The organism is Pararhizobium sp. LjRoot238 (assembly GCF_964252955.1).
Lineage (GTDB): Bacteria > Pseudomonadota > Alphaproteobacteria > Rhizobiales > Rhizobiaceae > Pararhizobium.
Map to the genome: position 1 here is coordinate 1 of NZ_CAXUPP020000002.1, position 57671 is coordinate 57671.

General features: G+C 60.8%; 47 protein-coding genes (1 of these 47 running past the window's edge). 19 read left to right on the top strand and 28 right to left on the bottom strand.

Annotated features, from left to right (window positions below; translation table 11 throughout):
* Positions 1-219: 219 nt before the first annotated feature.
* Both guaD and ACSQ3F_RS21035 read right to left on the bottom strand, forming a co-directional pair.
* Positions 220-1551, bottom strand: coding sequence for a guanine deaminase (gene guaD / locus ACSQ3F_RS21030; protein WP_436102217.1), 1332 nt, complete (start codon positions 1549-1551; stop codon positions 220-222).
* On the bottom strand, positions 1548-2783 hold the full coding sequence (locus ACSQ3F_RS21035) for a urate hydroxylase PuuD (protein ID WP_436102218.1): 1236 nt from the start codon (positions 2781-2783) through the stop codon (positions 1548-1550). Before ACSQ3F_RS21035 ends, guaD begins: the two co-directional genes overlap by 4 nt.
* A gap of 138 nt (positions 2784-2921) precedes the next feature.
* Between ACSQ3F_RS21035 and ACSQ3F_RS21040 the strand changes: the two genes are divergently transcribed.
* From ACSQ3F_RS21040 to ACSQ3F_RS21050, 3 genes are all read left to right on the top strand, one after another.
* Entirely contained in the window at positions 2922-3836 is a 915-nt protein-coding gene (locus ACSQ3F_RS21040) for a LysR family transcriptional regulator (RefSeq protein ID WP_436102219.1), read from the top strand.
* Between the two features lie 67 nt (positions 3837-3903).
* Positions 3904-4158: a type II toxin-antitoxin system Phd/YefM family antitoxin gene (locus tag ACSQ3F_RS21045; protein WP_436102220.1), complete on the top strand. Its 255-nt coding sequence runs from the start codon at positions 3904-3906 to the stop codon at positions 4156-4158.
* Positions 4158-4571 carry a type II toxin-antitoxin system VapC family toxin gene (locus ACSQ3F_RS21050; RefSeq protein WP_436102221.1) on the top strand — a complete coding sequence of 138 codons (414 nt, stop codon included), beginning with the start codon at positions 4158-4160 and terminating at the stop codon, positions 4569-4571. The genes ACSQ3F_RS21045 and ACSQ3F_RS21050 overlap by 1 nt, the downstream gene beginning before the upstream one ends.
* 13 nt (positions 4572-4584) lie before the next feature.
* Here ACSQ3F_RS21050 and xdhC read toward each other — a convergent pair whose 3' ends face one another.
* The 4 genes from xdhC to uraH are packed head-to-tail and all read right to left on the bottom strand — an operon-like array spanning position 4585 to position 9653.
* Positions 4585-5457 carry a xanthine dehydrogenase accessory protein XdhC gene (gene xdhC / locus ACSQ3F_RS21055; protein WP_436102222.1) on the bottom strand — a complete coding sequence of 291 codons (873 nt, stop codon included), beginning with the start codon at positions 5455-5457 and terminating at the stop codon, positions 4585-4587.
* A gap of 5 nt (positions 5458-5462) precedes the next feature.
* Entirely contained in the window at positions 5463-7799 is a 2337-nt protein-coding gene (gene xdhB / locus ACSQ3F_RS21060; protein WP_436102223.1) for a xanthine dehydrogenase molybdopterin binding subunit, read from the bottom strand.
* A 12-nt stretch (positions 7800-7811) separates the two neighbouring features.
* Positions 7812-9293 (bottom strand): xanthine dehydrogenase small subunit, encoded by a 1482-nt coding sequence (xdhA, locus tag ACSQ3F_RS21065; protein WP_436102224.1) that lies wholly within the window; start codon positions 9291-9293, stop codon positions 7812-7814.
* 3 nt (positions 9294-9296) lie between these two features.
* Entirely contained in the window at positions 9297-9653 is a 357-nt protein-coding gene (uraH, locus tag ACSQ3F_RS21070) for a hydroxyisourate hydrolase (protein WP_436102225.1), read from the bottom strand.
* Positions 9654-9817: 164 nt separating this feature from the next.
* On the opposite strand from uraH, the gene puuE reads away from it, so the two are divergent.
* Entirely contained in the window at positions 9818-11236 is a 1419-nt protein-coding gene (gene puuE / locus ACSQ3F_RS21075) for an allantoinase PuuE (protein ID WP_436102226.1), read from the top strand.
* 45 nt (positions 11237-11281) lie between these two features.
* A complete protein-coding gene (locus tag ACSQ3F_RS21080; RefSeq protein WP_436102227.1) occupies positions 11282-11767 on the top strand; it encodes an ureidoglycolate lyase in 486 nt (161 codons plus the stop codon).
* Positions 11768-11809: 42 nt separating this feature from the next.
* Here ACSQ3F_RS21080 and ACSQ3F_RS21085 read toward each other — a convergent pair whose 3' ends face one another.
* The 4 genes from ACSQ3F_RS21085 to ACSQ3F_RS21100 all read right to left on the bottom strand — a co-directional run bounded on the left by ACSQ3F_RS21085 (position 11810) and on the right by ACSQ3F_RS21100 (position 14976).
* Complete coding sequence (locus ACSQ3F_RS21085; protein ID WP_436102228.1) at positions 11810-12334, bottom strand: GNAT family N-acetyltransferase; 525 nt, start codon at positions 12332-12334, stop codon at positions 11810-11812.
* Positions 12335-12340: 6 nt separating this feature from the next.
* The gene (locus ACSQ3F_RS21090; protein WP_436102229.1) at positions 12341-12637 is read right to left on the bottom strand and encodes a DUF1778 domain-containing protein; all 297 of its coding nucleotides are present in this window, start codon (positions 12635-12637) and stop codon (positions 12341-12343) included.
* A 198-nt stretch (positions 12638-12835) separates the two neighbouring features.
* Positions 12836-14128: an NCS2 family permease gene (locus tag ACSQ3F_RS21095; protein ID WP_436102230.1), complete on the bottom strand. Its 1293-nt coding sequence runs from the start codon at positions 14126-14128 to the stop codon at positions 12836-12838.
* A gap of 413 nt (positions 14129-14541) precedes the next feature.
* Complete coding sequence (locus ACSQ3F_RS21100) at positions 14542-14976, bottom strand: Lrp/AsnC family transcriptional regulator (RefSeq protein ID WP_436102231.1); 435 nt, start codon at positions 14974-14976, stop codon at positions 14542-14544.
* 128 nt (positions 14977-15104) lie between these two features.
* On the opposite strand from ACSQ3F_RS21100, the gene ACSQ3F_RS21105 reads away from it, so the two are divergent.
* Entirely contained in the window at positions 15105-18158 is a 3054-nt protein-coding gene (locus tag ACSQ3F_RS21105) for an aminotransferase class III-fold pyridoxal phosphate-dependent enzyme (RefSeq protein WP_436102232.1), read from the top strand.
* A gap of 456 nt (positions 18159-18614) precedes the next feature.
* On the opposite strand, the gene ACSQ3F_RS21110 is transcribed toward ACSQ3F_RS21105, so the two are convergent.
* Genes ACSQ3F_RS21110 through ACSQ3F_RS21120 form a run of 3 tightly spaced genes read right to left on the bottom strand, consistent with a single transcriptional unit; the run spans position 18615 to position 23587 of the window.
* The gene (locus ACSQ3F_RS21110) at positions 18615-21758 is read right to left on the bottom strand and encodes an efflux RND transporter permease subunit (RefSeq protein ID WP_436102233.1); all 3144 of its coding nucleotides are present in this window, start codon (positions 21756-21758) and stop codon (positions 18615-18617) included.
* A gap of 31 nt (positions 21759-21789) precedes the next feature.
* Positions 21790-22929: an efflux RND transporter periplasmic adaptor subunit gene (locus ACSQ3F_RS21115; RefSeq protein WP_436102234.1), complete on the bottom strand. Its 1140-nt coding sequence runs from the start codon at positions 22927-22929 to the stop codon at positions 21790-21792.
* 55 nt (positions 22930-22984) lie between these two features.
* Positions 22985-23587 (bottom strand): TetR family transcriptional regulator, encoded by a 603-nt coding sequence (locus ACSQ3F_RS21120; RefSeq protein WP_436102235.1) that lies wholly within the window; start codon positions 23585-23587, stop codon positions 22985-22987.
* Positions 23588-23970: 383 nt separating this feature from the next.
* Here ACSQ3F_RS21120 and ACSQ3F_RS21125 point away from each other — a divergent pair, with 383 nt between their 5' ends.
* The 3 genes from ACSQ3F_RS21125 (at position 23971) to ACSQ3F_RS21135 (ending at position 25963) form a co-directional block, all read left to right on the top strand.
* The gene (locus ACSQ3F_RS21125) at positions 23971-24405 is read left to right on the top strand and encodes a low affinity iron permease family protein (protein ID WP_436102236.1); all 435 of its coding nucleotides are present in this window, start codon (positions 23971-23973) and stop codon (positions 24403-24405) included.
* 132 nt (positions 24406-24537) lie between these two features.
* Positions 24538-25056 carry a GreA/GreB family elongation factor gene (locus ACSQ3F_RS21130; RefSeq protein ID WP_436102237.1) on the top strand — a complete coding sequence of 173 codons (519 nt, stop codon included), beginning with the start codon at positions 24538-24540 and terminating at the stop codon, positions 25054-25056.
* Between the two features lie 223 nt (positions 25057-25279).
* The gene (locus tag ACSQ3F_RS21135; protein ID WP_436102238.1) at positions 25280-25963 is read left to right on the top strand and encodes a DUF2161 domain-containing phosphodiesterase; all 684 of its coding nucleotides are present in this window, start codon (positions 25280-25282) and stop codon (positions 25961-25963) included.
* 133 nt (positions 25964-26096) lie between these two features.
* Here ACSQ3F_RS21135 and ACSQ3F_RS21140 read toward each other — a convergent pair whose 3' ends face one another.
* The 3 genes from ACSQ3F_RS21140 to ACSQ3F_RS21150 form a co-directional block, all read right to left on the bottom strand.
* Positions 26097-26246 (bottom strand): hypothetical protein, encoded by a 150-nt coding sequence (locus ACSQ3F_RS21140; RefSeq protein WP_436102239.1) that lies wholly within the window; start codon positions 26244-26246, stop codon positions 26097-26099.
* Positions 26247-26322: 76 nt separating this feature from the next.
* Positions 26323-29250 (bottom strand): aminotransferase, encoded by a 2928-nt coding sequence (locus ACSQ3F_RS21145; protein WP_436102240.1) that lies wholly within the window; start codon positions 29248-29250, stop codon positions 26323-26325.
* 127 nt (positions 29251-29377) lie between these two features.
* On the bottom strand, positions 29378-32092 hold the full coding sequence (locus tag ACSQ3F_RS21150; protein WP_436102241.1) for a cation-translocating P-type ATPase: 2715 nt from the start codon (positions 32090-32092) through the stop codon (positions 29378-29380).
* 378 nt (positions 32093-32470) lie between these two features.
* Here ACSQ3F_RS21150 and ACSQ3F_RS21155 point away from each other — a divergent pair, with 378 nt between their 5' ends.
* Positions 32471-34279, top strand: a complete 1809-nt coding sequence (locus ACSQ3F_RS21155; protein ID WP_436102242.1) for a heavy metal translocating P-type ATPase — start codon at positions 32471-32473, stop codon at positions 34277-34279.
* 33 nt (positions 34280-34312) lie between these two features.
* On the opposite strand, the gene ACSQ3F_RS21160 is transcribed toward ACSQ3F_RS21155, so the two are convergent.
* Positions 34313-34960 carry a BON domain-containing protein gene (locus tag ACSQ3F_RS21160; RefSeq protein WP_436102243.1) on the bottom strand — a complete coding sequence of 216 codons (648 nt, stop codon included), beginning with the start codon at positions 34958-34960 and terminating at the stop codon, positions 34313-34315.
* Between the two features lie 166 nt (positions 34961-35126).
* Here ACSQ3F_RS21160 and ACSQ3F_RS21165 point away from each other — a divergent pair, with 166 nt between their 5' ends.
* Positions 35127-35582: a pyridoxamine 5'-phosphate oxidase family protein gene (locus ACSQ3F_RS21165; protein ID WP_436102244.1), complete on the top strand. Its 456-nt coding sequence runs from the start codon at positions 35127-35129 to the stop codon at positions 35580-35582.
* Between the two features lie 79 nt (positions 35583-35661).
* On the opposite strand, the gene ACSQ3F_RS21170 is transcribed toward ACSQ3F_RS21165, so the two are convergent.
* Positions 35662-36498: a universal stress protein gene (locus tag ACSQ3F_RS21170; protein ID WP_436102245.1), complete on the bottom strand. Its 837-nt coding sequence runs from the start codon at positions 36496-36498 to the stop codon at positions 35662-35664.
* Between the two features lie 93 nt (positions 36499-36591).
* A complete protein-coding gene (locus tag ACSQ3F_RS21175) occupies positions 36592-39282 on the bottom strand; it encodes a bifunctional acetate--CoA ligase family protein/GNAT family N-acetyltransferase (protein WP_436102246.1) in 2691 nt (896 codons plus the stop codon).
* A gap of 387 nt (positions 39283-39669) precedes the next feature.
* On the opposite strand from ACSQ3F_RS21175, the gene ACSQ3F_RS21180 reads away from it, so the two are divergent.
* A complete protein-coding gene (locus ACSQ3F_RS21180; RefSeq protein WP_436102247.1) occupies positions 39670-41256 on the top strand; it encodes an MBL fold metallo-hydrolase in 1587 nt (528 codons plus the stop codon).
* 289 nt (positions 41257-41545) lie between these two features.
* On the opposite strand, the gene ccoS is transcribed toward ACSQ3F_RS21180, so the two are convergent.
* From ccoS to ccoN, 8 genes are all read right to left on the bottom strand, one after another.
* Positions 41546-41701, bottom strand: coding sequence for a cbb3-type cytochrome oxidase assembly protein CcoS (gene ccoS / locus ACSQ3F_RS21185; RefSeq protein WP_436102248.1), 156 nt, complete (start codon positions 41699-41701; stop codon positions 41546-41548).
* A complete protein-coding gene (locus ACSQ3F_RS21190; protein WP_436102249.1) occupies positions 41701-43980 on the bottom strand; it encodes a cation-translocating P-type ATPase in 2280 nt (759 codons plus the stop codon). Before ACSQ3F_RS21190 ends, ccoS begins: the two co-directional genes overlap by 1 nt.
* Complete coding sequence (locus tag ACSQ3F_RS21195; protein WP_436102250.1) at positions 43977-44471, bottom strand: FixH family protein; 495 nt, start codon at positions 44469-44471, stop codon at positions 43977-43979. The genes ACSQ3F_RS21190 and ACSQ3F_RS21195 overlap by 4 nt, the downstream gene beginning before the upstream one ends.
* Entirely contained in the window at positions 44468-46030 is a 1563-nt protein-coding gene (ccoG, locus tag ACSQ3F_RS21200) for a cytochrome c oxidase accessory protein CcoG (RefSeq protein WP_436102251.1), read from the bottom strand. The genes ACSQ3F_RS21195 and ccoG overlap by 4 nt, the downstream gene beginning before the upstream one ends.
* A gap of 129 nt (positions 46031-46159) precedes the next feature.
* Positions 46160-47023: a cytochrome-c oxidase, cbb3-type subunit III gene (gene ccoP / locus ACSQ3F_RS21205; protein WP_436102252.1), complete on the bottom strand. Its 864-nt coding sequence runs from the start codon at positions 47021-47023 to the stop codon at positions 46160-46162.
* Between the two features lies 1 nt (position 47024).
* Positions 47025-47174, bottom strand: a complete 150-nt coding sequence (locus ACSQ3F_RS21210) for a cbb3-type cytochrome c oxidase subunit 3 (RefSeq protein ID WP_436102253.1) — start codon at positions 47172-47174, stop codon at positions 47025-47027.
* Positions 47175-47184: 10 nt separating this feature from the next.
* Entirely contained in the window at positions 47185-47916 is a 732-nt protein-coding gene (ccoO, locus tag ACSQ3F_RS21215; RefSeq protein ID WP_436102254.1) for a cytochrome-c oxidase, cbb3-type subunit II, read from the bottom strand.
* A 9-nt stretch (positions 47917-47925) separates the two neighbouring features.
* A complete protein-coding gene (gene ccoN / locus ACSQ3F_RS21220) occupies positions 47926-49536 on the bottom strand; it encodes a cytochrome-c oxidase, cbb3-type subunit I (protein ID WP_436102255.1) in 1611 nt (536 codons plus the stop codon).
* 210 nt (positions 49537-49746) lie between these two features.
* Here ccoN and ACSQ3F_RS21225 point away from each other — a divergent pair, with 210 nt between their 5' ends.
* Positions 49747-50199 carry a hemerythrin domain-containing protein gene (locus ACSQ3F_RS21225; protein ID WP_436102256.1) on the top strand — a complete coding sequence of 151 codons (453 nt, stop codon included), beginning with the start codon at positions 49747-49749 and terminating at the stop codon, positions 50197-50199.
* On the opposite strand, the gene ACSQ3F_RS21230 is transcribed toward ACSQ3F_RS21225, so the two are convergent.
* Positions 50177-50905 (bottom strand): Crp/Fnr family transcriptional regulator, encoded by a 729-nt coding sequence (locus tag ACSQ3F_RS21230; protein WP_436102257.1) that lies wholly within the window; start codon positions 50903-50905, stop codon positions 50177-50179. The genes ACSQ3F_RS21225 and ACSQ3F_RS21230 overlap by 23 nt on opposite strands.
* Positions 50906-51048: 143 nt before the next feature.
* Here ACSQ3F_RS21230 and hemN point away from each other — a divergent pair, with 143 nt between their 5' ends.
* The 6 genes from hemN to ACSQ3F_RS21260 all read left to right on the top strand — a co-directional run.
* Positions 51049-52398, top strand: a complete 1350-nt coding sequence (gene hemN / locus ACSQ3F_RS21235; protein ID WP_436102814.1) for an oxygen-independent coproporphyrinogen III oxidase — start codon at positions 51049-51051, stop codon at positions 52396-52398.
* A 569-nt stretch (positions 52399-52967) separates the two neighbouring features.
* Positions 52968-53234 carry a hypothetical protein gene (locus tag ACSQ3F_RS21240; RefSeq protein WP_436102258.1) on the top strand — a complete coding sequence of 89 codons (267 nt, stop codon included), beginning with the start codon at positions 52968-52970 and terminating at the stop codon, positions 53232-53234.
* 90 nt (positions 53235-53324) lie between these two features.
* Positions 53325-54815 (top strand): hypothetical protein, encoded by a 1491-nt coding sequence (locus tag ACSQ3F_RS21245; protein ID WP_436102259.1) that lies wholly within the window; start codon positions 53325-53327, stop codon positions 54813-54815.
* On the top strand, positions 54812-56260 hold the full coding sequence (locus tag ACSQ3F_RS21250; RefSeq protein ID WP_436102260.1) for a S8 family serine peptidase: 1449 nt from the start codon (positions 54812-54814) through the stop codon (positions 56258-56260). The genes ACSQ3F_RS21245 and ACSQ3F_RS21250 overlap by 4 nt, the downstream gene beginning before the upstream one ends.
* A 30-nt stretch (positions 56261-56290) precedes the next feature.
* A complete protein-coding gene (folE, locus tag ACSQ3F_RS21255; protein WP_436102261.1) occupies positions 56291-56917 on the top strand; it encodes a GTP cyclohydrolase I FolE in 627 nt (208 codons plus the stop codon).
* Positions 56917-57671 carry the 5' portion of an adenylosuccinate synthetase gene (locus tag ACSQ3F_RS21260; RefSeq protein WP_436102262.1) on the top strand. It continues 253 nt past the right edge of the window, so the window shows 755 of its 1008 coding nt (coding positions 1-755); the start codon lies at positions 56917-56919; the stop codon falls past the right edge of the window. Before folE ends, ACSQ3F_RS21260 begins: the two co-directional genes overlap by 1 nt.

Below are 57671 nucleotides of genomic sequence, written 5' to 3' on the forward strand. Positions count from 1 at the left end.
GAGCCACAACCGCGGGGTTCGCCGCCCCACCGGTCATCGCCTCGCCATGCTCGGCACTTCTCCCCGACGGGGAGAAGAAGGAGATCGCGGTGGCCTCCCACCTCCCCCTTGAGGGGGGAGGTCGCCGCGAAGCGGCGGGTGGGGGTGACTGTCAGGCACGCACAAAGATCACCCCACCCCGGAGCTTCGCTCCGCCCCCCCTCAACGGGAGAGTAAACCTCACGCCGTCTCCAGCTCCCGCCTCGCGGCCGCCTTCCGGCCCTTCATCGCCTTGCCGGCCACATAAACCTCGGCCACGCAGCGATCGTCCCCCATGGTCTGCAGGATGAACAGTTCCTCGACCAGCGATTTCACCGTCCGCATCCGAAGCTCCATCGCCGATTTGCCGCGCGAGTCGAGGATGACGATATCGGCATCGGCGCCTGCATGCAGCGAACCGATCCGGTCCTCAAGCCCAAGCGCCCGGGCATTGCCGAGCGTCATGCGGTAGAAGGAATTGAGCGGCGAAAGCCGCTGGCCCTGCAAATGCAGCACCTTGTAGGCCTCGTCCATCGTCTCCAGCATCGAGAAACTGGTGCCCGCCCCGACATCGGTCGCGACCGACCAACGAGCGCCAAACTTGTCGAAGCGGTCGCGGTCGAACAGGCCGGAGCCGAGGAAGAGATTGGAGGTCGGGCAGAACACGCCGACCGCGCCCGTCTCTGCCAGCACCGAGATCTCCCGGTCGCTGAGATAAATGCAATGCCCAAGCAGCGTCTTGTCGGTCAAAAGATCGTAGTGGGCGTAGATGTCGGTATAGTCCTTCGCATCCGGATAGAGCGAGGTGGCAAAGGCGATCTCGTCCCTGTTTTCCGAAAGATGCGTCTGCACGTAACAATCCGGATGCTCGTCAACGAGTGCCCGGCTCATCTCCATCTGCTCCGGCGTCGAGGTGATCGCGAAACGCGGGCTGATCGCATAGTGCGCCCTGCCCCGGCCATGCCACTTGCCGATCAGCCGCTTCGTCTCGTCGTAGCCAGTCTGTGGCGTGTCCCTGAGCGCGTCGGGTGCATTGCGATCCATCATCACCTTGCCGCCGATCATCAGCATGCCGCGCTGTTCCGCCGCGGTGAAATAGGCGTCGACGCTTTGCGGGTGGACCGAACAATAGGCGACCGCCGTCGTCGTGCCGTTGGACAGCAGCTCGTCCATGAACCGTCCGGCGATGAAGGCGGCATGCTCCGGCGCGGCAAACTTTTGCTCTTCGACGAAGATGTAAGTGTTCAGCCATTCGAGCAGCTGCGCCCCGTAGGAGGCGATCGCCTGCGTCTGGGGAAAATGCAGATGCGTGTCGATCAGTCCGGGGAGCACAAGGTTCGGCCGGTGGTCGGCCACCGTCATGTCGGCGCCGGTGGCCCTGCGGATCTCGGCGTAGTCGCCCACCGCAGCGATCTTGCCGTCGCGGACCAGCACCGCGCCATCCTCCACGCACCTGTAGGATGCTGTATCATCGATGCCCTGCGGCTCGTCAATGAAGGTGAGCACGCGTCCGCGGATCAGGAGTTCGGTCATTGGGTTTTTCCTCCGTTCACAACCGCCTCGTACCAGGAAACGAGCAGTTGCCGCTCGTCATCGGAAATGGCGGTGACATTGGCCGGCGGCATGGCATGAGACCGCCCCGCCTGCAGATAGATTTCCCGGGCATGGGCAGCGATCTCAGCATCGTTCTCCAGCATTACACCCTTGGGCGGCACGATCATGCCCTCCCAGCCGGGCTCCTTGGCATGGCACATGGAACAGCGCCCGAGGATCGTGTCGCGCACCTTCGGAAACGCCTCCGCCGTGATGAACGGCTGCTGCGCCGCCGATACCTTTTCCGGCTCGCCGCTCAGGATCTTCGGAACGGTCGACAGCCACATGATGGCGATGAAGAGGAGCGCGGTCGCCAGCCAGGTCCAGGTCGGATTGCCGGCATTGGCGTGGCGCGTGTTGAAATAGTGCCGGATGGTGACGCCCATCAGGAAGACGAGCGAGGCGATGATCCAGTTGTACGCGGTGCCGAACGCCAGCGGATAATGGTTCGACAGCATCAGGAACAGGACCGGCAGCGTCAGATAGTTGTTGTGCGTCGAGCGCTGCTTGGCGATCTTGCCGTATTTCGCATCCGGCGTGCGCCCGGCAATCAGGTCGGCAACCACGATCTTCTGGTTCGGGATGATGATGAAAAAGACATTCGCCGACATGATGGTCGCGGTAAAGGCGCCGAGATGCAGGAAGGCGGCGCGGCCGGTGAAGAGCTGGGTATAGCCCCAGGCCATGGCGACCAGGATGAAGTAGAGCAGCACCATCAGCCGCGTGTTGTCGTTGCCGAAGGGCGACTTGCAGATCAGGTCGTAGATGATCCAGCCGAAGGCGACGGAGGCAAGCGAGATGCCGATCGCAACCGGCTTGGAGACATCCAGCACGCTCGGGTCGATAAGGTAAAGATCGGCCCCGGCGTAGTAGACCAGACACAGCAGGCCGAAGCCCGACAGCCAGGTGACGTAACTTTCCCATTTGAACCAGATCAGGTGCTCCGGCATGTTGGCCGGCGCCACCAGATATTTCTGGATGTGATAAAACCCGCCGCCATGGACCTGCCATTCCTCTCCATGGGCGCCGGCCGGCAAATCCGGGCGTTTGCGCAAACCGAGGTCCAGCGCGACGAAGTAGAACGACGAACCGATCCAGGCGATACCGGTGATGACGTGAAGCCAGCGGACGGCGAAGGTCAGCCAGTCCCAGGCGATGGCATATTCATACATATGGGTTCTCCCCCTGTTTGGGAGAGTTTTGCCACCCTGCGATCTTCGCCGAAATGCCGGTTAATCCCCAACACTTTCAAAAAAATCTATAAGATCACCCCCGCTGTGGTTCGATTGGCAATATGGTAGAAAAGCGTCATGTCCTATCTCGATAATGTGCGCGTCTTCGTCCGGGTCGTCGAACTCGGTACCCTTTCCTCCGCCGGCCGCGACCAGCGGGTGACGCCTGCCGTCGCCAGCAACCGCATCAAGGAACTGGAACGGCATCTCGGTGTGCGCCTGTTCAACCGTACGACGCGTAAGCTCTCGCCGACCGAACACGGCCGCGTCTTCTACCAGGGCGCCGTCAAGATCATCGAGGCCGTGAACGAGGCGGAAAGCGCGATCGCCGATCTCTCGCACAATCCGAAGGGCTCGCTCCGGATCACCGCACCGCTCGGCATCGGCCGGCGCCTGATCGCGTCGGGCATTCCGGAGTTCCACGATAAATATCCGGATATCGAGGTGCGCCTGCGTCTCTCCGACCACAATGTCGATATCTTGAGCGAAGGCGTCGACGTCGCCTTCAAGCTCGGTGTGCTCGAGGATTCGAACCTGCGCATGCGCGGCATTTTGAACTGTCAGCGCGTCGTCTGCGCCGCGCCCGCCTATCTGGAAAAGCGCGGCAAGCCGGAAACGCCGGATGCGCTGATCGATGACAAGCACGACTGCCTGCTGCTGCGCTACCCGGGCTCCAAGGAATATTATTGGACCCTGCAGACGCCGGACGGTATCCGCAAGTTCGAGATCGGCGGCCCCTATGATTCCGATGACGGCGACGTCCTGACGCAATGGGCACTGGAAGGCCGCGGCATCATCAACAAACCGCTGTTTGAGGTGAAGGCGTACCTCAACGACGGCACGCTGGTGGAGATACTGGAAGATACACCGCCGGCCAGCGTCCAGCTCGCAGCGATCTATCCGCACAAGCGCTTCCAGGATCCGAAGGTCCGGCTGATGATCGATTTCATGGCCGAGCGCTGTCAGCGGCTGATCGGCAAGATGCTGGAGTAGAGGCTTCCTTGTGGCCGGTTAAAATCTAGTATATATTTTGTTAAATATCCTATTTTGAGGAATGGCAATGAAATTGTCTTCGATGACCAGCGCCGCCTTCAACCAGAATCCGAGCCGGGCAAAAAAGGAAGCGGACAAGCAGCCTCTCGTGATCACCGAGCATGGCGAGGCGAGCTATGTCCTCGTCACCTATGCGGATTTCACCATGAACTGGACGAAGTCGAAGACCCTGCTGGACGCGCTGGCCGACCGCTCACCGGATTCAGGCAAGGATTTTGAGCCGGAAAGGGTCGATTTTTCGGGACGTGACGTCGCGTTCTGATGGCTTTTCTTCTCGATACCAACGTGGTTTCGGCCGCGCGCCGGCCTGAACGCCAGAGCGCCGAGTTCCGAAATTTCCTCACCAGTTTCGATGCCGACAGCGCTTACGTCTCGGCTGTCACGATCATGGAGATCGAATTTGGCATCATGCGCGAACGAAGCCATGATGCCGCATTTGCGGATGAACTGGCGCGCTGGCTGACGGATGTCGTTCTTCCGGGTTTCGAAGGCCGCATCCTACCCTTCGATCTCGAGATCGCCTCTGTCACGGGCAGGCTGCCGACGGCAGACAAACGGCCCTCCGCGGATGCAATGATCGCAGCGACAGCGATCGTGCATCAACTCAAGATCGTCACCCGTAACACGGCACATTTCGAACCGCTCGGCCTGAGCTGCCTCAATCCCTGGATGTAGCCGCGAATTGCCCTCAATGCGGCAATGCGGTTTTCGAAATCTCACCGCGGCCGGCTTTTGGAGAATGCCTCTGCGCGTCGCAATTTAGCGCCGCAACCACGATCTCCGCCGCCGCAAGCGCTGCGATGACCGCCGGGCGCTTGTCCTTGACCGCCGTGCCGCCGATCGGGCAGATCAGCCGGTTGAAAAGTTCCGGCCGGCCGATTTCGCGGCTGAGCCAGTTCTTGAAGGTGGCGCGTTTGGTCTTCGAACCGATCATGCCGACGTAAGCGGCATCGTCGCGGCGCAACGCTTCGGCGGCAATCAGGAAATCCAGAGCATGGTCATGGGTGAGAATGACAAACGAACTGCCCGCAGGAGCATCGCGCACGACCGCTTCCGGCATCGCCGCCAGGCAGGTTTCGATACCCTCCACATTCGAAGCCGACAGTTCCTCCTCGCGGGTATCCACAAGCACGGTGCGCACCGGCGCCAGGGACAGAGCCATGGCCAAGGCGTCACCGACATGGCCGGCACCGAAGACATAGACATGCGGCCGTGCGGCCATTTCTCGATCGCTGCGAGTGATGAGGAGCGTGGCCAGGTCGGCGTTCATCGCCGTGAAGGAAAGGCCAACGCGACCGCCGCAGCATTGGCCGATTTCAGGGCCGAGCGGGATGTTCATTGCCTCCGCCGGCACGCCCTGCCGCAAAGCCCGCCGGGCGTGGTCGATTGCCATATATTCCAGCTGACCGCCGCCGACCGTACCGAAGAGGCAATCGGCTGCCACCAGCATCCAGGCATCGGTGTCGCGCGGCGTGGAACCGGCCGTACCCGTTACCTTGACGAGCACGCAGTCCGGTTCGCGACGCAAGAAATCCCGAATGTCTTCACGTCTGGCAGCCATGCCAATCACCCGTTCTTCGCGGCCCGCCGCAAGCGTTCGACGGCGAGCAGGACACGCTCAGGCGTCGCCGGCGCATCGATGCGCGGCGCCATACGATACTCCGCAACGCTCGCCGCCGCCATCGAGATCGCTTCGAGCACCGAGATCGGCAGCATGAAGGGCGGTTCGCCGACCGCCTTGGAGCGGCGGATGGTTTCCTCGCGGTTGACCGACCATTCGGCCAGCCTGACGTTGAAGATGCGCGGCCGGTCGGAGGCGAGCGGGATCTTGTAGGTCGACGGCGCATAGGTGCGCAGACGCCCCTTGGCATCCCACCAAAGTTCTTCCGTCGTCAGCCAGCCCATGCCCTGCACGAAGGCACCCTCGACCTGGCCGATATCCAAGGCCGGGTTCAGCGACTTGCCGACATCATGCAGCACATCGGCGCGATCGACCTGATATTCGCCGGTCAGCGTATCGACGCTGACCTCCGAGCAGGACGCGCCATAGGCATAGTAGAAGAAGGGCCGTCCCCGGCCCTCCGAACGGTTCCAGTGGATTTTCGGCGTCTTGTAGAAACCGGCCGCCGAAAGCTGGATGCGCGAGCCATAGGCAAGCTTGATGAACTCGGAAAAAGCAATGCGCTCGACACCGACGCGAACGGTGTTCGGCTCGAAAGCAACGTCATACTCGCTGACGCCCCAACGTTCCGCGGCGAACTTTACAAGCCGCGCCTTGATCTGCTGCGCGGCATTGGCGGCGGCCATCCCGTTCAAGTCCGATCCGGAGGAGGCGGCGGTGGCCGAGGTGTTCGGCACCTTGCCGGTCGTCGTCGCGGTGACCTTGATCCGGTCGAGATCGACCTGGAATTCGTCGGCGACGACCTGGGCCACCTTGGTGTAGAGGCCCTGCCCCATTTCCGTGCCGCCGTGGTTCAGATGGATTGAGCCATCCGAATAGACATGGACCAGCGCGCCGGCCTGGTTGTATTCCGTCTTGGTGAAGGAGATGCCGAATTTCACCGGGGTCAGCGCAATACCGCGCTTGATGATCCGGCTCTTGCGGTTAAAGGCGAGAACCTCCTCCCGGCGCGCGGCATAATTGGAAGAAATCTCCAACTCCTCGATGATGCGGCCGATGATGTTGTCTTCGACCGTCTGGTGATAGGGCGTGAGATTGCGCCCTTCGCCGCCGTAGAAATTCAGCTTGCGGATTTCGAGCGGGTCCTTGCCGAGCGCATAGGCGACCTCCTCGATCATGCGCTCGCCTCCGACCATGCCCTGCGGGCCACCGAAGCCGCGGAAGGCGGTGTTGGAAACGGTATTGGTTTTCAGCGGTCGCGACTGCAACCGGACATGCGGGTAGAAATAGCAGTTGTCGGCATGGAACAGCGCGCGGTCGGTGACGGGGCCGGAGAGATCGGCCGAAAATCCGCAGCGGGCCGAGAAGACGGCGTCCACCGCCTCGATGCGGCCATCGTCGTCGAAGCCGATCTTGTAGCCGACGTGAAAGTCATGACGTTTGCCGGTTGCGGTCATGTCGTCGTCGCGGTCCGGGCGGATTTTCACCGCACAGCGATATTTTTTCGCCGCCAACGCGGCGACGGCGGCAAACAGGTTTGCCTGCGTTTCCTTGCCGCCGAAGGCGCCGCCCAGGCGCCGCACATTGATTGTCACGGCATTGGAGGGAATGCCGAGCACCTGGCCGACCATATGCTGCGTCTCGCTCGGATGCTGGGTCGAGCAATAGACGGTGATCTCGTCATCCTCGCCGGGGATGGCGAACGAGATATGACCCTCGAGATAGAAGTGATCCTGGCCGCCGATACGCATCTCGCCTTCGACAACGTTCTTCGCCTTGGCAAAACCGGCGGCGATATCGCCGCGCTCCAGCTTCAGGGGATCGATGACTAGAGGACAATTCGCGGCGGCCGCTTCGACGACGTCGGTGACATGCGGCAGATCCTTGTAGTCGATCTTGACCTTTGCCGCAGCCCGGCGGGCTTCGTCGCGCGTCTCGGCAATGACGGCGAAGATCGGCTGGCCGTGGAATTCGACGCGGGTCGTGGCGAAGACCGGATCGTCGTGTCTGTGTGCCGGGCTGACGTCATTTTCGCCGGGAATATCGGCCGCGGTCAGGATACCGATGACGCCGCGGGCAGACTTCACCGCATCGAAATCGATCGACAGGATCTCGGCATGGGCGCGCTCAGACAGGCCGAGATAGGCATGCAGGGTGCCGGCGGGCTCGGGCATGTCGTCGATATATTCGGCCGTTCCCGTCACATGCTTGTGGCCGGATTCGTGACGTTCCTTCTCATGCACGCCACCGCGGATGCGGTCGATGGGCTGCATCACGTTCATGATCTCGTCTCCTCACACGGCCAGCTTGATCTTGCGGTCGAGCCGCACGGGCTCCGCGCCCTGCGTCTCCAGATAGAAGCGGCGCAAAAGGTTCTTGGCGACCAGCAGTCGGTAGTCCGCCGATGCCCGCCAGTCGGTCAGCGGCGTGTAGTCCGCCCCGAGCGCGTCCATGGCGGCTTCGATCGTGGCTTCGTTCCATTCGGCGCCGTTCAGCGCGGCTTCGGCATTCTCCGCCCGCTTCGGTGTACCGGCCATACCGCCATAGGCGATCACCGCACCGGCGACCTTACCGTTGGCATCAAAGGTCAGATGGAAGGCACCGCAGACGGCGGAGATGTCCTCGTCCAGCCGCTTGGTGATCTTGTAGACGGCGTAACGTGCATTCTCGTTGAGGAAGGGGATGCGCACGGCTTCGACGAATTCGCCGGGGTGGCGGTCCTGCTTGCCGTATTCGATGAAGAAGCTTTCGAGCGGCACAATGCGCTGCTGCTTGCCCTTGCGCAGGACGACCGAGGCGCCAAGCGCGATCAGTGCCGGCGGCGTGTCGCCGATCGGCGAGCCGTTGGCGATGTTGCCGCCGATGGTGCCCATGTTGCGCACCTGCTCACCGCCGATCCGGTTCCAGAGTTCGGTGAGTTGCGGGAAGTGCCCGGTGATGACCGGAAAGGATTCCGTATAACTGACACCGGCGCCGAGCGTGATACCGGCCTCGTCCACCGTAATGCGCCGAAGCTCGTCCAGATGACCGAGATGGACGACCGGCGAGATGTTGCGCATGAGCTTCGTCACCCACAAGCCAACGTCGGTCGAGCCGGCGACGATGCGGGCTGCAGGCTCGGCCTCGTAGATTTCAGCGAGATCATCGACCGTGGCCGGCAGCACGAAACGCTCAGCACCTTCGCCGATAACAACGCGCTTGCCGTCCTTCAACGCCGCCAGCTTTTGCCCGATCGCTTCCCGTTCCAGCACCAGCGGATCGCGGCCGAGATCGCCGATCGTCGAGATTGCTTCCGCTGCGCGGATGATGGCGGCATAGCCGGTGCAGCGACAGAGATTGCCCTGCAGCGCCTTCTCGATTTCTGTCACCGATGGCTTCGGATTTTCCATCCAGAGGCCGTAAAGCGACATGACGAAACCGGGTGTGCAGAAGCCGCATTGCGACGCGTGCGTATCGACCATTGCCTGCTGCACCGGATGCAGCGGGCCGCCGGATGTGGCGAGGCAATCCACCGTAACGACATGACAGCCGTCGAGCGAGCCGACGAAGCGGATGCAGGCATTGACGGTCTCGTATTTCAGCCGCCCGTCGAGCAGCCGGCCGACGAGGACCGTGCAGGCGCCGCAATCGCCCTCGGCGCAGCCTTCCTTGGTGCCGCGCAGATTACGGTCAAGCCTGAGGAAATCGAGCAGCGTCTGGACCGGTGAGACCGAGGACAGCTCGACCGGCCGGTGATTGAGCAGGAAACGGATGGTGTTGCGGGTGTCGACGGTCATCGCTCAGCTCCCGCGATAGGTCGAATAGCTGTACGGCGAAAGAAGCAGCGGCACGTGGTAGTGCGCCGTCTCGTCGGCGAAGCCGAAGCGGATCGGGATGATATCGAGGAAGGCGACCTTACCGGCCATGCGGCCGAGATAGTCGCCGGCATGGAAACGCAGCTCGTAGGTTCCGGCCTTCATGCGCTCGCCGGAGAGAAGCGGCGCATCGCAGCGACCATCGTCATTGGTCCTGGTCGAGCCGATCTGCTCGGCCTTGTCGCCCTCGACGCGGAAAAGGTCGATGCGCAGGCCTTCGGCCGGTTTGCCGAGCGCCGTGTCGAGCACATGGGTCGTCAGCCGACCAGTGATGGATTGCATGCGTTTCACCCTCCGAAAACTGCATTCGTTCGGTCACTATCCTTCAAGCCACTTTGCTGCGGTAGCGCGCTTATCCTTCGAGACTTTCAAATTTTTCGAGGGAAATAGCACGCGCGTTTTCCGGTAAAAAATCGGCCAATCGAAAGCTGAGGAGGAATGGCTGCATGAGGTATCCCCGTGACTTGCATGGATATGGCGCGACCACGCCGGACGCCGTCTGGCCCGATGGCGCCCGCATCGCCGTGCAATTCGTCGTCAACTACGAGGAGGGCGGCGAGAACTGCGTGCTGCACGGAGACCCCGGATCCGAGGCCTTCCTGTCGGAAATCGTCGGCGCCCAGGCCTGGTCCGGACAGCGCCACTGGAACATGGAATCGATCTATGAATACGGCGCTCGCGCCGGTTTCTGGCGGCTGCACCGGCTGCTGGCCGATCGGCAGGTCCCGGTAACGGTCTATGGCGTTGCAACCGCGCTGAAGCGCTCGCCGGCGCAGGTCGAGGCGATGCAAAAGGCCGGCTGGGAAATCGCCTCGCACGGGTTGAAATGGGTCGAGCACAAGGACATGGATCCCGGCGAGGAGCGCAAGCAAATCGCCGAAGCGGTAAGGTTGCATGAGATCGTCACCGGCGAGCGGCCGCTTGGCTGGTACACCGGCCGCTGCTCGGCAAACACCGTCGATCTCGTCACCGAGGAAGGCGGATTTGCCTATGTTTCCGACAGCTATGCCGACGACCTGCCCTATTGGCACGAGCATGGCGGCAGGCACCAGCTCGTCATTCCCTATACGCTCGACACCAACGACATGCGTTTTGCAACCGCTCAAGGGTTCAACAGCGGCGACCAGTTCTTCAGTTATCTGAAGGATACGTTCGACGTGCTTTATGCCGAAGGGGCAGGCGGCGCGCCGAAGATGATGAATATCGGCCTGCACTGCCGCCTCGCCGGCCGGCCGGGGCGGGCTGCGGCGCTTGCCCGGTTCATCGACTACGTGAAGAGCCACGACAAGATCTGGTTGGCCCGTCGCATCGATATTGCCGACCATTGGGCAAAAGCGCATCCCTTTCAACCCAACGAGTGCCGTCCATCGCGCCTGACGGAGGATGAATTCGTCGCGCGCTTCGGCGGCGTGTTCGAGCATTCGGACTGGATCGCTCGACGCGCCTTCGCCGAAGAACTCGGGCCTGCCAATGATACGGCGATCGGGCTTCACGCCGCGCTGGCGGCGGTGTTCCGCGAAGCGAGCGACGCAAAGCGGCTCGGCGTGCTCAATGCGCACCCGGATCTCGCCGGCAAGCTTGCGCAGGCGAAACGGCTGACTGAAAGCTCGACCAGCGAGCAGGCGTCCGCCGGGCTCGATGCGCTGACGGATGCCGAACGCGTGCGTTTCACCGATCTCAACAGCCGCTACGTCAAGACCTTCGGCTTTCCCTTTATCATCGCCGTCAGGGGTCTCACGAAGGACGATATTCTCGCCGCCTTCGAGCGGCGCATCGGCAATGATCGGCAGACCGAGTTTGATACGGCCTGCCGTCAGGTGGAGCGGATTGCCCTGCTTCGCCTCACCGATATGCTGGCTGCCTGAGCGGCTGGCGGCAGTCCCGGCAAACATTCCTGAGGAGGAGGACATATGAAAACGATCGATATCAGACCGCTCACCCGTGAGGCCTTCGCGCCGTTCGGCGAAGTCCTGGAAACCGAGGGTGCGCCAAGCTTCCCGATCAATGCGGGCAAATGCGTGCGCTATCACGACCTCGCCAAGATCGAGACGACGGGCGAGAAGGCCCGTGCGATGATCAGCCTGTTGCGTGGCGAACCTTATCGATTGCCGCTGGAACTGACCATGGTCGAGCGCCATCCGCTCGGCAGTCAGGCGTTCATTCCGTTGAGCGAACATCCGTTCCTCGTCGTCGTGGCAGAGGAAACCGCCGATGGACCGGGCCAGCCGATCGCCTTCAGGACCGCGCCCGGACAGGGCGTCAATATCGGCCGTAATGTCTGGCACGGCATCCTGACGCCGCTGGACGGCATCTCCGAATTCGCCGTGGTGGATCGCGGCGGCGAGGGCATCAATCTTGAAGAGCATTTCTACGGGCAGCCGTTCCTGATCCGCTGATCACAGCTGGCCCTTTCCGCGGAACGGCTGCGTTACTGTCCCTCAGTCCTGTGCGCGAGAAAGCCGGGCTTCGGTCATCGATGCAGCGATCGCGGCGATCGAGCGGAATAGGACGAGGGGGTCATCGGTTGAAGGAATCAAGCCACGCCGCTGCCAGAACGCCGCGGCCTCCGGATCGACTGCATTGACGATGAGGGCGCGCCCTCCGACAAGACCTACCGCGGTCACACAACGATGCAATGCATGCTTCACAAGCCCTGTCCCGACTCCTCTTCCAACCCAGCGGGAATCGACCGCGAGCTGACCCAGCAACAGGCAGGGCACGGGATCTGGCGGTTGGCCGGTACGAATCGAGCGAGGAAGTACATTCGGAACGACTGCTGTTGGCGCGAGTCCGTAGTAGCCGACGACGCGACCCGCTTCATGGACAATCAGGACGGCAGTGAAACCTTTCTCTTGATTGGAGAGAGCACGGGTCTTTAGCCAATGGTCGAGGATCGGCTTTCCGCAGGAAAACTCGGAGACGTCGTGGACCAAACTAAGAGGTTCGGGAGCCGAAAGATCCACGGCTCGTCATTTCGCGACATAGCCTGGCTCCCAAGGAGCCGGGCGCTTTGCCAGTTCCACCATTTCGGGTACCGGGGTCTCAGGTTCGGACAGCACAGCCATGAAATCCGCGAAGCTGCCGGGGCTCATGCGGATAAGGCGGTTCTCCATCAAGACATCCTCGGCCGCGCGAACGGCGGCATCGCGCACGAAGTCCGTTCGTGATCGGCCCCGCAGACCTGCTGCGCGATCGATCATCGCGATATCGGCCTCGGGAAGGCGCATTGAAATAGGGTGTTCGTTGCGTTTAGTACCGACGGCCATATGGCACCTCTCTAACCCAAAAATAGAGCATCGTAGTGCATATTGCAATACGGACAACAACTGCACTGCCAACGGCTTTGGCAGCGTTTTTCCGTATTCTTCGGTGCCAGCAGTACGGGCCGAACCGCAACGAAGCGGTCCGGCCCGGGTCTATCTGTGAAGGATTGGCAGGCGAGGCGATCTCCCCCACCCGATCCATCAATCCGCGAAGAAGGCGAAGCGGATGATGAAGAGCGCTGCGACTATCATCGTTGCCGGATGCAGCACGCGCCATTTGCCGGTGAAGACCTTCAGGACGACATAGCTGATGAAGCCGAAGGCGAGGCCGTTGGCGATCGAATAGGTGAAGGGCATGGCAAGCGCCGTCAGCGCGGCCGGTGCGGCTTCCGTCAGGTCTTCCCATTCGACTTCCGTCAGTTCGCGCATCATCAGGCCGGCGACGTAAAGCAGCGCCGGCGCCGTCGCATAGGTCGGGACCGAGCCGGCGAGCGGCGAGATGAAGAGCGAGGCGAGGAACAGGATGGCAATGACGAGAGCCGTCAGACCCGTGCGCCCGCCAGCCTGTACGCCAGAGGCGCTTTCGACATAGGCGGTGGTGCTGCTGGTGCCGATCAGCGAACCGGCGACGATTGCCGTACTATCGGCCAGAAGCGCCCGGCCGAGGCGGCTGCGCTTGCCTTCCTGGATGAGATTGGCCCGCTTGGCGACGCCGATCAGCGTTCCCGTGGCGTCGAAGACTTCGACCAGAACGAAGACGAGGATGACATGGATCAGGCCGCCATGCAGGGCGCCGACGATGTCGAGTTGCAGGAAGGTCGGCGCGATGCTCGGCGGCATCGAGACGATCCCGCGGAATTCACTGACACCGGTGATCCATGACAGTACCGTCACCGCCAGAATGCCGATCAGGATGGCCCCGCGGACACGCAGCGCGTCGAGTACGGCGATGACGAAGAAGCCGAAAATGGCGAGCAGCGGACCGGTTGCCTTGAGGCTGCCGAGACCGACGAGCGTTGCCGGATTGTCGACGACGATGCCGGCGTTCTTCAGTGCGATGATGCCGAGGAAGAGGCCGATACCGGTGGCGATCGCGCTGCGCAGCGAATGCGGGATACCGGCGATCAGCCAACTGCGAATGCCGGTGACCGTCAGGAAGACAAAGATCAGGCCGGAGATGAAGACCGCGCCCAGCGCCTGCTGCCAGGTGAAGCCGAGTGCGGCAACGACCGTGAAGGCGAAGAAGGCGTTCAGGCCCATGCCCGGTGCCATGCCGATCGGCCAGTTGGCGACGAGCGCCATGACTGCCGAGCCGAGCGCTGCGGCGATACAGGTCGCGACGAAGATCGCGTCGCGATCCATGCCGGTGGTCGACAAGATGTCCGGGTTGACGAAGATGATGTACGACATTGTGAGAAATGTCGTGAGGCCGGCGACCAGTTCGGTGCGGACCGTCGTGTTGTGCTCACTCAGTTTGAAGAGCCGTTCAAACATATTTCCTCCCTTAGCCTGGATCATCCAATCCCGGCAAATACCATTGGCGGACCGCCTTCTCCTCCGGCGACCACCTATTTGTACCGATCTTCAAATCGTCACGACTTGTCGGGGCTCCTGCCCGATCAGGGTCCCGCGTCCCGCCAAGGGATGCCGGATGCCTCATTTACGGTTTTTCAATTGTGCGGTTTCGCGGCGCGGATCGCTAGCCGTCCATTTCGACGGCGTAAGCGAAAGACTTTCAAATTTTTCGACGACAGTATCGGGAGGAATTCGGTCTGTTTTTACAGGAAGCAACCGTTCCCGAGTGACCACGACGACAGCGCGATCCGCTTGAAGCGCAGGTTCTTCCTGCGCTTCGCCGAAAAATTATCTTGTTTGCGATTGCAGCAAAGTCAAGCGCAGGCGAAATCTCAGCTCCGTTCGATATCGCGCCGAAGGACGATCGACGTGGTGAGGTCTTCGACGTCGTCGAATGTGGCCACTTCGTTTCTCAGTTCGTTCAGTGCATTGATCGATCCGACCTCGACCTCGACGACGAGATCGAGCTGGCCGCTAACGGAAGAGACTTTTCGCACCGCGGAAAATCCCGCAAGCCGGTCGAGCACGCCGATCGACGGGGTGCGCTTCAGCGTCAGGAGCAGGAAGGCATGGATCTGCCCCTCCTCCAGTTGCCCGATATCGGCTCGGTAGCCGCGGATGATGCCTGCCTTTTCAAGCCGGCTGACCCGCTCCGTCGTCGCACTTCGGGAGAGCCCGATCCGGCCTGCCAGCGACTTCATCGGGATGCGTGCCTCCCGCGACAGGATGCTCAGGATCGTCCGGTCGATCGCGTCTGTGTTCTGCATGATTTCCGCTCATCGAGTGTGCCGACAAGATGACGGTTATTAGAAACACAATGCCGGTGCAACCGGCATAATGCCGGATGCGCGCAGCCGCTCCCCGTGCAACTCTGCTCGACAGAAGAGGGCCACCGATGAACGACATGCTGAAGACCACACCGGATTTTTCGATCGAACAGGCAAAGCTGTTGCTTGCCGAGCATTACTGCCTCGACGGCACGCTGTCGCCGCTCGACAGCGAGCGCGACCAGAATTTCAAGGTCCTGGCCGGCGACGGCGGCACCTATATCCTGAAAATCGTCAATGCCGCCGAGCCGTTGGTGGAAAGCGAATTCCAGACGGCGCTTCTTACGCATATTGGCGCGCACGCGCCGCAACTTCCTGTGCCGCATATCCGCAAGGCCGCTTCAGGCGCCAGCCTCGCGGAAGCAACGAGCGCGCATGGCGTTCACCATCTGCTGCGGCTCGTCGGCTGGGTGCCCGGTGTTCCGCTTGCCCAGACGTCCCGTAGCGACACGGCGCTGGAATCGCTTGGGCACCTGCTTGGCCGTTTCGATGCTTCACTGAAAGGCTTCATGCATCCCGGCGCCCTGCGTGATCTCGACTGGAATCTCTGCAATGCCGGCCGGTCCGCCGAAAGGCTCCACCATATTGCCGATGTGGACGACCGCGCCCTGCTTGAACGGTTTCTTGCCCGCTTCGAAACCAAGGTCGTGCCGATGCTCCCGAAGCTGCGCTCGGCGGTCATCCATAACGACGCCAATGACTGGAACGTGCTCGTCGACAACGCCGATCACGATCGCATCGCCGGCGTGATCGATTTCGGCGATGCGCTCTATGCTCCGGTGATTGCCGAGATCGCGATCGCCGCCGCCTATGCCGGTCTCGATCATGCCGATCCGATCGGCGCTGCCGCAGTCGTCGCGCGCGGTTTTCACGCGGAGTATCCGCTGCTGGAAGAAGAAGTCGACCTCCTGTTTGATCTCATCGCCATGCGGCTGGTGACTTCGGTGACGATCTCGGCATCGCGCCGGGCCCATACCGACGGAAACCCCTATCTTGCCATCAGCGAGAAACCGGCCTGGGTCCTGCTGCGCAAGCTCGACGCCATGAACGCGCACTTTGCCACGGCGATCCTGCGCCATGCCTGTGGTTTCGAGGCCGCGCCTGGCGCGCGGACCATCGCAAGATGGATCGCCGAGAACCGCAAGACGTTGCACCCTTTGCTCGATAGGCCGGCGGCGACCTATCCGGCCGATCTGGTGCCCTATGGCGACCCGACGCACCCGATGACGGTAAAATCCGCAGGCGAGCGGCCGCACGAGGCGCAGGCGATCTGGGAAGACCATTGCCGCGAACACGGTGCCGACCTCGGCATCGGTCCATGGGGCGAGGCGCGCACGGTCTATTCCGGCGAGATGTTCGTGTCCAAGATGATCGACAACACCCGCCGAAACCGGCATCTCGGTCTCGACCTCTTCATGGCTGCCGGCACCAGGGTCTACACGCCAATGGCCGCCACCGTCGTCAGCGTCGAGATCGAAAAGGAGCCGCTCGGATACGGCTGCCTGATCGCGCTCCGTCACGAGCCGGCGGGCTGCCCGGCCTTTGTCACCCTGTGGGGGCACCTTGCCCACGAAGCGCTCGACCGGTTGAAACCCGGTGACCGCCTGGAAGCTGGAGCTTTGGTGGGTAAGATGGGCGCTCCAAACGAAAACGGCGGCTGGGCGCCGCACCTGCATCTGCAGATTTCCACCGACACCAGCCTTTCCGCGACCGAAATTCTCGGCGTTGGCGAGGAGCGCTATCTCGATGTCTGGGCCGAACTGTTCCCCGATGCGCGCATGTTCGCCGGTATTGCGCCGGAGTTTTACGAACAAAAAGGCCGGTCTCATCAAGAAATCGTCAAGCGCCGCAAGGAACTGCTGCTGCCGAACCTGTCGATCTCCTATGACAAGCCGATCAAGTTCGCCCGCGGCGAAGGCGTCTGGCTGATCGACGATCGCGGCCGCGCCTATCTCGACTGCTTCAACAATGTCTGCCACATCGGCCACTCACACCCGGCGGTGGTTGAGGCCATGGCGAAGCAGGCCGCGACGCTCAATACCAATACCCGCTACCTGCATGACAACATCGTTGCCTATGCCGAGCGGCTGACGGCGACCATGCCCGGGGAATTGACGGTTACCGGCTTCGTCAACAGCGGTTCGGAGGCAAACAACCTCGCCCTGCGTTTGATGCGCGCCCATACCGGCCGCGAAAACGCAATCGTCCTCGACTGGGCCTATCACGGCACGACGCAGGAACTGATCGATATCAGCCCCTACAAGTTCCAGCGCAAGGGCGGCCAGGGACAGAAAGTCCATGTCTATGTCGCGCCGGTTCCCGACAGCTATCATGCGCCGGCCGATTGGCCGGTCGAGGAACACGGCAAGCGCTTCGCCGAAAGTGTTGCCAAGCTGATTGCGGCGATGCAGGCGAAGGGCGGAGCGCCGGCCTTCTTCATCGCCGAATCCATCCCGAGCATAGCCGGCCAGGTGTTCCTGCCGGACGGATATCTCGAGCAAGTCTACCGGATGGTGCGCGAGGCAGGCGGCGTCTGCATCGCCGACGAGGTGCAGGTCGGCTTTGGCCGGGTCGGCAGCCATTGGTGGGCCTTCGAGACGCAAGGGGTCGTCCCCGACATCGTCACCATGGGCAAGCCGATCGGCGACGGCCATCCGCTGGCCGCCGTCGTCACGACGCGGGAGATCGCCGACAGTTTCAACAACGGCATGGAATATTTCAACACGTTCGGCGGAAACCCGGTGTCCTGCGCCGTCGGCCTTGCCGTGCTCGATGTGATCGAGGGTGAGGATCTGCGCCACAACGCGCTGGAAGTCGGCAATTATCTGATGGCCGGTTTCCGAGCGATGCAGGAGCGCTATGAAGCGATCGGCGACGTGCGCGGCATGGGGCTGTTCCTCGGTATCGAATTGGTGACGGATCGAAAGACCAAGGCGCCCGCCACGGAGTTCGCCCGAGCTGTGTCGAACGGTGCACGGCAGCGCGGCGTGCTGATGGGAACCGAGGGGCCGCACGACAACGTCCTCAAGATGCGGCCGCCGATGATCTTCTCGCGGCGGGACGCGGACCATCTGCTGGCTATCCTCGAAGAGACATTCGAGGCAGTGACGGCCAAGGGCTGAGCCAAAAGCATATAAAAGTCGAACGAAACCCCGGTGGCGGGATGCGCCGCCGGCGGCAGGCGTGTGCCTTGTGAACAGACGAGCATCGGGCGCCACGTGGGCGGGTTTTTACTGGAAGAGGACGCGCGAAGACCCAGAAACGAAAAAGCCTGCCGCGGGAGGAGGTGCGGCAGGCTTTCAAATAGAACCGAACGGCGACTGGGAGGAGGAGTGTCGCCATTCCGCAAGTGCCCTCTGGGAGGAGGAGTAAGGACACTCGCAATCGAAGCTTTGCGGGAGGAGGTGCATCGCTTCGATCATTTGACTATACACGGATTCCGCTCAAATAGTAGGCAGAATTTTGCAGAGCAGCCATGCGCTATGCGCGTAGCGGATGGCTCTCCGGCCCATAAATCGATTGAACACCGCTGAATGCGAATAGCACTCTTCAGCGGTGTTCTGTGCGGCTTGCAGCACCTATTCGGCAGCCAAAGATGCCGGATAGATCGCTTCCGGCTCCAGTTCCTCGCTCGTCTGCTCGGGCTCGGACACGTTTTTCCGCGGCTCCTTGCCGAAGAACAGGGCGTAGCCTGCCGGCAACACGAGGATGGTCAGCACCGTGGCAACGAGGATACCGCCCATCATGGCAAAGGCGAGCGGGCCCCAGAAAACCCCGCGCGAGATCGGGATCAGCGCCAGCACAGCCGTCATCGCCGTCAGCACGATCGGTCGGAAACGGCGCACGGCAGAACCGATGATTGCTTCCGATCGTTCCATGCCGGCTGCAATATCCTGGTCGATCTGATCGACGAGGATGATCGAGTTGCGCATGATGATGCCGAGCAGCGCGATGACGCCGAGGATGGCGACGAAGCCGAAAGGCGCGCCGCTGATCAGAAGCGCTGCGGCCGCACCTATGATGCCGAGCGGACCGGTTGCGAGCACCAGCATCGCCTTGCCGAAATGCTGCAGCTGGATCATCAAAAGCACGACGATGACGGCAAGCATGACCGGCGCCTTGTCGGCGATCGACTGCTGGCTTTCGGCGGAATCCTCGGCGCCGCCCTGGATCTCCACCGTATAGCCGGGTGCAAGACCGTCGCGTAGCGGCTTCAGGTCGGCATACATCTTCATCGCCACATCGTTCGGCTGCACGCCATCCGGCAACGTGCCGCGCACGGTAATCGTCGGCAGGCGGTTGCGGCGCCATTCGATGCCCTGCTCGAGAACCGGCACGACCTTGGCGACCTGTGACAGGGGCACGAAACTGCCGAAATCCGTCGGGATATAGACCGAATCCACCGCCGACAGCAGGTGACGGCTCGTCTCCGGCTCACGGGCGACGATGGACACGGTCTCCTCGCCATCGCGGAAATCATCGAGCGGTGCGCCGGCCATCGCGGCCTGCAGCATCTGGCGGATTCGCTGCGACGTGACGCCGAGCGCCCGGGCACGGTCCTGATCGATCACCAGCTTCATTGCCGGCACGGGTTCCAGCCAGTCGTCGTGGATGGCGCCAAGCTGCGGGGTTTCGGAAAATTTCGCCTTGACCTGATCGGCGATCCGGCGAACCTCCTGACGATCCGGACCCATGATGCGCATCTGGACAGGCCAGCCGGTCGGGGGACCGAGGAACAGGCGATCGACTTTGCTGCGGATCGACGGGAAGTCCTGCGCAAGGATGCCTCGCAGCTTGACGATCAGCCGCTCGCGGGCCGGTTCGTCATTGGCCATGACGAGAAGCTGGGCGAAGTTCGGATTGCGCAACTGTTGGTCGAGCGGCAGGAAGAAGCGCGGCGCGCCCTCGCCGATATAGGTGGCGATGAACTTCTTGTCCTCGTCGTCCATCATCTTCGCTTCGAGCGCCTTGGCCTGCGCCTCGACCTGCCTGATGCTGGTACCTTCCGGCAGCCAGAGATCGACGAGGATTTCGGGCCTCGAGGACTGCGGGAAGAAGTTCTTCGGAATGAACTGGAACGCCCACAGGCTGGTGGCGAACGTGACCAGTGTCAGCGAAAGCACGATGATACGATGGCGCACGGCCCAGCCGACGGTGGCGCGCAGGCGGCGATAGAAGCGCGTATCGAAAACGTCGTGGTGCTCCCCGGCATGATGGCGCTGCTTGAGGATCATATGGCCGAGCCAAGGCGTGAAATAGACCGCCACGAACCAGGAGACGACCAGCGCGATCCCGACGACGTAGAACAGCGAGCGCACATATTCGCCGGCGGTCGAGGCCGCGAAACCGACGGGGATGAAGCCGGCCGTGGTGATTAAAGTGCCGGTCAGCATCGGGAAGGCTGTCGAGGAATAGGCGAAACTCGCTGCGTCAACCTTGTGCAGCCCCTCCTCGAGTTTGCGTTCCATCATCTCGACCACGATCATCGCGTCATCGACGAGCAGACCGAGCGCGATGATGAGGGCGCCGAGCGAAATGCGCTGCAGGTCGATGCCGAGCTCGTACATGATGGCAAAGGTGGCGGCGAGCACGAGCGGGATGGCAATGGCGATCACCAGGCCGGAGCGCCAGCCGATCGACAGGAAGGAGACGACGAGCACGATGACCAGCGCTTCACCGAGCGCTTTCATGAACTCGTTGACCGCCTCGGTCACGACTTCCGGCTGGTTGGCAATCTGGTCGACCTTGACGCCGTAGGGCAACGCGGATTCGAAGCGTTTGTAGGTTTCCTCGATGGTGGCACCGACATCGGTCACCTTGAAGCCCTTGGCCATGACGACGCCGAGCTGGACGCTGTCCTCGCCGTTGAAGCGGTACTTGCGCTGATAGGGATCTTCGAGCCCGGACGAGACGGTGGCGATGTCGCCAAGACGGGTGACCTGATCGCCGGCCCTCAGCCGCAGTTCGCGGATATCCGATGGCTTAGTCATGCCGCCGTCAACGGCGATGCGGACGGAGCGGCTGCCGGTATCGACGGAGCCCGACGGATCGACATTGTTCTGCCCCTTGATGGCATTCTGGACATCGGTCAGCGTCAGGCCGCGCGTGGCGAGCACCTTGGAGGAGATGTCGATATAGATCTTCTCCGGCTGGTCGCCGATGATGACGGCTTTTTCGACGCCGGGGGTCGTCAGGAGCATGTCACGCGCCTGGATGGCGAACTTCTTCAGCTCGGGGTAGCTGTAGCCATCACCGTTCAGCGAGTGCAGGGTGATGAAGGTATCGCCGAACTCATCGTTGAAATAGGGGCCGAGCAGGCCTTGCGGCAGCTCGTTTTCGATATCCCCGACCTTCTTGCGAACCTGGTAGTAGGCGTCTGCAACCTGCTCCGCATTGGTGTCGCCCTCGACCTGCAGCGTGATGATGGCGCTGCCAGGGCGGGTGTATGAGCGGACGAAATCGAGATGTGGCGTTTCCTGCAGCTTGCGCTCGATCTTGTTGACGACCTGGTCTTCCATTTCCTCAATTGAGGCGCCCGGCCAGATCGCCTGCACCACCATGACGCGGAAGGTGAAATCCGGATCTTCCTTCTGGCCCATGCGCATCAGGCCCAGGACGCCGGTGATGAGGATCAGGCCGAACAGGAAGCGCGCGATGCTCGGATGCTCGATCGCCCAGCGGGAGAGGTTGAAGGACTGCTTTTGATCGGTGGAGGTGTTCATCGGCTTCGTTCCGTTCTCGATCAAACCAGGTTCAGCGCGTCAGCGTGGCAGTGTCGGCCAAGGCCGATTGCTGGCCGGCTGCGGCATCGAGTTTCACCTTCAGTCCTTCCGTCATGAACTGCGTCCCTGCGGAAACGACGACATCGCCGGGCTTCAGCCCTTCGGCGATGCGCACGCCGTCGCCGACGAAATCGGCGATCTTGACCGGGCGGGAATGCACGGTCGCAGCAGCACGGTCGACCGTCCAGACGATGGGCTGATCATCCTTCTTCGTCAGAGCGCTCAACGGGATAGAGACAAGCTGACGCGCGCTGTCGGCGGAGGCTTCGATATTGGCGGTCATGCCGAGCAGGACCTTGGGGTTGTTCGGCAGGCTGATGCGGACGGCGAAGGTGCGCGACTGCTGATCGGCGCTGCCTGCGACTTCGCGGACCCTGCCCTGCAGCGTCAAGGCGGCATCGGACCAGAAGCTGGCCGTCACGGTCTTTCCCGGCTTGAACTGGGCGATATCCAGTTCCGGCACTGCCACCAGAACTTCCTTTTCACCGTCGACCGCAACCGTCACAACCGGCGTACCCGAGCCCACGACCTGGCCGACATCGGCGTTGATGGCGGTGACGATGCCGTTCTGGTCGGATTTCAGATCGGTGTAGCTGACCTGATTCTTTGCCTGATCGAGAGCCGACCGGGCTGAATCGCGGGTGGCAACCGCCTGGTCATAGCTAAGCACAGCCTGTTCCAGCTGCGATTTTGGCGAGACGTTTTTGGCAAAGAGTTGTTCGGCGCGGTTGCGGGCCAGCTCAGTGGTCTCTACCTGCCGTTCGGCCGCATCGAGGCTCGCCTCGGCGCTTCGCACGGAAAGCTCGTAATCCGCGGGGTCGATACGGGCGAGAAGATCACCGGCCTTTACCCTCTCACCGATATCAACAAGGCGCTCGCTGATCTTGCCGTTGATCCGGAAGCCGAGGTTCATTTCGACGCGGGCGCGCACCGACCCGGCATAGTTGAGCGTGCGGGTGTCATTCGCCTGCGCGATCTCGATCACTTTGACCGGGCGGATGATCTCCCTGGTCTCGGCCTTCTCCTCGGAGCATGCGGCGAGCGTAAGCAGCGCGGCAGCAAGGAGGGTGACGGGCGCAACCCGGGTGCGAAGGTGATTGAGCAAAGACATTTTCGCACTCCTGAATAAAGAAACAATTGCAAACGGAGCCGGCGGGCGGCTCCGTTTACCTCAAGGCCTTGATGACAAATTCGATGAGTTCCTCGGGCATTGCCCGGTTCTTCTTGGCGAGACATTGCGCCACCATCTGAGGATGGCACAGGTTGACCGTCGCCGCGCCGAAGCAGCGGGACGCAACGGCTGCGTCCTGTTCGGCAAATTCGCCTGCCTGGATGCCCTGCCGGATAATCTCTTCGACGAGCTCGTGCATACGGTCGATATGCTTTTCGATGACATGCCAGTCGCGCTCGATGGCAACGACGACCATCTCATGCACTTTTTCCTGATCGAGCATGGCCGTCAGAACAAGCTGATGCTGCGTATGGAGATACCGGCGCAAACGATCGGCGGCGCTGATCGGCAGGCGCGATATCTCGTAAGCCTGCTGATAGCTGCCCGCGAGCATGCGACCGCACACCGCCTGGTGAATTTCAGTCTTCGAGGCAAAGAAACGGTAGATATTGGCCGGCGACATGCCGAGATCACGCGCGATATCGGCGACGGTGGTCTTGGAGTAGCCATAGTGCCGGAAAAGCCGCTCCGCCGAATCGAGGATTCGGGTGACGTTTTCCTGCCGGGTGGCTTCGATGGTATCGGCGATGTCATCCATCTGGACAGACTTTCGATTTACGACTGACGAATTTTGATTTTCATCAGTCGTAAATCGAAAGCTTGTCCAAGTCAATGGATGGGGCGATCACGTTTACGAGGCTGACCCTTGGACTTGCTCGACACTCCGCAGCCCAACCGCCAGAAAGTCGGCAAAAGCGCGGCGCTTGGCCGCGATACCTTCCGAAGGCATGACGTGAACCGGCAGCGGCGGTTCCGCGTGATCGGCCAACACGATCGGAAGGCGTCCATCTTCAATGGCGGATGCAACCTGATAGGATAAAGCGCACGCTGCAGATTCTATTTGATGAATGGACGGCAACGACCGGAACTTCCGCAGCCACCAGGAATTTCTGACATGCTTATTCCCAAGGGAGGAACACCATGTTCGCGAAGCCCAGCTTCTTTTCCAGATTTTCTGGAAGCGTCGCAGAATTGACCGGCAAGCCGGCAACGTTCGTCATTGCCGTCGCCGGTATCATCGTCTGGGCCGCTACCGGTCCATTTTTCGGCTTTTCAGAGACGTGGCAACTCGTCATCAACACGGGAACGACGATCATCACCTTTCTGATGGTCTTCGTATTGCAAAACTCGCAGAACCGGGACAGCAGGGCGGTTCAAGCGAAACTCGACGAACTGATCCTCACCAGCGATGCGGAAAATCGCTTCATGGGCATCGAACATCTCGACGAGGAGGAACTGAAGCGGTTGACCCGGCTCTTGAGGGAAGCGGCCGAGAGCGAACCGGATCATGTGCTTGCCGGAAAAGTCGATCACATCGTCCGGTATCGCCGCACCAAGCTGAAAAAGAGGATATAAGCAAACGGAGGGGCGAAATCGCTCAACGGCTGAAATTGTCCGGGCTCACGGAAGTTTCTTGCCCGTTGCCCTTTCCAAGCCCCCAAAGCGAACTCAAAAGCGTAAGGTGCGTTCCTAGGGAGGGAGAAAACCATGAGCCGAGCATTTACGAGAGAAATCGACGATGCCCCTTCCCCGCCCGCTCCGGGGCGTCCCATCAGCGCTGCCCGCAATCTCGTCACGCCGAATGGCGCGCGTCAGATCGAACAGGCGATCGCAGCGTTGAACCAACAGATCGAAGCAAGCGGCGACAGCGATGCGCTGGCCACGATCAAGCGAGACTTGCGATACTGGCATGCACGCCATGCCAGTATGGAGATCGTCGAACCCATCGCAACGCCCCCGGCGGTCGCGTTCGGAACCCATGTCACCATCAAACGCGGTGGCAAGGCCAAAAAGCTTCATATCGTCGGCGAGGATGAGGCCGACCCGGCGGCCGGCGCAATCGCCTGGACATCGCCTCTCGCACGGGCGCTAGAGGGCGCAAGCCCTGGCGATGTTGTCGAATTCGAAGCGGCCGGGCACGAGGAGGAAATCGTCGTCCTGTCCGTAGCCGGAGCTTCGGGTGGTCGAAACCATTCTGTTCGAGACAAGCGGCAGGATACCGAATAATTCCCATTTACCGGTGCTGCTTTGTCGCAAGGCCATCGCCGGTGGGTCCGACCACATCCGCGCCCACGATTTGCTCGGCATCGCGCGCATCATACCCGGCTGTTGATCAGTGGCCCAACCGGCCGCCACGTGGTGACGGCATCTGCCGGCAGAACTGCGCATTTTGTTGATCTCATTCACGAAACGCGCAAAGACCGTGGCGCTGAACAATTGAGGACATGATTTGGAAACCACGCTCTATCTGCCGATCAAGCGTTTCCTTGAGGCCGCCGGCTACCGCGTCAAGGGTGAAATCGCCGGCTGCGATATCGTCGGGCTAAGTGCGGATGAACCGCCGGTCGTCGTCATCTGCGAGCTGAAGCTCAGCTTCAATCTGGAACTCATCCTGCAGGCCATCGACAGGGCATCGGCCAGCGACGAAGTCTGGATTGCCGCCCGGGTTTCGGCGAAGGGAAAGGGCCGCGAGAGCGACCGCCGGTATCGTGATCTCTGCCGCCGGCTGGGTTTCGGCATGCTCAGCGTTTCCGGCAATGGCACGGTTGACGTCGTCGTCAGTCCGATCGCGCCGATGCCGCGCAAGAATCTCCGCAAGCGATCGCGCCTCGTTGACGAGCACAAGCGCCGGAAAGGCGACCCTGCCGTTGGCGGCAGCACGAGAGCGCCGATCATGACGGCCTATCGCCAGCAAGCGCTTGCCTGCGCCGCTGCCTTGCAGAACGGTCCGTTGCGTCCGAAGGACCTGAAGGCCATTGTTCCCACGGCGGCGAATATCCTCAGCGGCAACGTCTATGGTTGGTACGAGCGCATTGACCGCGGCATTTACGGACTGACCGCAGCGGGCGCCGAAGCGTTGATACGGTGGCCGGCATCGTCGGCGGCAGAGAATGTCGAGGCAGCGGCAGAATAAGCCTGCAGTTGAGTTGCCGCGACTTCACGCAGCGGACACCTTGGGCAGCATGCGGACGATCGCTTGATCGAGCAACGGATCGACCGGCAGCGCCTCTGATGGCAGCTTGATGATCACGATCTCCCTTGCCGGATCAATCCATATCCATTCTTCCACGCATCTGGACCGCCACCCGTCCAGAGATCGCCGCAGACAAGCCCGTCAATGCAAGGTCACGCGCCGTCGCCGACATGCCGCCGGCCGCACGCGCGTTGAGGATGAAGACATCGGCCGTCTGCGTCATGCGGGGACCAGCGGCTCAGGGACGTGAGACGCGAGCCAAGCTGATCGGGGTGCGCGATTGAACCGGGGATCACAGCCTACCATCCCTCCGAAAGCACCCGTTCCAGCATGTCCGCGAAGAAATCGGCGCTCTCCCGCGACAGGCAGAGCGGCGGCTTGATCTTCAAGACGTTCAGATAATCGCCGGTTGGCTGCATGATGACGCCGAGCTCAAGCAGCCGGTCGCAGATCGCAGCCGTTTCTTCGGTCGCAGGCGCCAGCGTCTCGCGGTCGCGCACGAACTCCAGCCCGAGATAAAGGCCCGTGCCATGCACCGCGCCGACAAGCGGAAACTGCTGGCCGAGAGCTTCGAGGCGGCGCTTCAGGTGATCGCCGACGATACGGGCATTCTTCTGCAGGCCTTCGTCGCGCATGATATCGAGAACAGTCATGCCGACAACCGAACTGACCGGGCTGCCGCCGGCGGAGGAGAAGAAATAGCCTTCCTTCTCCAACGCATCGGCGATCGCGCGGGTGGTGATGACGGCACCGAGCGGATGGCCGTTGCCCATTCCCTTGGCGATCGTGATGATATCTGGCACGACGCCCTGCTCCTCGAAGCCCCAAAAGTGTTGACCGAGGCGACCATAGCCAACCTGCACCTCATCGGCGATGCAGACGCCGCCTCGTGCCCGCACCTTGGCGTAGATCTCCGTGAGATAACCAGGCGGCAGCGGAATACCGCCGGCATTTCCGTAGACGCATTCGCAGATGAAGCCGGCGAGCTTTTGTCCAGCTTCGTCCAGCTTGTCGAAGACGCGCGCGGCTGCGGCGACGTAGCCCGCGGTGGAGCCCGGTCCGCGGAAAGGGCCGCGATAGGTGTTGGGTGACGCAAGCGGGTGTACCCAGTCCGGCCGGGTGGTCAGCGCCTGTGGGTTGTCGGCGATTGAGGTCGAGACGGCATCGCTGGCGACCGACCAGCCGTGATAGCCTTCGAGAAGGCAGAGCATGTTGCGCGCGCCGGTCGCCGCCCAGGCAAGCCGCAGCGCCAGATCGTTGGCCTCCGAGCCGCTATTGACCAGGAATACCGTGCCGAGGCCATCGGGCGCCAGCCCCGCGAGGCGCTCGGAAAATGCCGCGACCGAGGCATAGTGAAACCGGGAATTGGTGTTGAGCCGCTGCCATTGCCGATGAACGGCATCGGCCAGTCGCGGATGGCCATGGCCGAGGATCGTGACGTTGTTGACCATGTCGAGATAAGCGCGTCCCTCGACGTCGAACATATGCTCGCGCCAGCCCCGTTCGATCTGTGGCGGCATTTCGTAATAGTTCTTCTGTGGCCGGGCGAAATGGCGCTGGCGGCGATCGAGGAGCGACGCACTCTTCGGCAGCGGCGCATCGCAATCGAAGCCGAGCAAGGGGGCGGGTGAAGGGCACAAGTCTCTCCATGCGGCCGCATGTCGCGGCGAAACGAAAAGCGGCGGGACGATCTCCGTCTCGCGGCAGAGCTGGACGCGCAGTGAGCACTTTCCGTCCGCGGCTTCGGCCACCATGCCAAGCAGCGTCCCGCAAGCAACTGTCGCCTCTTGCGGATGACCTGGCTGAACACCGCCCAGATGGAGAGCAATCTCGTCTCCGACCAAGACAAGTCCGTCCACCGTGTGCTTGACCGCCCCGGCAAACGGCGCAGCGACGGTTGTGCCGGCGGGCAGGAAAAGATCGACACAAAGCGCAAAAGTTTCCGAAGGCTTCGGCGATAGCAGAGTTGTCCGGGTCAGCCGGTATTCGCCATAGCGACTGGCTACAATCGGATTCTCACGGAGAGCTTGGGAGAGCAGCCTACGTTCCAGCTCGGGTGCCGGCCATCCCACGCCGTCGAAGGTAGGGCTTTGCGTATCCAGCGCGACGGCAGCAACCTCGGACCGATCGATATCGGGCAGCAGAAAGTCACCGGTGATCGAGGCGGCCCCGTCCTCGCTCGCCAGACCAACCGCTTGAAGGATCGCCGTCTCCATCAACGCAAACGGCGCCGAGACCGCAACGTCAAAAATCACACGCTCATGGTCGATGTTGCCGCGAACATAAGCATTGTCCGGATCAAGAGCGAGTTGCTGCTCGCTGCTCGCGACCAGGACCGCGGCCCGCGCCACGATCAGCGGCCAGAGCGCCTGGAATTCGGCATCGTTCAGCGGGAATGTCGTGTGAAACGCTTTCACTGCCGGCAGGATGACGAACGGATCGCCATCGGCATGGTGGAGCAGAGACGCGCAGGTCACGGCCAGATCCGCAACGAGCCAGCCGGTCATGATATCGCCGAAATCAATCACGCCGCCCGGGATCAGCCGGCCGTTTCTATCGGGCAGGCTAACGACATTGTCGTCGGTCACATCGTGATGGATCGCCTGCCATCGAAGCCGCGGGGCCAATCCCTCGATACGCCGCATCGCCCCCTCCATTGCCTGGGTGATGCGTGTCTTCATATCCGCATCTTTGACCGCCGAGAGAAGATGGCGTACGACAGGTTCGGCGCGACGCAGATCCCATTGCAGGTCCCTCGAAAGGCCGGGATGGGTGAAATCCGAGAGCGCCAAGGCGAGCCGGCCGCCAAGCGCGCCGAGCGTTGCGATGGTGACCAGCGACAGATAGATCCGGCGCGTCAGCGGTTCGCCGTCGACATAGTCGAGCAGGCGGATCTGATAGTTCTGGCCGCGGATTGAGACGAACAGGATATCCGCTCCGCTGGCGGCGGCGATAACCCTGGGCACTCTCGGCGTTCCGGGTTTGCCGGCAATGTGGCGCAAGGCGGCATTCTGCGCTTCGAGCTCGACGATCGCATAGTCCGTCCGGCATATCTTCAGGACGAAGCGGCCGCCGACTGTGTCGATGCGATAGTTGCGATCCTGCTGGCTGCCCAGTTCGCAGACCGGCCCGGACAGGCCATAATGCGCAGCGAAAAGCACGCGGGCATCCTCAGCGGTCACATCCGGCCGCGACAGTTGCGCCCGCCGCAAAAACGCGTGTTCCACACCTCGCTCCCTTAAATCGCAACGCCCGCAGATTGGCACAGCCTCAAGCGAAGGCGAACCGCAAATTCTCTGGTTCTCGGAAAATTCGGGCGCCCAAAGTTCCGGGGATACTCTATCGACGATCACTTCACCTGCGGTGTTTCGCAAATGTCGACGAGCATTGTGCAATATGCCGATGCCGGCTGCGGCGTCGGCGCCATTTGTCGAATTCCATCACGATCAGCACCGAGGAAGCCACCAGAAGCAGCGCGACCCATTCCCCGGGCGATATTGGCGCCAGTTGCAGGGCGTCTCGCAGCCAGGGAATATACATGGCCGAAATATGCAGCGCTTGCGCCGCGGCGACGCTGACGACCAGAATGGGATTGGCAAAAATGCTGAGGGCAAAGACAGACTTGCGTTCCGACCGGCTGCTGAAGGTCTGGAAGTTTTCAAAGAGTACCATGAGCAACAGCAGCATATTGCGCGCCTGCTCTTCGCTGTAACCCTGCTGCAGCAGCCAGTAGAAGGTTGCGAAACCGCCAAGCCCCATGACGATCGTGGATTGCCAGATCCGCCGGATCATCACTTGATCAAAGATCGGTTCGCTCGGCCGGCGAGGTGGGTGGGAAAGCTCGTCGCCCTCCGCTCTTTCATTGGCCAGCGCCACGTCCTGGATACCGTTGGTCACAAGGTTGAGCCAGAGCAATTGCACGGGCAGCAACGGCATCGGCAAGCCGAGCGGCATGGCAAGCAGAAACAGCACCACCTCAGCAGCACCGGTCGACATCAGCATGAAGATGACCTTGCGGATATTGGCGTAGGCAACCCGTCCCTCACGGACGCCGCTGACGATCGATGCGAAGTTGTCGTCGGTGATAACGATGTCGGCGCTCTCCTTGGCGACCTCGGTTCCCTTACGCCCCATCGCCACCCCGACATGAGCCTGTCTCAGGGCTGGCGCGTCGTTAACACCATCACCGGTGACCGCAACGAAATGGCCATTGCGCGCCAACGACAGCACGATCGAGAGTTTTTGGGCCGGCAGGACGCGTGCATAGATCCGGGCCTGCCGAGTGAGTTCATCAAGTGTCTCCGAGCCGCGCTCTTCGGCACTTCGGACGTCCCCGCCCGTTACCACCTGATCCGGACCGAAGACCAGTCCTGCCTGCGAGGCAATCGCGGCTGCGGTCCGGGGGTCGTCACCGGTCACCATGGCCACCTCTATTCCCGCGGCATGACAGTCGCTCACAGCTTTCGGTACTTCCGGCCGGAGCGGATCCTGCATGCCGGCCAAACCGAGGAAAACGAGATCGACAAGGTGATGATGACCGTAGCCTCCTTCCATTTCATCTTCGATCTCGCCCTCTGCGAAGGCGAGGACGCGCAGGCCACGCGCGGCCATCTCCTCCTTCTGCCGGATCAGAATTGTGCGGTCTATCGGCACGGCGCGACCGCCAACATCCATGCGATCGGCCATGTCGATCAGGGTCTCGGCTGCACCTTTGACGAAGATGCGTACGCTCTTTCCCCGGCGATGAAAGGACGCAGCATATTTGAGATCCGGCTCATAGGGGATGCGAACAAGCAGCGGATAGTCTTCTTCGATTGCGTTCTGCACGATCCCTGCCTTGCGCGCCGCCGCAAGCAGAGCGACATCGACGGTGTCGCCGACCCCCTTCCAGCCGTCACTTTCTTTGGTGAGCCGGCCTTCATTCGGCAAGGACGCAGCCTTGAGTAGGGCGAGCGCCCTGTCTCGCGCCTGATCGGGCGTTGTTCCTGGGCCATGAATGCGGCAGGCATCAAGATCGGGTCCCGCCTCGCATAACAACTCCGTGCCGTCCGGCAGGAAAATATCCGTCACGGTCAACTCGTTGCGGGTCAGCGTGCCCGTCTTGTCGGTTGCGATCATGGTACATGAGCCGAGGGATTCGACTGCTGGCATTCGCCGCACGATGACATTCGCCTTCGCCATGCGACGCATGCTGATTGCCAGTGCCACAGAGATCGCGACGGGCAGGCCCTCCGGGATCGCGCTGACAGCCAAGCCGACGGACATCATGAAAAGATCATGCAAGGCCATCCCGCGCGCGAGCCCCACGACGATGAGCAGCGCCACGGCAATGGCAACCATGCAGGCAATCATATGCGAGAATCTTTCGAGCCGGATCATCAGAGGCGGGCGCGAGACGTATGTCTTTCCGATTTCGGCGGCGATCTTGCCGATTTCCGTCGCCGCTCCAGTCGCGGTCACAACGCCTCTTCCCCGACCGCGCGTGATAAGCGCGCCCGCAAAGGCGGCGCAGTCCCTCCCCTCATTGAATTCCTTGCCGCCTGAAGCCTTCTTGCGGACTGGAACGGACTCGCCGGTTAGCAGCGATTCGTCGCAAAGGAGGTCATTCACGGCCCTCAGGCTGATATCTGCAGGCACTCGCCCGCCTGCATCAAGCAAGACGACGTCGCCGGGCACGAGCAGTTGCGCATCGGTCTCCTGGACCTGGCCGTCGCGAATGACCGTCGCATGCGGCTGTTCCAATTTCCGAAGGGCCGCGGCTGCCCGCCCGGCCGAATGCTCCTGGACGCCGCCAATAATCCCATTGATGAGCAAGACCGCGCCAATAAAGAGGGCGTCCTTCACGTCACTCAGGGCCAGCGACACAAGGGCCGCCGCAAGGAGGATATAGATCAACGGGCTGCGAAACTGTCGCAGAAAAGTCGCCAAAAAAGAGGGTGACCGCGGTTCGGGCAGGACGTTCCGGCCAAATCTCGTCAATCTCGCATGTGCGTCTTGACTGCTCAGTCCGCTGTCAAAGGAACCGAGACGTGGGGCGTCATCTTCAACATTGGAAACGTTGGAATGCATTGCTGCTCCATGCGATGCAGTCTGCCGTGCACGGCAGCCCAAGGAGTTACCCTTCGTAATATAGCCGGCATGCGCGAGGGTCCTTTGATGTGCGTCAACTCGGTTCGAACGCGGTTGGAAGCTGCTATCGTGGATCACCAACACCCGCTGCCGTCATGGCAAACCTAAGGAAATCTAGCCGGCACCAACAAGATCGAGGCGTCCTTTGCGAAGAGGCTGTTAACGGTTAAGCTTGAAAACCGGTAAGATTTGCCGCCCGGTGCAGAAAATTCGCATTCGCCATGTTCTTGGCTTTTCGTAAGCCTCTCCGAGACGAAAAAGGCACCGATGCAACTCTGTTTCCGCCGTTACGCCCTCCTGAGCAGGCTATCAGATCATATGCAATCGATCTTGGTCGCGGTTGCGCTGACCGGGCTTGTTGGTGGATTTGCGCTTCAATTCATGGGCATGCCCTTTCCATCGCGGCTCCTTTGGGGAGGCGCGACAGTTCCTATATTGGCTGTGCTCCTTGTGACCGCCGGCAACTCCCTTTTTCGCGGCGACTTCGGTCTGGACCTGATTGCTGTTCTCTCCATGACTGTCGCTCTGGTGTTCGGCGAGACGCTGGCAGCAAACGTCGTTGCCCTTATGTATGCCGGCGGACAAATGCTCGAAGTGTTTGCATCCGGCCGCGCAGCGAAAGAGATGACGGCATTGCTCGGACGGGTCCCGCAGCGTGCGATACGCTATTGCGGCGACCAGCTCGAGGACGTGCCTATCTCCTCACTCGTGCCTGGCGACCGCCTTCTCATTCGACAAGGCGAGGTTATACCCGTCGATGGGACGATCGTGTCGGGATCCGCCCTGCTGGATCAGTCGGCCCTGACCGGTGAGTCCCTTCCCGTCGAGCGCCGCCCGGCTGATGAAGTGCTGAGCGGCAGTTCCTCACTCGGTCGTGCCTTTGATATGCAGGTCCTGCGCCCGGCGGCCGAGAGCACCTATGCGGGCATTGTACGGCTGGTGGAGGCTGCGCAGAAAAGCAAAGCGCCAATGGCGCGTTTGGCTGATCGCTACGCAATCGTCTTTCTTCTCCTGACGATTGGACTGTCCGTCGCAGCATGGCTTCTGTCCGGTGAGCCTCGCCGCGCATTGGCAGTCCTTGTTGTTGCAACCCCCTGCCCGTTGATCCTTGCCGTACCGATAGCCCTCGTTTCAGGTCTCTCCCGATCCGCGAGAATTGGAGTATTGATAAAGGGAGGCGATGTGCTAGAGGCGCTCAGCCGCGTGCGTGTGGCTGTGCTTGACAAGACCGGCACATTGACTTTCGGCTCTGCGGAAATCGTGGAAATCCGTGCAGTTAGCTGGGTTTCAGACTCTGAACTTCTTCGGCTCGCAGCATCGCTGGACCAGGCTTCAAACCACGTGATGGCGGCCGCGCTCGTCGCCGCTGCCGGCAAGCGCGGGCTGCGGCTCTCGTCACCCAGCAACGTTCGAGAAGAAGCTGGGGCAGGGTTGGAAGGCCTCGTCGAGGGAAAAAGGGTCGTCATTGGAGGAAGTGGTTACGTTGCCGCCAACAGCAACGAAGGCGATCCGAGATCGTTCCGCGCAGATGTAAAACCGGGCCAAATGGTCGTGGCAGTGGCAATTGACGGCATCGTTGCCGGAATAATCGTCATGGCCGATCAAGTCAGAACCGACGCTTCCACAGCCGTTGCCCGCTTCCGGGAAGCAGGGATTACAGAAATCATTCTTGCAACGGGGGATCGTCTCGACGTGGCGTCTGTCATCAGCGATGGATTGGGAATTGATCAGGTTCTCGCAGACCTTATGCCGGAGCAGAAAGTGGGGACCGTTCTCGCCGCTCGTCGATCCGGTCCTGTGATGATGGTCGGTGATGGCGTGAATGACGCCCCAGCCCTGGCATCTGCGGATGTCGGCGTGGCAATGGGGGCACGCGGTGCGGCGGCCTCCTCCGAGGCCGCCGGGGTGGTCCTCCTCGTCGACAAGCTTACGCCTCTCGCACAGGCGATCGCGATCGCGCACCGGACGCTTGCAATCGCGAGGCAAAGTGTGATTGCCGGTCTCGGTCTGTCGTTAGCCGCAATGTTTCTGGCGGCTTTCGGTTACCTGCCGCCGGTGCAGGGCGCATTGCTGCAGGAGATCATCGATCTCGCCGTCATCCTCAATGCAATGCGTGCGCTGCGGTGAGCAAGAGGGAAATCCCGGGCCACGACCCGTTGGTCAGACGACGACCAACCGATCTTCGACCGCCGTGACGCCTGGAACCGACCAGGCAGCACGTTCCGCTGTGGTGCGCTCTCGCCAGGTATTTACTCTGCCGTTCAACGTCACTTTTCCCCCTAAAACATCTACGGTGATGCCATCTGCTTCTATCTCCGCATTCCGTGTGAGCGCGGTTTCGATGGAATTTTTGATGCTGGCAATGTCGACGCGCGGATGGATTGTCAACATGTTGCTGACACCCGAAACGCCTGAGAGTTTGCGCACCGCGTTTTCGGCCGCTGCCCGTTGAAAATGCCAGTCGACCTGCCCCGACAGCGTCACCCATCCCTTTTGAACTTTGATATGAATTTTCTCGTCCGGAATGGCCGCGTCCCAAGCAATGATCTTCGCGGCACGCCCGGCGATTTCGTCGTCCGCCGTCTTTTTATCTTCAGCAAATCTGACTTCGATATCCTGGGCGATGGCACGCACTCCCTTGATGCGTTGTACCACGCGTTCCGTCATGGTTTTCTCCGCGTAGCTACCGACATGCCCGGTAAGCGTAACAACACCGTTTTCGACGGCGACGCCGATGTTGCGGGCCTCGATGCTTGGCTCAAATGCAAGCTCATCCAGAATATCCTGGCGCAGTTTGATGTCGCGCATGACGATCTCCTCCTTTGGCGAGTGGGTTCGGCTCGTTGTGAGCGCGATGTTTTGTTATTCTCAGGTGATTGGCGCCGGGAGTCATTGAGCTGTGTCAAAATGAAGTGACGTTCTTCGTGCCATTATTCCCGTTGCGAAACCTGGTGCCGAAAGGGAGCCAAATGCCATGATGGTCAAAGAAATGACGCGCCCGGAATGCATCGCCCTGGTTTCCGCCGGCCGTCTGGGACGGCTGGCCTGCTCCAGAAATGACCGGCCTTATATCGTCCCGATTCACTATGCCCTTGACGGCAATTGCCTTTATAGTTTCTCCATGCCGGGACAGAAGATCGACTGGATGCGCGAGAACCCTCACGTTTGCGTCGAGATCGACGCGTTCTCGAGCGGCCGCGAATGGAGAAGCGTCGTCATTTACGGGAAATATCAGGAGTTTCCCGACACCGACCAATGGCATCACCAGCGCGTTCATGCCTGGTCAATTCTCGAGCAGCACAAAAATTGGTGGGAGCCAGGAGCGTTGAAGCCGACACCGCAAGCGATTGTGAGCGCTTCGCCGCACCTGTTTTACGGAATTGACATAGTCGACGTAACCGGAAGGATGGCAGTCGACGAGGATAATTAGCCCGCAGGCGGTTGATCGAATTCAGCCGATGCAGGCCAAGTGCTGTTGCGCGACCGGCCCGGCATCGGCGAAATGTGGATCAATGGATCATCAGCACGGGAACGCTCGGCGCCTCAAGGGTCGCCTTCGTGACGCCGCCGAAGATGCGTTCCCTCAGACGAGAGTGACTATAGCCCCCCATCACCATCAGATCAGCCGAAACGTCAAGCGCATGCTGATTGAGAACTTGGTCAACGCGTCGGCCACCACTCGCGATGCGGTCGACCGTGACTTTGATCCCATGTCGTGCAAGATAAGTGGCAACATCGGCACCAGGTTCCTCTCCGCTTCGCGCGGAAGATGCCTGTGGGTCAACGAGGGTCACATGAACCTGATCGGCGTTCTTCATCATGTCGATCGCCTCCCGCGCGGCCCTGGCGGCTTCCAGACGGGAGTCCCAGGCAAGCACGATTGACTTGGGAGAAAGCGTCGGCTTGCAGTTCTTTGGAACGAGGAGAACAGGCCGCGCAGACTTGAAGAGGCAGCCGTCGATAGCGAACGCCCGGAGTTGAGGATCCAGTTTAAGGCCCGGTCCAAGGAGTGCGATATCGGCGTAACAGGCGCGCTCACCGATTTCCTCGTCGGACCACGCCATCTCCGTGTAGATCGTGTCGACGTCGAAAGATATGCCGGTTTGGGCAAGGAAGGCCTTGGCATCTTCCGCCCGTTTATCAAGTTTCGCAATTTCGCGGTTGCGCTCGTCGAGCCAGTCGACCGATACGGCGGCAGCATATTCACCAATCGGCGGTGATGCCGACAACGCGACGACCAAAGCGGAAAGATGCGCGCCGGCAGAGGAGCATAGCTCGGCCGCCGCCCGCAGATCATCGTCGGACTGATGAATTCCAGTCACGCTGAGAATGGTTTTGTAGCTCATCACGTGTCCCTTTCGAAGATCGGTGAAGCGTTCAGCTTAGGCCTTCTCGACACGTCCACATTGATCTCCGTCAAGAATGACCGCGCGGTTTGGTCAGGACGGGCGCCCCAGATCCAAACTTACCAGGAACAGACGGGAGTCCTGCTTATAACGCTCGATGGCGAACCCGAACTCCCGGCACATTTTCAGCATGTCCTGGTTCTCGCTGAGCACTATGCCTTCGATGCGCCTCAGGCCGTCCGCTTTGGCAAACTCCCTCAAATGGGCGAGGAGCGCCCACCCGATACCATGGCCCTGCAGATCAGTGCGCACGAGCAGCCCGTACTCGGCGACTTCATGGTCGGGGTCTGCATATAACCGTGCGATGCCGGCCAGTTCGCCGCTGTTCGCATCGAGCGCGACGAATGCCATCTCACGTTCGTAGTCGATCTGGGTCAGTCTGATCAGCATCCGATCCGGAAAGCTCTTGCGAGGTGCCAGAAAACGCAACCGGACATCATCCGCCGATACCCTTTCCAGAAACGAGGGGTAGAGCGCTGCGTCGGCTGGCCGGATTGGCCGAAGTCGATAGTCCTTGCCTTGAATAACGAGGTCTTTCTCCCATTCTGCGGGATAAGGCCTTATGGCCAAGTGCGCATTGGGGGTCGGACACTCCACGGCAGCCGGGTCGATTTCTATGCGGGCGTCGAGCGCGATTACGCCCCGGTCGTCGGCAAGCAGCGGATTGATGTCAATCGAAACGATGCAGGAGAAATCGACGATCAGTTGCGAGATCGCATTGAGCGATGTCATGAGCGCCATACGGTCGGCTGGCGGGCGATCCCGGTAACCTGCCAACAGTCGACCGACGCGCGTCCTGTCGATCACATCGGCTGCCAACAGGTCATCGAGCGGCGGTAGCGCGATCGCCGTATCGTTCACCACTTCGACCGACACGCCCCCCGCACCGAACAAAATCACGGGCCCGAAGATGGGATCGCGATGGATGCCGAGTATCAGCTCGTGGGCCTCTTTGCGCTCGATCATCGGCTGTACGGCAAAACCATCAATCGCCGCCTCCAGGCCGAGTTGCCTCAAATTCCGGGATATCCCGTCGGCGGCCAGTCGCGCAGCAGCAGCGGTTTCAATGTCGAGCACCACGCCTCCGACATCGGATTTGTGGGTCAGCGTCTTCGACAGGAGCTTGATCGCCACCTTGCCCGATCGTTCCAGCAGCTGCGCAGCGGCCTGTTCCACCATCTCGCTCGCCGCCACGACGACGGTTTTGGGCACGGGAATACCATAGGCAGCAACGACCGCCTTGGCTTCCGGCTCAGTCAGCATGCACCGGCCGTCGCCTGCGACATCGCGAAAGATCGCAAGAGCGGCCTGCCGGTCCCGCACGGCATTGCCGCTTACGCCGCTTGGAACGCGCGCCAGTGCGCGCCGCGCGTTCGACCAGTTGTTGAGGTAGGACATCGCCATTGCGACATTCGATGGTGTGTCGAAGCTTGCCAAGCCAGCCTCGACCAGTACACGGCGGCCCTCGCGCGCCGCCTGGCCGCCCAACCAGCACGTCAGCACCGGCTTGCCCGAAATCAGGCCTGAGGACGTGGTGGAGACAATGGCGCGCGCGGCTTCGACAGGAGACGCCAAGCCGGTTGGACAGTTCATGACGATCAGCACATCGACGGCTGGATCGGCGGCAACCGCCTCGACAGCTGTCCTGTAGCGCTCCGGCGAGGCATCGCCGATGATATCGACCGGGTTGGCGCGGGACCAGGTGCCAGGTAGAATCGTATCGAGGATGCGGATGGTCGCAGGCGCAAGCTCCGCAAGGACGCATCCGAGATCCATCAACCGGTCGACAGCGAGCACGCCCGCTCCTCCCCCGTTGGTCACGATGCCGACCTGGGCGCGCTCGAGCGGTGAAAAACGCCCGATCGTTCCCACCGCATCGAACAATTCGGCAAGGCCATCGATGCGCAAAATGCCGGCGCGGCGGAGTGCGGCGTCAACGACCCGGTCGGCGCCGGAAAGAGCGCCCGTATGCGTGGCCGCCGCCTTTGCCGCTTCGGCATGGCGCCCGGCTTTGATGGCGACCACGGGTTTCAACCGCGCCGCGGCTCGCGCCGCCGAGAGGAACTTCCGCGGATTCGGGATGGATTCGAGATACATCACGATCGCCTGGCATTGCGGATCTCCCGCCAGCAGGTCGAGAAAATCGCCGGCGTCGACATCCGCCATGTCTCCGAGCGATACGATGTGGGAGAAACCCACACCGGCATCCGCAGCCCAGTCGATCAGCGACGTGGCGATCGCGCCCGACTGCGATAGCAGCGCGATGCCACCTGCCCTGACCGGCAGATGTGCGAAACTCGCATTCAGTTTCGCAGCGGGCACGATCATGCCGACGGTGTTGGGTCCTATGACGCGAAACAGGAACGGCCTTGCCGCATCCAGCATAGCCTGTTTCAGCCCATTGGCCTCGCTCAGCCCCGCAGTGATCACCACCCCCGCTCGGGTCCCTTTCCTTCCGAGCGCATCGATAATCTTCGGCACGGTTTCCGCCGGTGTCATGATAACAGCGAAATCGGGAATGCCGTCGATATCCTCGACCCTGTTGAAGCAGCGGCGACCGCCCACTTCGGTATATTTCGGGTTCACTGGCCATATCTCGCCGTCGAAGCCAGCGGCGAGGATATTGGTCAATACGACTTTACCCAGCGAGCCGGCCCGGTTCGACGCACCGACGACGACGAGTGATTTCGGGGCAATAGCATGCTCCATGTTCCGAATGGTCATCGCGTATGTCTCCGGTTCCGGTGGTCCGAGGCTTTATCGAGGACGGGGCCGAATGCATTGATTGCGACATGCAAGACAGCAGGCGAGCTTGGACCAATTGCTCGTCCGCGTTGCGCGATATAAACGCAAATTCTGACCGGCGGGTTTCTATAGCATTGAACAGGGCCGGAGAGCGGTATCATGCCCCGCCGCATCCTTATCATCAACGGCCATCCGGAAAACAATCCGGGCCGGCTCTGTTCGGCGCACAACAGGCTAAAGCTCCCCTGCGCCCGGCAGCAAACATCAGCGGACACAGGTCGAGTTTGACGCACATCAAGTTGCGTCCCGCTTTTGATGGCTATGCTAACCGACGACTTGAAAACGCGTCAAAGGATCTGCGACCCCATGTCTGATCAGCCGATTATCCGTTTCCATGGAGCCGCGGGCACAGTCACTGGGTCTTGTCATCTTCTCGAATTCCGCGAAGCACGAATACTTGTCGATTGCGGCCTGTTCCAGGGGTCGAAGACGGAGAAGGAACTTAACTATCGGGCCTTTCCCTTTGACCCGCGCACGATCGACGCGGTCATTTTAACCCACGCGCATATCGATCATTCCGGGCTGCTGCCGAAGCTCGTCAAAGCCGGGTTCGATGGGCCGATCTTTGCGACTCCAGGCACGATCGATCTCTGCTCCGTGATGCTGCCTGACTCCGCCTATATCCAGGAAAGCGAAGTCGAGCACCTCAATCATCGCAACCAGCGCCGGGGTCGCCAGACAGTCGCGCCAATCTACACAGCAGAGGACGCAGCCGTTGCCGTAACGCTGTTGCACGCGGTGGAACTCGAAACGTGGCAGACAGCGGCGGAGGGCATCCGCTTCAGGTTCTGGAACGCCGGCCACCTGCTCGGCTCCGCTTCGGTGGAGATGGAAATCGCCAGTTCTCCTACGGTTCGGATGCTCTTCTCCGGCGACATCGGTCCCAGCCACAAACTTCTGCAATTCGACCCGGAAGCGCCGGCAGGCTGGGACTATATCGTTTGCGAGAGCACATATGGTGACACGGACCGCATCGAAGCCTCAGACCACATTCGCCGTGCGGCATTGCGCGCAGAGGTCGTAGCGGCAACACATCCCAACGGGGCTCTTCTCATCCCCTCCTTCGCCGTCGAACGCACGCAAGAGCTCCTCGCCGATCTGGTTTACCTGATGCAGGCGGGCGAGATCGCAACATGCCCGATCATTATCGATTCACCGCTGGCCACACGAGCCAGCGCGATCTTTCGCAAACATGCGCGGGATATGGAAAACGGTGCATTGCTGGCCAGGGCCATGCAAGCGAGAAACGTGCGGTTCACCGAGACGGTCGAGCAATCCAAGGCGGTCGATTTCATCAAGGGATTTCACATCGTCATCGCTGCGAGCGGCATGTGCGAAGCAGGCCGTATCCGCCATCGCCTAAAGAACTGGCTCTGGCGGGACGAAGGCACGGTCCTGCTCGTCGGATACCAGGCGGCAGGAACGCTGGGTCGCATTCTCGAGGACGGCGCCTCCATGGTCCGAATTCAAGGAGACGATATCAAGGTCCGCGCCCGCATTCGCAGGCTGGATATCTACAGCGGTCATGCGGACGGGCCGGAACTGGCTGAGTGGGTCCGCGCGCGACAACCCGTCCGTGCCGGTGTCTTTCTTGTCCACGGAGAAGACACAGGGATTTCAGGTCTACGGCAACGCTTATCGGCTTTCCTGCCAGAACAGCGGATTACATCCCCGCATTTGGATGCAGCGTTCCGGCTGGCGCCGGAGGGGCCGGTCGATATCTCCAAAGCCCTTCAGCCGCCACGGATCGACCCCGTCCGCCTGGGCAACAGGGACTGGCACAACGACTTTCAATCGCTTGTCCTTGATCTGCAGGATAAATTGGCAAAGACGGCGGACGACAAGGCTCGAGGCGTGGTCATCCGCAAGCTTCGGCGCGCGCTGACGGAGTAATTTCTCAGTCCCGCGATCATGCTCCACATGAGCGACATATCCGCCATGCCTTGCGCGGTCCTTTGGGGCGAGCGGGACTTCCTTTCCGTGGCGAACCGGACGCGCCAGGATGCACGGGAATTTTTCGCGGTCGCCAAGCATGCCGAGATGCGCTGGAACGCGACCGTCTGTCACTCGAAAGCGCAAACACCGCTCTTGCCGTTCCTCGGGCGGGCAAGGTCGGCGGCGCGGCCGTTCTCGTCCCTGGACGAGGACGGCCCGTCCGAAGGAAGAATTGCCTGCGTATTTCCTACGGCTCGGCGCCGGGATCGGCGTCGATCAGGATACGCTCGGCGGCCCCGTCCAGATCATCGTACTGACCGGTGCGCAGGGCCCACAAAAAGGCTGCGAGACCAAGTGCGCCGAGAAACAGGGCGATGGGCAGCAGATAGACCAGCGTTGCCATTACAGGAGGCGCTCCCTGGCTCGTGAAAAACGTTCGACAAAGGCCGGCCATGAAAACGAAAAGCCGTCCTTCTTGGCGCGAAGCCGCAGCGCGTTGCCGATGACGAGCAGCGAAGAGCCGGACATGGCGATGGCCGCAATCAGCGGCGTGACGAAGCCGAGAATGGCGATCGGCACTGCGATCAGATTGTAGATGACGGCCAGCGCGAAGTTCTGCCTTATGAGCCGGTCGGCGTTGCGGGCGATCTGCAGCGACAATGGCACCGCCATCAGGCTGTCACGCAGAAAGATGAAGTCGGCCGCGTTGCGGCCAATGTCCGCCCCCGTGGCGGGAGCCATTGAGACATGCGCCGAGGATAGTGCAGGCGCATCGTTCAAACCGTCGCCGACCATCAGGACCTTTTTCCCCGCTGCGCGCAGGTAGGCGAGGCGATCGACCTTTCCGCCGGGCAGGATCGACGCATTGAACGTGGCGATCGACAAGGCCCCGGCAACCTGCGCGACCGCCGGCGCCTTGTCGCCGGAGAGAATCTCCAGCGACAGGCCTGTCCCGGCCAGTTCACGAACAGCCGCCCTTGTACCGTCACGAAGTTCATCGACAAAATCGAACGATGCGCGCAGGGCGCCATCGATGCTAAATGCGGTTCCTGCCTGTAAATCCGGATTATCCTTGCCTTCCAACGCCCAGGACGTTCGTCCGAGCCTGCAGCACCTGCCATCAAGCGTCGCCTCGATACCGAGACCCGGATGCTCGACGATATTCTCGTAGGTCACCGGCTGGCGTGAACGCCCGGAGAAAGCCGCATCGATCGCGACGGAAACTGGGTGACGGGAAAAGGCGGCGAGACTTGCCGCCATTGCCAGGTCATCGTCATCCACGAATGTCACGTCCCGCAGCCCCAGCCGTCCCATGGTCAGCGTGCCGGTCTTGTCGAAGACGACCGTATCGATCTCGGCCAGCCGCTCCATGGCAGACCCATCCTTCACCATGATGCCGTCTTCGAACAGCCGACGGGCAGCCACCACCTGGACGATCGGCACCGCAAGACCGAGCGCACACGGGCATGTAATGATCAGCACGGCAGTCGCGATCGTGATCGACAGGTGCCAGTCTCCGGTGGCAGCCATCCAGCCGAGGAAGCTGAGGAGTGCGGTAAGATGCACGACGGGGGAATAGAGCGCCGAGACCCGGTCGGCGATGCGCCGGTAGGCTCCCTTGCCCTGCTCGGCAGCCTCCATCAACCGCACCATCTCGGCAAGGAATGAATCCCTGGCCGCAGCGGTTGCCTCGATGGTGAGCGGGCCATTGAGGTTCTGAACGCCCGCCAGCACTGCTCCACCCGGCTCGATGCGTTGTGATCCGCTCTCCCCCGTCACCAGTGAACAATCGAGGTCGGAACGCCCCTCGAGGACGACCGCGTTCACGGGAATGCGCTCGCCGGCAGCAATGAACAGCCGCATTCCGGGCTCGATGTCAGCCAGGGCCACGTAGTTGCGCCGGCCATCCGGCCTGACGACAACGGCCCCACGTGGCGACAGGCGAATGAGGCCGCTGACCGCGGCCCGCGCACGATCGCGCATGAGATGATCGAGCGTCCGGCCGATCAGAAGGAAAAACAGGAGTGAAACCGAGGCGTCAAAATAGGCGTGATGCCCGTGGGTGATCGTCTCGTAGAGGCTCATCGAGTAGGCGAGTGCCACACCGAGAGAAATCGGCACATCCATGTTCATGCGCCCATGACGGAGCGCGTTCCACGCCGAGCGGAAATAGATTCGCCCGGCAAAAGCCATGACGGGTACGGCGATCAGGGCCGACAGCCAATGAAACAGGTCGCGCGTCGGACCATCGGCACCGGCCCAGACGGAGACCGACAAGAGCATGATGTTGCCCGTCGCAAAGCCGGCAACGGCGACGGCCGTGATCAGCTCGGACAAGGTCCCGTCTTTTTCGGTCTCAATATCCTCTGCGAGGTGAGCCGGGTAGCCGAGGCGGGCCAAGGTTGGGACGATGTCAGGGACATCGCTGCCGCGCCAGCTTACGGAGACGCGTTTGGTCGAAAGATTGACGCGGGCGGTTTCGACGCCCGCAAGCCGGGACAGACCCGTTTCGACGGCCTGGATGCAGGCGCCGCAATGGACGGAGGGCACGGCCAGATCAATCTGGTTCAGCCCATTGCCGAGCTCGCGGCGCGCCAGCAATATCTCGTCATTGCAAGGACCGGCGCTTTTCGCCCGCTCGATGTCAAGCACCATGTCGATGGCCGGAGCGCAGCAGCTCATTGGATCACTCCGTCGCGGATCGTGACGCGCCGTACTTCGGCAAAGGACTTCTCAAGACCGATGTCGGTTTCGATCGTCACGATCCAGACACCGTCGCGTAGGCCGTGGCGCCCGGAAAATGTCTTGCCATCCTTCGGCGCAAGGTCGATTGACCAGTCAGCGGTCTCATAGACCGGATGGCGGAACGCGGCGCGGACCGATGTCGCCTTTACCGGCTTGCCCTGGGCGTCCACCAGCCCATAGGCAATTTCGCCGTGGTTGACGGTCAGCGTGCCCTTCAAAGCAAGCGCCTGCTGCTCGCGGCTTTCCTCCAGTCTGCGATTGAAATCCTGGCCGGCGACGTAGGAGTTCTCGACGACCAGACCAGACCATGACGATCCGGCAAGGCTCGCCATGGTCACGTTGACCGCGATGATGGTCGCGAAGAAGGCAATCATGATGCACAGCATGTGCATTCCGGTGAACTGCCGTAAATCGTTCCTGATTTTCATTGCGCTGTCTCCGGTGCATTGAAGGTTGCCGTGTAGTCCGCCCGTTCGCCGCCGACTGTGTCTTCGATGACGAACTTGAATTCCCGCGTGGGCGCGGCCGCTTGCCCCTCGGCTTGCCGGACGAAGACCCTGATGGTCTTCAGTCGGTCGGGTTCAAGTTCGATATCGAACGAAAGCCCCTCCGGCCCGTCGCCTCCCAGCACGGACATCGATGCCGCCGGAAGCTCGCCCTTCAGGGAAAGCTTCACGCTGCGCTGGAGGGGCACCATATTGAGCAGTTTCAGCGTGTAACCGTTGCGAATGGAACCGTCGGACAGCACCACGAACTGAGGATTGCGGTCATGCAGGACGTTCAGTTCCAGCCGGTCGCGCGTGAGCAGCGCGTAAATCATGAACAGGCCGATGGCGCTCCAGACGCCGAGATAGATCAGAGTGCGCAGCCGGAACAGCTTGCGCAGGCTCATATGCGCCACCTTGCCCGACAGGCGACCGTCCGGCTCGCGCACAAGGGCGGGGTTGACCGGGCTCGTTCTTCCGGCGGTCGCGAGCGCCATATTGGCGTTGTAGTCATTCAGGGTCGTATAGGAGATCAGCCCGCGCTCCTTGCCCAGTTTGTCCATCACGCCATCGCAGGCATCGATGCACAAGGCGCAGGTGATGCATTCGAGCTGCTGTCCGTCACGAATATCGATACCCATCGGGCACACGGCAACGCAGGCGTTGCAATCGACGCAATCGCCGACGCTCTCGCCGGCGGATGCCATCCTCTTGGCATGGCGCGAACGCGGCTCGCCCCGCCAGTCATTGTAGGTGACCGTCAGAGACGTTTCGTCGAGCATGGCCGCCTGAATGCGGGGCCAAGGGCACATGTAGGTGCAAACCTGCTCGCGCATCAGCCCGCCGAAGGTGTAGGTGGTCGCGGTCAGGATGGCGACTGTAATGTAGGCAGAGGCAGCTGCCTCGCCAGCGACGAAATCAGCAACGAGTTGCGGCGCGTCGGCGAAATAGAAGATCCACGCGCCGCCGGTTGCTACCGCGATGCAGAGCCATATTGCATGCTTGAGCATGCGGACCGATATCTTGCGAGGCGACCACGGCGCTGCATCGAGTTTGATGCGCGCATTGCGATCTCCCTCGACGGCGCGCTCAACGACCAGGAACAGATCAACCCAGACGGTTTGCGGACAGGTGTAACCGCACCACGCGCGTCCGACCGTCGAGGTGATGAGAAACAGCCCTATCCCTGCCATGACCAGCAGGCCGGCCACGAAGAAAAACTCCTGCGGCCAGATCTCGATGAAGAAGAAATAGAAGCGGCGGTTCGCCAGATCGATCAGCACTGCCTGATCCGGTGCGAACGGACCGCGGTCCCAGCGCAGCCATGGCGTTAGATAGTAGATGCCGAGCGTGATCGCCATGACGATCCACTTGAAACGGCGAAAGTCGCCCGAGGCCCGCTTCGGGAAGATCTTGCGGCGCGGCGCATAGAGGGGTTGGCGGGTCCTGGCTGAGTTGACGGCATCCGCTTCCAGCCGAATGACTTCGCTTTGATCCTGCATCGGGGCACCAGTTTCCAAAAAATTGCGTCATCGACACGCGCCACGCGGACCCACCAAGTGACGCGCCCACCATGCGGAAACGATGCCCGGCGCGCCTTGATCGAAATCAAAGCGCGCCGGGCATGTTCGTCACTCGCCACCCCCGAGCGAGTGGACGAAGACCGCAAGTTCCTTGACGGTCGTCTCGCCGAGACGGTCGCCCCAGGCGGGCATGACGCCCATTTTCGGAGCTTTCACCTGCGCGGCAATCGCTGCCTCGCCCGAACCGTTCAGCCAGATGGCATCAGTCAGATCGGGCGCACCGAGTTCGCGATTGCCCTTTGCCTTTTCGCCATGGCAGGCGGCGCAGTTTTCCGCGAAAATCACCGCGCCCGCCGCAAGATTGTTCGGCTCGGCGACCGGACCGGAGAGGCTCGCGACGAAGGCGCTGACCTCTTGGATCTGTTGGCGGTCAAGGACATCCGCGAAGGCGGGCATCACCGATTCGCGCGCTTGGCCGTTGCCGGCAAAGCGGATGCCATGGTTGATCGTCTGCTGGATCTGGTCTGGATTGCCACCCCATAGCCAATCGTCGTCGTTCAGGTTCGGATATCCGGACGAGCCCTGCGCACCCGACCCATGGCACTGGACACAGTTGACCTTGAACGCTGCGCCCCCGGCGGAGACGGCGATCGAGCGCAGCGTCTCGTCGCCGAGGATGTCGTCGATCGTCTTGCCCTTGATCATGTCGACATAGGTGCCCTTGAGGACATCCGCAGCGGCAATGTCGCGGGATACCTCGGCACGGCTGGAATAGCCGAAAAGACCCTTCGTCGAGGAAGTGAGAAGCGGCCAGGCGGGATAGGCGATGGTATAGGCCAGCGCCCAGAAAATTGTCACATAGAATGTCCAGAGCCACCAGCGCGGCAATGGATTGTTCAGTTCGCGTATGCCATCCCACTCATGTCCCGTGGTTGAAACGCCGGAAACCTTATCGATATGCTTGTCGTTCATGTCAGTCATCCTTCAGGGGGATGCGGGCAGCTTCGTCGCTCAAGATCTTGCTGCCGGGACGGAAGGCGAAAATCGAAGCACCGACGAAGAACAGCAGCATTGCAAGGAGCCCCCAGCTGTCCGCAAATGCACGCATGATGTGATAGTCCATTGCAGCCCCCTTAGCGGTCACCACCGGTTTCAACGTAAGTCTTGAAATCGACGAGCGTGCCCAGCATCTGGAGATAGGCGATCAACGCATCCATCTCTGTCAGCTGCTGCGGGTCACCGTCGAAATCGCCGACCTTGGCTTTCGGGTAACGGGCTTCGAGCCCGGACGTGTCGGCGTTCGGATCGGCCTGCGCCCTGACATCCGCATCGGCATTGTCGATCATTTCCTGCGTATAGGGCACAGTCACCGCCGCATTGGCCTTAAGATGCGAGGCCAGATCTTTGGCATCGAGCGGCGTCGTCTTCAGGAAGGCGTAGCTCGGCATGATCGATTCCGGCACGACCGCGCGCGGCTCGATCAGATGCTGGGCATGCCATTCGTTGGAATACCGGTCGCCGACCCGGGCGAGGTCCGGTCCAGTGCGCTTGGAACCCCACTGAAAGGGGTGATCGTACATGGATTCCGCCGCCAGGCTGTAGTGGCCGTAGCGCTCCACCTCGTCGCGGAACGGCCGAATCATCTGGCTATGGCAGACATAGCAGCCGTCGCGGACGTAGATGTTGCGGCCGGCAAGCTCCAGCGGCGAATAGGGCCGCATGCCTTCGGCCTTCTCGATCGTGTTCTGCAGGTAGAACAGCGGAGCGATCTCGACGATGCCGCCGATCGTAACGACCAGAAGAGAACCGACGAGAAGCAGGGTGGCATTGCGTTCGATAATCGCGTGTTTGTCCATCAATGACATGGAAGTCCCCTATTCTGCGGGCTGCATGGCGGGAAGCGCACCACCGATGGCCTCTTCGTCGCGTTGATAACCGAGGATCGTCATGGTGATGTTCCACGCCATGATCAGCGCTCCCACCAGGTAGAGCCCGCCGCCGAGCGCGCGGATCAGGTAGTAGGGATGCAGCGCGGCGACGCTTTCGACGAAGGAGTAGACGAGGAAACCCTGCTCGTCGTGCTCGCGCCACATCAGCCCCTGCTGGATGCCGGCCACCCACATCACCGCCGCATAGATGACGATGCCGAGCGTTGCGCACCAGAAATGCCAGCTGACCATGCGCATGGAGTAGAGCCTTTCGCGGTTCCACAGCTTCGGCACCATGTAATAGAGTGCTGCAAAAGCGATCAGTCCGTTCCAGCCGAGCGCCCCGGAATGGACGTGGCCGATGGTCCAGTCGGTATAGTGAGACAGAGAGTTGACCGTCTTGATCGACATCATCGGCCCTTCGAAGGTCGACATGCCGTAGAAGGCTATTGCCGCGACCATCATGCGGATGATCGGGTCGGTGCGCAGCTTGTCCCAGGCGCCCGACAGCGTCATCAGGCCATTGATCATCCCACCCCAGGACGGCATCCACAGCATGATCGAGAACACCATGCCGAGCGTCTGCGCCCAATCCGGCAGCGCGGTAAAGTGCAAATGGTGCGGCCCTGCCCAGATATAGAGGAAGATCAGCGCCCAGAAATGGATGATGGAGAGGCGGTAAGAATAGACGGGGCGGTTGGCCTGCTTGGGCGCGAAATAATACATCATGCCGAGGAAACCCGCCGTCAGGAAAAAGCCGACCGCATTGTGCCCGTACCACCACTGAGTCAGCGCATCCTGCACGCCGGAGAAGGCCGAATAGCTCTTGGTTCCAAGCAGCGACACCGGCATCGACAGGTTGTTGACGACATGCAGCATCGCGACGGTGACGATGAAGGACAGATAGAACCAGTTCGCCACATAGATGTGCGGCTCCTTGCGCTTCAGGATAGTGCCGAGGAAAACCACCAGATAGGCAACCCAGACGATCGTGAGCCAGAGGTCGACATACCATTCCGGCTCCGCATATTCGCGGCCCTCCGAAATGCCGAGCAGATAACCCGTCGCAGCCATCACGATGAAAAGCTGGTAGCCCCAGAAAACGAACCAGACAAGATCGCCACCAAATAGCCGCGCCCTCGTGGTCCGCTGCACGACATAGAATGAAGTCGTCAGCAGCGCGTTACCGCAGAAGGCGAAGATCACCGCCGACGTGTGCAGCGGTCGCATCCGGCCGAAGTTGAACCATGGCTCGATGTTGAGATCGGGATAGGCAAGCTGCAACGCGACAACGACGCCGACGAGCAGTCCGACGACGGCCCAGAACATGGTCGCAATGGCGCCGTAGCGGACCGGCTCATCCATGTAGGCGGACGGATTGATGACCGGCGCCGGCTCGAAGTTCGTGCTGCGCAGCAGCACGACCACCGATATCAGCAACACGAAAAACAGAACCCACATGTGACGGGCAAAGGCCGCGTCATATGCAAATCCGGCAGCGAGCAGCACCAGGAACGTGGCGGCACTCAGCCCGATGATGGCGGAACCGTGCTTCATTGAATTTTCCCCAAAGGCATGTCTGGGGTCACATTTCTCGCATCGGAGGCGAAAACGCTTTGATCTATGTCAAGGCTGGTGCCGCAGATGTCGGCCAATGCTTGTCAACGACCAGAGCGGGAGGGCAAGATGTCAATGAGAGGCGGGCGATACAGTCCGGGGTCGCGGCAATACCGCGCACCCTTACAGCCGCTTCGAAACGATCCGGGAATGCTCTCGCCCCTCCAGGAAATGTTCTTCATGCATGAGCAAAAGCTCGCCCTGTGCGGCACGCTGGAGGGCATCGCCGATTCGCTGCCGGACCGGATTGAAAGGCTCACTTGCCTGACGGTCGCCAGTGCGCTCCTGCCGCTCCTCAACCGCGCTCACCATCTGGAGGAGACGATCATCTTCCCGGCGTACGATGCCTTGCCGGACGCAGCCAAATCGGCTGGAACCACGCAGCGATTGCGGATCGAGCATGTCGAGGATGAGTGCTTTGCGGACGATCTGACCGAGATTCTGTTCAAGGTCGGGCACGAGGGTGTGGTTGCGAATGCCGAAATGTTCGGTTTCATGCTGCGCGGCTTTTTCGAAGGCATGCGCCGGCATGTTGCTTTCGAGAGCGAGCATATCGCGCCGATCGTTCGCGGGGTGCTTGCTAAAGCCCCGCACGAAATCTGAGGCGCTCGATATTTCCGACGGTTACATGCCGATTGTTCTCGATCTGAATGATCTTGTCCGCTTTGAGCTTGGTCAGCTGCCTGCTGACCGTTTCAATGGTCAGACCAAGGAAATCCGCGATTTCGGCGCGTGTCAAAGGCAATTCGAAGGCAGCCGATCCGGAACGCGGGTCAAACTCCGGATCGATGTATGTGGCGATCAGCAACAGAAAGCTCGCGACCTTTTCCCCGGCGGTCTTGCGGCCGAGCGTCACCATCCAATCGCGCGCTTCATCCAGTTCCCGCAGCGTTTGCTCGAGCAACCGGTGTTCGAGACCGGGCGACCTCCTCAGCATGCCTTCTATCGTGCGGCGTGGAAAGGAACACAGGGAGACATCGGTCGCGGCCTGAGCGGTCAGCGCGCTCTCCTGCTTGAAGGGGCGGCCAAGAAAATCGGGAGCGAATTGCAGGCCAACGATCTGTTCGCGTCCATCCGAGAGCGTCTTCGTCAGCTTGACGACGCCGGAAAGGATGTTGGAGTATCCATCCACCGTTTCCATGTCGCCGATCAGTTCCGCGCCGCTCGTCACACGATGCTTCGAGGAGGTTTTGGCAAGAGCGACCAACTGCTCCGGTTCAAGCGCGCCGCAAATACCCCGATGCCGGGCCTCGCAAGCCTGACAGAGGACGGGAATGCCGGCGGTGTGTACATCAAGCCGTTCGGTCATCACATTACCAAGTGGATCCAGGTTGCTATTTGCGGGCAAATGGAATGAAACACAATCAACAAAACTGCCGATGGGGTTTGATTGAAATCAAAGCCCCCGCTCCTCTTTTCATCGAAACCACGGTGAACCAGGAGAGCAAATCGATGACAGCCTTCCCGCCGGACATTGTACTTGAAAATGTGCCTCGATACACGAGCTATCCTACGGCGCCTCACTTTCATTCGGGTGTCAGTCATGGTCAATTCGACTCTTGGCTGAGGGTGATCAAGCCCGGTCAAAATGTCAGTCTCTATATTCATATACCTTATTGCGACCAGCTGTGCTGGTTTTGCGCATGCACCACTAAGCATACTCAGCGCTATGATGCAGTGACGTCTTTCCTGACATACCTGCGAAGGGAGATCGAAACTGTCGGGCGGATCGTCAAGGGCAAGGCGAAGATAGGGGCCGTTCATTTCGGCGGTGGATCCCCGACCATGCTGCACCCCGACGACCTCAGGGCACTGAAGACCGCGCTTGGCTGCGCCTTTGACATCCAGCCCGATACGGACATCAGCGTTGAAATCGATCCGCGAGATATAGACGACGCCCGTTTCCAGGCTCTGGCCTCGATGGGTATGACGCGCGCAAGCCTCGGCATACAGGATTTCGACGAAACAGTTCAGAAGGCGATCAATCGCCATCAAAGCTTCGAACTGACGAGAGCGGTGATCGACGGCGTCCGTATCCACGGAGTAAAGTCGGTGAATGTGGATCTGCTTTATGGACTCCCCTTCCAGACGGTTGACAGCGTCCGTTCGACCATAGCACAGACGCTCAACCTGAAGCCCGACCGCATCGCGCTTTTCGGCTACGCGCATGTCCCGTGGCTGAAGAAGCATCAGAGGATGATCAAGGACGAATGGCTGCCTGACGCCGGCGCGCGGTTTGCCCAGTCTTCGGCGGCGCGCGAGATGATTCTGGCTGCGGGTTATGAGGAAATCGGCCTGGATCACTTCGCCCTGCCCGAGGACTCGCTGTCTCTTGTATCCGTCACAGGCAAGCTGCGTCGCAATTTTCAGGGTTACACCGATGATCCATACACGACCCTGATCGGTCTTGGACCATCGGCCATCAGCCAGTTTCCACAGGGCTACGTCCAGAACACGCCGACGACGGCCGCCTACCAGCGGGCGATAGCCGAAATTGGACTGGCGTCGACGCGTGGTATCATCCTCAGCGAGGATGACAGGATCAGAGGCTGGATTATCGAACAGCTGATGTGCAATTTCGGTTTTTCCCTATGGAAGCTTCTCGGGAACTTCGGAGCCGCAGCGCGCGCAATCGCTGCAGAGGCCGAGACAATGGCCGCAATGCACGTCAACGGGCTCTTCGAGTGGCGCGACGAGGGCTTCCGCGTAACACCTATGGGAAAACCGCTCGTGCGGACGATTGCGGCCCGCTTTGACAAATACCTGACAACCGGCAGGGCACAACATTCATCAGCAATCTGACAAGCTCGGCATCAGGCAGATAGATCGACCTGCTTCCCTGGAGATGATGGCGGGCATGATACCTGCCGGCCGCCTCCGTGAGGCCGAGGAATTGGTGCGGGTCGCTCTGTTTCTGGCTTCCGACGCCAGTCGTTTCGTCATCGGAATCGAATTGCCTGCGGCAATCCGGCGCTGACGACGGCGCACCGGCGAAAACTGCCTCAACGAGCGGGCGCTTCTCGTCGCCGCCACCGATCTCGGCCTGTCGCGAATGGCGACTGCCAGCCAAGGTGTTGCCCGCGATCAACTCGTCTGGACGCGGGATGGCTATATTCGCGCTGCGGGTGGCGACATCAATGCCCGTTATGGCGTTGACAAGTGCATTGCAGCGGTTGCTTCGCCGCATCCCCGCTTCGATTGTCCTCATTGGAGGCGTAGGTGATGGGGGTGACAATCACGTAATGGTGGTACAATAAAGCTTACTAAATGATAGGTTGCATTCGAGTCGAAACCACTGCATAATCTGCGAGACAGCATGAAGGGTACAACTCATCATGGTGTTATTTTCCATCAGCAAACGGGAGGGTGTCATGAAGGACATCGCAGAAGGTGTAGAAAAGTACATTAGTGATCTCGGGCTTAAGATCCCCGAAGCGGAACAGAAAAAATTCGCACTGGAATTGACGTCGGAAGTCGCCAGCGAAGCCCAGTCGGAAGCCACTTCGGAAGTCGCCGGCGAAGCGAATAGCGAGGCCTCGAGCGAAGCCAATCAAGAAGCTGCGGCGGAAGCAGCCATGGAAGCGGCCCACGAAGCGGCCGGGGAGGCTGCCTTGGCAGGGGTGCGCCGGCCCTACTAAGAGGTCCGGCTTCAAATCGTGTAGCTTCAAGTCATAGACGCAAGTTTGGCAAGGTGCGAAGCCGGGTGCGTCGCGCTTGATGGGTGGAGTATGCTCAATTCTCTCGAAATCGAACCTCATGATCACACCGACATTCGCACCTTCGCCGAAGAACTGAACGGACGATTGAACGCGGTTACGGAGATCGATCCTGCGGCCCTGATGGATCTGTTTCGCGCATCCGAAGGCTTTCACGAAGCTCACCGCGTGATTCTTTTCGCCTTACAAAAATTCCTGCTGAAATGGACCGTCGGTCACGCCCATAGGCACACGAAATTCTACGGCAAAAATCCGGCCTACGCATCGATTCTGGCGACCGAAGTCGACGTCGCGCCCGACCTGTCGGCCTGGCCAATCCTATCGCGAACGGCGATTTCCGAAAATTTCGAAGAGTTCATAGCCGATGACGTTCAATTGCGTTCGACCTGCCACACTTCGGGCACAACGGGCCAACCGCTGGACGTTTATAAGTCGTTCGAGGAAGTGCGTTTCATTAACGACTATTTCTCCCATATGTTCCGCTCGCTCTTGAAGTCCGGAGGACCTAAACCGCTCAGTTTGTCTTTCCCTAATTTCTATCATGGCGTCGCAGTGCCGATGCCAAGCATCGGCATGAGTTTCGTCAGCGGTGTCACCGACGACACCCTGATCCAAGACGCGCGTCGCGTTCTGGATACGACCTATAATTTCAAGGGCCATGATAGCCGCATTCGTATCTTGGGGGGACTTGGGCACCATATTCTATTTTTCACCAGCTACCTGCTGGAGCAGGGTGTGGACCTGAGCGCCTATCGCATGGAATGCGTCAATCTGACCGGAGGGTTCCTGTCCGTGCAGATGTTCGAGTTCCTGCGTGACGCGTGGAAATGCCCCATCAACATCCGTTTTTCGATGACCGAAACCATCGGCGGCGCCACCTGCATCGAACCAACCAGCCGATTCGTTTTGGATCCCCACCTGATCGGCGAGGTTGTCGATATCGACAACGGAGAAGCGCTTCAAGAGGGCGTCGGCGCATTGGTTTTGACCAATCTTTATCCGTTCGTGCAGATGCAACCTTTGATCCGCTATCAAAACGGCGATCTGGTGCGACGTATCCCCTCGGCGAACGGCCGCGTCATTTTTGACTTCCTGGGGCGTGTCAAGAACGCCCTGTCCCGTATGAAGGACGGTAAGCGGGAATGGCTGCTGTTTTCGGCGCCTCTCAATAATACGCTCGCCGCCATCCCCGATATTCGGGTTTATGACTGGTTCGCCAATGTCCGGGTCGCCAGGGATCGCACCGTCGGATCGCTTCCCATCATGTCAGTGCGAACCGAAGAGCGCGGCAGCGTTGTGACCATCAAGCTTTCGCTGGAACTTCGCTACGCGCCGCATCTCCATCGGAAGCGCTGCGACCAGTTGCGCGGAGAAATTATCGCAGCCATGCGTGCCGTCCCTGACACGGTGTTGAGCACGGCGATGGATGCGGGCGAAGTCGTTTTCGATATCCGCTTTTGCGGCCCCGAACAACTCAACGAGCCGATCGTGATAAAGATATGAGCGAAAAACGCAGTTCCACAAACGGACCGCCGGGGTCAAGCGGTTTTCGCCTGACGGCGGAAGTCATTGTCTTGTCCCCCGAGCGTTCAATCCTGGCGGGGGATGTTCATGAATTTCGGGAGCTTCCTGAACCGCCGCCTGCCGATCGAACTCGTCGGGTGAGCGGACTGTTGGAATCACATGGGTTCAACATCCATCACGCCGGTCCATTTTCGATCACTGTCGAAGGCACGCCGCAGCAATTTGTTCAGGCTTTCGGCTGCCGTTTCGCGGATGCGCCGCATAACCGCGCACGACTTGCATTCGCCAACGAGGACCCTTTCCTGCACGTGCCGCCCGGCAATCGGTGGCCAGAAATCGAAGGCATCGTGCTGATCCCGGTGGAAGGCTATAGCGCGTCCTCGGGGGGCAATTCCTCGGATAGCGACAGACAAGCTGTCCACCACCTGCCGAAACCCCAGGTCGACTACTATCACCTGAACGCCCCAAGGGACCTCGTCACCTATCTACGCGCGCATGAAGCACACGCTCATAACATCTGCGGGCAAGATGTCGAAGTTGCCGTCGTCGACAGCGGTTGGTGGAACCACCCCTGGTTTCAAGACCGCGGACTGAAGGTGAATGTCGTACTTGCTCCCGGCGCAACACGACCGGAATTGGACGAGGTCGGTCACGGGACAATGGTCTGCGCGAGCCTGATGTCCTTGGCGCCGAATGCCAAAGTCACGATGATCAAGCAGGCCGGCGAGGACGCATTCACCGCATTCAAAATGGCGATCGATCGAGCCCCGGCGATTATCCAAAACACTTGGGGCATGCTCTCGGCAAATGGCCCTCTGTATGCGGCGCAGAAACTTGTGGCCCTTACTGTGCTTTACGCCGTCCATAACGGGATAATCGTTGTGTTCGCCGGGGGGAACGAAAAGAAGCTGTTTCCTCAACAGATGCACCAGACCATCGCCGTGGGCGGCGCATTCGTTCATCGCGACGGATCGCTGGAGGCCGCCAGCTACGCCAGCGGCTACGAGAGCCACCTCTGCCCTGGCCGCATCGTGCCTGATTTTTGTGGGCTCGTTGGTATGAAGCCGGAAGGCGTCTATCTCATGATGCCGACAATGCCGGGATCGGAAATCGACGTCGCCTTCGCCGAAAAACCCTACGCCTATGGCGACGGCACGGAACAACCCGATGACGGCTGGGTCGTCATCAGCGGCACCTCCTCTGGATCTGCGCAGGTTTCGGGGGTCATTTCGATGCTGAAACAAATTCAACCCAGCCTGGATCAGGAAACGACGAAGGAACTTCTCGCCCGATGTACGAGACCTGTTCTGTATGGCGTTTCGGCGGAAGGTAACCCGGCCGGACTGCCTGTACCGAACTTGGCAACGGGATATGGATTGGTCGATGCGGAAAAGGCGCTGCGGGAGCTTGGTGCAGCGCTTTGATTTTTCTCCGTACAAACGAAGGTTGATATCATGGACACCATTGCCCCCAAAAGAGACACGTTTCAGCGCGACGTAACCCGGGAAGAGGTCGAAGACGCCATCCGAACCCTGTTGGTATGGGTTGGCGAAAATCCGGCACGTGAAGGATTGTGGGATACGCCGAAACGCGTCGCGACCGCATTCAAGGAGTATTGCGCCGGTTATCAAGAGGACCCGCGCGATGTTCTGGATCGCACCTTCGAGGAAATCGTCGGATACCGCGATATGGTCGTCTTACGGCACGTCCCGTTCGAGTCCATGTGCGAGCATCATCTGGCTCCCATCATCGGCAACGCCCATATCGCCTATTTGCCGGTCGGGCGCGTGGTTGGCATCAGCAAACTTGCTCGTGTGGTCGACGGTTATTCGCGCCGCCTGCAAATCCAGGAACGCCTCACAGTCGAAATTGCCGAGGCGGTCAACGATGTCTTGAAACCGCGGGGCGCTGCCTGTGTCATCGAGGCCGAGCATTTTTGCATGAAGTGCCGCGGCGTCCGGAAGAACGGCAGCCGGATGGCCACGAGCCATCTCACCGGCGCGTTCATGACGGACGACCGCACGCGGCAGGAATTTTATCAGCGTATTCGCTGCGACGGGTTCGGTTCGAGGGGGCTCTAATGACCTGTTCCATCGTTGTCGGCGGACAGTGGGGCGACGAGGCGAAAGGCAAGATTTGCAGCTATCTGGCGGTTGCCGACAACATCACGGTCGCCTGCCGGGCCGGGTTGGGCCCGGGTGCCGGCCACACGGTGGTTTATGAGGGCCGTGATTACAAACTGCGCCAATCGCCGAGCGCGTTCATCAACCCGAATACGCGCCTTTTGCTGGGAGCGGGCATTCTGATCAACCGCGACGTTCTGATCGACGAGATCGTGCGGCTGGGCATCGAAAAACGGATTGGTATCGACCCACGCGCGACCTTGGTTGAAGAACGTCACCGCGCGGCTGAAGTCAAAAACGCCAACTTGACGAAGACCATCGGTTCCACCGGCAGCGGCCACGGTCCAAGCCTTGCCGATCGCGCCATGCGTCGGGCGCGTCTTTCCGCTGATGAGCCTCGGTTGCAAGACTTCCTGGTTGACGTTTCGAAAGAGACTAACGCCTGCCTTGACCGCGGCGAGCACGTTTTGATCGAAGGGACCAACGGATATCTCTTGTCAGTTCTTTACGGCACCTATCCCTATGCCGTCGGCAAGGACTCCTGCGCCAGCACCGCTGCCGCCGATATCGGGATCGGGCCAACCCGTGTCGACCATGTCATCGTGACCTTCAAGGCCTTTCCAACCCGTGTGGGCGCTGGCCCATTCCCGACCGAAATGTCGGCGGAGGAGGCAAAAAGGCGGGGGTTCATCCAATACGGAACCGTCACCGG

What these genes read in the sequence shown, in the direction of transcription:
- guaD (WP_436102217.1), bottom strand. Translation starts at nt 1,551, where the DNA reads ATGACCGAACTCCTGATCCGCGGACGCGTGCTCACCTTCATTGACGAG.
- ACSQ3F_RS21035 (WP_436102218.1), bottom strand. Translation starts at nt 2,783, where the DNA reads ATGTATGAATATGCCATCGCCTGGGACTGGCTGACCTTCGCCGTCCGC.
- ACSQ3F_RS21040 (WP_436102219.1), top strand. Translation starts at nt 2,922, where the DNA reads ATGTCCTATCTCGATAATGTGCGCGTCTTCGTCCGGGTCGTCGAACTC.
- ACSQ3F_RS21045 (WP_436102220.1), top strand. Translation starts at nt 3,904, where the DNA reads ATGAAATTGTCTTCGATGACCAGCGCCGCCTTCAACCAGAATCCGAGC.
- ACSQ3F_RS21050 (WP_436102221.1), top strand. Translation starts at nt 4,158, where the DNA reads ATGGCTTTTCTTCTCGATACCAACGTGGTTTCGGCCGCGCGCCGGCCT.
- xdhC (WP_436102222.1), bottom strand. Translation starts at nt 5,457, where the DNA reads ATGGCTGCCAGACGTGAAGACATTCGGGATTTCTTGCGTCGCGAACCG.
- xdhB (WP_436102223.1), bottom strand. Translation starts at nt 7,799, where the DNA reads ATGAACGTGATGCAGCCCATCGACCGCATCCGCGGTGGCGTGCATGAG.
- xdhA (WP_436102224.1), bottom strand. Translation starts at nt 9,293, where the DNA reads ATGACCGTCGACACCCGCAACACCATCCGTTTCCTGCTCAATCACCGG.
- uraH (WP_436102225.1), bottom strand. Translation starts at nt 9,653, where the DNA reads ATGCAATCCATCACTGGTCGGCTGACGACCCATGTGCTCGACACGGCG.
- puuE (WP_436102226.1), top strand. Translation starts at nt 9,818, where the DNA reads ATGAGGTATCCCCGTGACTTGCATGGATATGGCGCGACCACGCCGGAC.
- ACSQ3F_RS21080 (WP_436102227.1), top strand. Translation starts at nt 11,282, where the DNA reads ATGAAAACGATCGATATCAGACCGCTCACCCGTGAGGCCTTCGCGCCG.
- ACSQ3F_RS21090 (WP_436102229.1), bottom strand. Translation starts at nt 12,637, where the DNA reads ATGGCCGTCGGTACTAAACGCAACGAACACCCTATTTCAATGCGCCTT.
- ACSQ3F_RS21095 (WP_436102230.1), bottom strand. Translation starts at nt 14,128, where the DNA reads ATGTTTGAACGGCTCTTCAAACTGAGTGAGCACAACACGACGGTCCGC.
- ACSQ3F_RS21100 (WP_436102231.1), bottom strand. Translation starts at nt 14,976, where the DNA reads ATGCAGAACACAGACGCGATCGACCGGACGATCCTGAGCATCCTGTCG.
- ACSQ3F_RS21105 (WP_436102232.1), top strand. Translation starts at nt 15,105, where the DNA reads ATGAACGACATGCTGAAGACCACACCGGATTTTTCGATCGAACAGGCA.
- ACSQ3F_RS21110 (WP_436102233.1), bottom strand. Translation starts at nt 21,758, where the DNA reads ATGAACACCTCCACCGATCAAAAGCAGTCCTTCAACCTCTCCCGCTGG.
- ACSQ3F_RS21115 (WP_436102234.1), bottom strand. Translation starts at nt 22,929, where the DNA reads ATGTCTTTGCTCAATCACCTTCGCACCCGGGTTGCGCCCGTCACCCTC.
- ACSQ3F_RS21120 (WP_436102235.1), bottom strand. Translation starts at nt 23,587, where the DNA reads ATGGATGACATCGCCGATACCATCGAAGCCACCCGGCAGGAAAACGTC.
- ACSQ3F_RS21125 (WP_436102236.1), top strand. Translation starts at nt 23,971, where the DNA reads ATGTTCGCGAAGCCCAGCTTCTTTTCCAGATTTTCTGGAAGCGTCGCA.
- ACSQ3F_RS21130 (WP_436102237.1), top strand. Translation starts at nt 24,538, where the DNA reads ATGAGCCGAGCATTTACGAGAGAAATCGACGATGCCCCTTCCCCGCCC.
- ACSQ3F_RS21140 (WP_436102239.1), bottom strand. Translation starts at nt 26,246, where the DNA reads ATGACGCAGACGGCCGATGTCTTCATCCTCAACGCGCGTGCGGCCGGC.
- ACSQ3F_RS21150 (WP_436102241.1), bottom strand. Translation starts at nt 32,092, where the DNA reads ATGCATTCCAACGTTTCCAATGTTGAAGATGACGCCCCACGTCTCGGT.
- ACSQ3F_RS21155 (WP_436102242.1), top strand. Translation starts at nt 32,471, where the DNA reads ATGCAATCGATCTTGGTCGCGGTTGCGCTGACCGGGCTTGTTGGTGGA.
- ACSQ3F_RS21160 (WP_436102243.1), bottom strand. Translation starts at nt 34,960, where the DNA reads ATGCGCGACATCAAACTGCGCCAGGATATTCTGGATGAGCTTGCATTT.
- ACSQ3F_RS21165 (WP_436102244.1), top strand. Translation starts at nt 35,127, where the DNA reads ATGATGGTCAAAGAAATGACGCGCCCGGAATGCATCGCCCTGGTTTCC.
- ACSQ3F_RS21170 (WP_436102245.1), bottom strand. Translation starts at nt 36,498, where the DNA reads ATGAGCTACAAAACCATTCTCAGCGTGACTGGAATTCATCAGTCCGAC.
- ACSQ3F_RS21175 (WP_436102246.1), bottom strand. Translation starts at nt 39,282, where the DNA reads ATGACCATTCGGAACATGGAGCATGCTATTGCCCCGAAATCACTCGTC.
- ACSQ3F_RS21180 (WP_436102247.1), top strand. Translation starts at nt 39,670, where the DNA reads ATGTCTGATCAGCCGATTATCCGTTTCCATGGAGCCGCGGGCACAGTC.
- ccoS (WP_436102248.1), bottom strand. Translation starts at nt 41,701, where the DNA reads ATGGCAACGCTGGTCTATCTGCTGCCCATCGCCCTGTTTCTCGGCGCA.
- ACSQ3F_RS21190 (WP_436102249.1), bottom strand. Translation starts at nt 43,980, where the DNA reads ATGAGCTGCTGCGCTCCGGCCATCGACATGGTGCTTGACATCGAGCGG.
- ACSQ3F_RS21195 (WP_436102250.1), bottom strand. Translation starts at nt 44,471, where the DNA reads ATGAAAATCAGGAACGATTTACGGCAGTTCACCGGAATGCACATGCTG.
- ccoG (WP_436102251.1), bottom strand. Translation starts at nt 46,030, where the DNA reads ATGCAGGATCAAAGCGAAGTCATTCGGCTGGAAGCGGATGCCGTCAAC.
- ccoP (WP_436102252.1), bottom strand. Translation starts at nt 47,023, where the DNA reads ATGAACGACAAGCATATCGATAAGGTTTCCGGCGTTTCAACCACGGGA.
- ACSQ3F_RS21210 (WP_436102253.1), bottom strand. Translation starts at nt 47,174, where the DNA reads ATGGACTATCACATCATGCGTGCATTTGCGGACAGCTGGGGGCTCCTT.
- ccoO (WP_436102254.1), bottom strand. Translation starts at nt 47,916, where the DNA reads ATGTCATTGATGGACAAACACGCGATTATCGAACGCAATGCCACCCTG.
- ccoN (WP_436102255.1), bottom strand. Translation starts at nt 49,536, where the DNA reads ATGAAGCACGGTTCCGCCATCATCGGGCTGAGTGCCGCCACGTTCCTG.
- ACSQ3F_RS21225 (WP_436102256.1), top strand. Translation starts at nt 49,747, where the DNA reads ATGCTCTCGCCCCTCCAGGAAATGTTCTTCATGCATGAGCAAAAGCTC.
- ACSQ3F_RS21230 (WP_436102257.1), bottom strand. Translation starts at nt 50,905, where the DNA reads ATGACCGAACGGCTTGATGTACACACCGCCGGCATTCCCGTCCTCTGT.
- hemN (WP_436102814.1), top strand. Translation starts at nt 51,049, where the DNA reads ATGACAGCCTTCCCGCCGGACATTGTACTTGAAAATGTGCCTCGATAC.
- ACSQ3F_RS21240 (WP_436102258.1), top strand. Translation starts at nt 52,968, where the DNA reads ATGAAGGACATCGCAGAAGGTGTAGAAAAGTACATTAGTGATCTCGGG.
- ACSQ3F_RS21245 (WP_436102259.1), top strand. Translation starts at nt 53,325, where the DNA reads ATGCTCAATTCTCTCGAAATCGAACCTCATGATCACACCGACATTCGC.
- ACSQ3F_RS21250 (WP_436102260.1), top strand. Translation starts at nt 54,812, where the DNA reads ATGAGCGAAAAACGCAGTTCCACAAACGGACCGCCGGGGTCAAGCGGT.
- folE (WP_436102261.1), top strand. Translation starts at nt 56,291, where the DNA reads ATGGACACCATTGCCCCCAAAAGAGACACGTTTCAGCGCGACGTAACC.